This is a genomic window from Solidesulfovibrio fructosivorans JJ] (assembly GCF_000179555.1).
GTDB classification, from domain to species: domain Bacteria; phylum Desulfobacterota; class Desulfovibrionia; order Desulfovibrionales; family Desulfovibrionaceae; genus Solidesulfovibrio; species Solidesulfovibrio fructosivorans.
Window position 1 is genome coordinate 112,855 of the sequence record NZ_AECZ01000009.1, and the last position, 43,193, is coordinate 156,047.

Annotated in this window: 59 protein-coding genes (1 of these 59 running past the window's edge); 53 read left to right on the forward strand and 6 right to left on the reverse strand. The window is 63.2% G+C overall.

Annotated features, from left to right (window positions below):
• The 8 genes from ald to DESFRDRAFT_RS08465 all read left to right on the forward strand — a co-directional run.
• Positions 1 to 1,051: the 3' portion of an alanine dehydrogenase gene (ald, locus tag DESFRDRAFT_RS08430; protein WP_005992994.1), read on the forward strand. It extends 56 nt beyond the left edge of the window; the window shows 1,051 of its 1,107 coding nt (coding positions 57–1,107); its start codon lies beyond the left edge, outside the window; the stop codon is at positions 1,049 to 1,051.
• A gap of 180 nt (positions 1,052 to 1,231) precedes the next feature.
• Positions 1,232 to 2,398 carry an ABC transporter substrate-binding protein gene (locus tag DESFRDRAFT_RS08435; protein WP_005992996.1) on the forward strand — a complete coding sequence of 389 codons (1,167 nt, stop codon included), beginning with the start codon at positions 1,232 to 1,234 and terminating at the stop codon, positions 2,396 to 2,398.
• Between the two features lie 142 nt (positions 2,399 to 2,540).
• Positions 2,541 to 3,464 (forward strand): branched-chain amino acid ABC transporter permease, encoded by a 924-nt coding sequence (locus tag DESFRDRAFT_RS08440; RefSeq protein WP_005992998.1) that lies wholly within the window; start codon positions 2,541 to 2,543, stop codon positions 3,462 to 3,464.
• Positions 3,465 to 3,485: 21 nt separating this feature from the next.
• Positions 3,486 to 4,502 (forward strand): branched-chain amino acid ABC transporter permease, encoded by a 1,017-nt coding sequence (locus tag DESFRDRAFT_RS08445; RefSeq protein ID WP_005993000.1) that lies wholly within the window; start codon positions 3,486 to 3,488, stop codon positions 4,500 to 4,502.
• Between the two features lie 3 nt (positions 4,503 to 4,505).
• A complete protein-coding gene (locus DESFRDRAFT_RS08450; RefSeq protein WP_005993002.1) occupies positions 4,506 to 5,273 on the forward strand; it encodes an ABC transporter ATP-binding protein in 768 nt (255 codons plus the stop codon).
• A complete protein-coding gene (locus DESFRDRAFT_RS08455) occupies positions 5,273 to 6,001 on the forward strand; it encodes an ABC transporter ATP-binding protein (protein ID WP_005993004.1) in 729 nt (242 codons plus the stop codon). The genes DESFRDRAFT_RS08450 and DESFRDRAFT_RS08455 overlap by 1 nt, the downstream gene beginning before the upstream one ends.
• Positions 6,002 to 6,421: 420 nt before the next feature.
• Positions 6,422 to 7,039, forward strand: coding sequence for a C40 family peptidase (locus tag DESFRDRAFT_RS08460; protein WP_005993006.1), 618 nt, complete (start codon positions 6,422 to 6,424; stop codon positions 7,037 to 7,039).
• A 229-nt stretch (positions 7,040 to 7,268) separates the two neighbouring features.
• Positions 7,269 to 8,396, forward strand: a complete 1,128-nt coding sequence (locus DESFRDRAFT_RS08465; protein WP_005993008.1) for a hypothetical protein — start codon at positions 7,269 to 7,271, stop codon at positions 8,394 to 8,396.
• Positions 8,397 to 8,544: 148 nt separating this feature from the next.
• Here DESFRDRAFT_RS08465 and DESFRDRAFT_RS08470 read toward each other — a convergent pair whose 3' ends face one another.
• Positions 8,545 to 8,832: a sll1863 family stress response protein gene (locus tag DESFRDRAFT_RS08470; protein ID WP_005993009.1), complete on the reverse strand. Its 288-nt coding sequence runs from the start codon at positions 8,830 to 8,832 to the stop codon at positions 8,545 to 8,547.
• 308 nt (positions 8,833 to 9,140) lie between these two features.
• On the opposite strand from DESFRDRAFT_RS08470, the gene DESFRDRAFT_RS08475 reads away from it, so the two are divergent.
• From DESFRDRAFT_RS08475 to DESFRDRAFT_RS08640, 35 genes are all read left to right on the forward strand, one after another.
• Positions 9,141 to 9,758 carry an outer membrane beta-barrel protein gene (locus DESFRDRAFT_RS08475; protein ID WP_005993011.1) on the forward strand — a complete coding sequence of 206 codons (618 nt, stop codon included), beginning with the start codon at positions 9,141 to 9,143 and terminating at the stop codon, positions 9,756 to 9,758.
• A gap of 168 nt (positions 9,759 to 9,926) precedes the next feature.
• Positions 9,927 to 10,298 carry a 30S ribosomal protein S12 gene (rpsL, locus tag DESFRDRAFT_RS08480; RefSeq protein WP_005993013.1) on the forward strand — a complete coding sequence of 124 codons (372 nt, stop codon included), beginning with the start codon at positions 9,927 to 9,929 and terminating at the stop codon, positions 10,296 to 10,298.
• Between the two features lie 17 nt (positions 10,299 to 10,315).
• Positions 10,316 to 10,786 carry a 30S ribosomal protein S7 gene (gene rpsG, locus DESFRDRAFT_RS08485; RefSeq protein WP_005993015.1) on the forward strand — a complete coding sequence of 157 codons (471 nt, stop codon included), beginning with the start codon at positions 10,316 to 10,318 and terminating at the stop codon, positions 10,784 to 10,786.
• A gap of 18 nt (positions 10,787 to 10,804) precedes the next feature.
• Complete coding sequence (gene fusA / locus DESFRDRAFT_RS08490) at positions 10,805 to 12,877, forward strand: elongation factor G (protein ID WP_005993017.1); 2,073 nt, start codon at positions 10,805 to 10,807, stop codon at positions 12,875 to 12,877.
• Positions 12,878 to 12,944: 67 nt separating this feature from the next.
• Positions 12,945 to 14,138, forward strand: a complete 1,194-nt coding sequence (gene tuf / locus DESFRDRAFT_RS08495; RefSeq protein WP_005993021.1) for an elongation factor Tu — start codon at positions 12,945 to 12,947, stop codon at positions 14,136 to 14,138.
• Positions 14,139 to 14,143: 5 nt separating this feature from the next.
• Positions 14,144 to 14,461 carry a 30S ribosomal protein S10 gene (rpsJ, locus tag DESFRDRAFT_RS08500; protein ID WP_005993023.1) on the forward strand — a complete coding sequence of 106 codons (318 nt, stop codon included), beginning with the start codon at positions 14,144 to 14,146 and terminating at the stop codon, positions 14,459 to 14,461.
• Positions 14,462 to 14,473: 12 nt separating this feature from the next.
• On the forward strand, positions 14,474 to 15,106 hold the full coding sequence (gene rplC / locus DESFRDRAFT_RS08505; protein ID WP_005993024.1) for a 50S ribosomal protein L3: 633 nt from the start codon (positions 14,474 to 14,476) through the stop codon (positions 15,104 to 15,106).
• Positions 15,107 to 15,119: 13 nt separating this feature from the next.
• Complete coding sequence (rplD, locus tag DESFRDRAFT_RS08510; protein WP_005993025.1) at positions 15,120 to 15,752, forward strand: 50S ribosomal protein L4; 633 nt, start codon at positions 15,120 to 15,122, stop codon at positions 15,750 to 15,752.
• A complete protein-coding gene (rplW, locus tag DESFRDRAFT_RS08515; RefSeq protein WP_005993026.1) occupies positions 15,739 to 16,029 on the forward strand; it encodes a 50S ribosomal protein L23 in 291 nt (96 codons plus the stop codon). Before rplD ends, rplW begins: the two co-directional genes overlap by 14 nt.
• A 2-nt stretch (positions 16,030 to 16,031) precedes the next feature.
• Positions 16,032 to 16,862 carry a 50S ribosomal protein L2 gene (gene rplB / locus DESFRDRAFT_RS08520; protein ID WP_005993027.1) on the forward strand — a complete coding sequence of 277 codons (831 nt, stop codon included), beginning with the start codon at positions 16,032 to 16,034 and terminating at the stop codon, positions 16,860 to 16,862.
• A 12-nt stretch (positions 16,863 to 16,874) separates the two neighbouring features.
• Positions 16,875 to 17,156, forward strand: coding sequence for a 30S ribosomal protein S19 (gene rpsS / locus DESFRDRAFT_RS08525; protein ID WP_005993028.1), 282 nt, complete (start codon positions 16,875 to 16,877; stop codon positions 17,154 to 17,156).
• Positions 17,157 to 17,186: 30 nt separating this feature from the next.
• On the forward strand, positions 17,187 to 17,519 hold the full coding sequence (gene rplV, locus DESFRDRAFT_RS08530) for a 50S ribosomal protein L22 (protein ID WP_005993029.1): 333 nt from the start codon (positions 17,187 to 17,189) through the stop codon (positions 17,517 to 17,519).
• Between the two features lie 11 nt (positions 17,520 to 17,530).
• Complete coding sequence (gene rpsC, locus DESFRDRAFT_RS08535; protein WP_005993030.1) at positions 17,531 to 18,172, forward strand: 30S ribosomal protein S3; 642 nt, start codon at positions 17,531 to 17,533, stop codon at positions 18,170 to 18,172.
• The gene (gene rplP / locus DESFRDRAFT_RS08540) at positions 18,172 to 18,585 is read left to right on the forward strand and encodes a 50S ribosomal protein L16 (protein WP_005993031.1); all 414 of its coding nucleotides are present in this window, start codon (positions 18,172 to 18,174) and stop codon (positions 18,583 to 18,585) included. Before rpsC ends, rplP begins: the two co-directional genes overlap by 1 nt.
• Before the next feature lie 3 nt (positions 18,586 to 18,588).
• Complete coding sequence (gene rpmC / locus DESFRDRAFT_RS08545) at positions 18,589 to 18,783, forward strand: 50S ribosomal protein L29 (protein WP_005993032.1); 195 nt, start codon at positions 18,589 to 18,591, stop codon at positions 18,781 to 18,783.
• A 12-nt stretch (positions 18,784 to 18,795) separates the two neighbouring features.
• Positions 18,796 to 19,056, forward strand: a complete 261-nt coding sequence (rpsQ, locus tag DESFRDRAFT_RS08550; protein ID WP_005993033.1) for a 30S ribosomal protein S17 — start codon at positions 18,796 to 18,798, stop codon at positions 19,054 to 19,056.
• 10 nt (positions 19,057 to 19,066) lie between these two features.
• Positions 19,067 to 19,435: a 50S ribosomal protein L14 gene (rplN, locus tag DESFRDRAFT_RS08555; protein WP_005993035.1), complete on the forward strand. Its 369-nt coding sequence runs from the start codon at positions 19,067 to 19,069 to the stop codon at positions 19,433 to 19,435.
• Between the two features lie 28 nt (positions 19,436 to 19,463).
• Positions 19,464 to 19,787, forward strand: a complete 324-nt coding sequence (gene rplX / locus DESFRDRAFT_RS08560; protein ID WP_005993037.1) for a 50S ribosomal protein L24 — start codon at positions 19,464 to 19,466, stop codon at positions 19,785 to 19,787.
• 16 nt (positions 19,788 to 19,803) lie between these two features.
• Positions 19,804 to 20,343 (forward strand): 50S ribosomal protein L5, encoded by a 540-nt coding sequence (rplE, locus tag DESFRDRAFT_RS08565; RefSeq protein ID WP_005993039.1) that lies wholly within the window; start codon positions 19,804 to 19,806, stop codon positions 20,341 to 20,343.
• 11 nt (positions 20,344 to 20,354) lie between these two features.
• Positions 20,355 to 20,540, forward strand: coding sequence for a type Z 30S ribosomal protein S14 (locus DESFRDRAFT_RS21230; RefSeq protein ID WP_005993041.1), 186 nt, complete (start codon positions 20,355 to 20,357; stop codon positions 20,538 to 20,540).
• 18 nt (positions 20,541 to 20,558) lie between these two features.
• On the forward strand, positions 20,559 to 20,942 hold the full coding sequence (gene rpsH / locus DESFRDRAFT_RS08575) for a 30S ribosomal protein S8 (protein WP_005993043.1): 384 nt from the start codon (positions 20,559 to 20,561) through the stop codon (positions 20,940 to 20,942).
• Between the two features lie 25 nt (positions 20,943 to 20,967).
• Positions 20,968 to 21,507: a 50S ribosomal protein L6 gene (gene rplF / locus DESFRDRAFT_RS08580; RefSeq protein ID WP_005993045.1), complete on the forward strand. Its 540-nt coding sequence runs from the start codon at positions 20,968 to 20,970 to the stop codon at positions 21,505 to 21,507.
• 9 nt (positions 21,508 to 21,516) lie between these two features.
• Entirely contained in the window at positions 21,517 to 21,876 is a 360-nt protein-coding gene (rplR, locus tag DESFRDRAFT_RS08585) for a 50S ribosomal protein L18 (RefSeq protein WP_005993047.1), read from the forward strand.
• A gap of 19 nt (positions 21,877 to 21,895) precedes the next feature.
• A complete protein-coding gene (gene rpsE, locus DESFRDRAFT_RS08590) occupies positions 21,896 to 22,390 on the forward strand; it encodes a 30S ribosomal protein S5 (protein WP_043794255.1) in 495 nt (164 codons plus the stop codon).
• Between the two features lie 12 nt (positions 22,391 to 22,402).
• Positions 22,403 to 22,582, forward strand: a complete 180-nt coding sequence (rpmD, locus tag DESFRDRAFT_RS08595) for a 50S ribosomal protein L30 (protein WP_005993051.1) — start codon at positions 22,403 to 22,405, stop codon at positions 22,580 to 22,582.
• Complete coding sequence (rplO, locus tag DESFRDRAFT_RS08600) at positions 22,579 to 23,052, forward strand: 50S ribosomal protein L15 (protein WP_005993052.1); 474 nt, start codon at positions 22,579 to 22,581, stop codon at positions 23,050 to 23,052. Before rpmD ends, rplO begins: the two co-directional genes overlap by 4 nt.
• A gap of 14 nt (positions 23,053 to 23,066) precedes the next feature.
• Entirely contained in the window at positions 23,067 to 24,377 is a 1,311-nt protein-coding gene (gene secY / locus DESFRDRAFT_RS08605; protein WP_005993053.1) for a preprotein translocase subunit SecY, read from the forward strand.
• 5 nt (positions 24,378 to 24,382) lie between these two features.
• Positions 24,383 to 25,150 carry a type I methionyl aminopeptidase gene (map, locus tag DESFRDRAFT_RS08610; protein WP_043794257.1) on the forward strand — a complete coding sequence of 256 codons (768 nt, stop codon included), beginning with the start codon at positions 24,383 to 24,385 and terminating at the stop codon, positions 25,148 to 25,150.
• A 58-nt stretch (positions 25,151 to 25,208) separates the two neighbouring features.
• Positions 25,209 to 25,322, forward strand: coding sequence for a 50S ribosomal protein L36 (gene rpmJ / locus DESFRDRAFT_RS21235; protein WP_081458447.1), 114 nt, complete (start codon positions 25,209 to 25,211; stop codon positions 25,320 to 25,322).
• Between the two features lie 12 nt (positions 25,323 to 25,334).
• Positions 25,335 to 25,706, forward strand: coding sequence for a 30S ribosomal protein S13 (gene rpsM / locus DESFRDRAFT_RS08615; RefSeq protein WP_005993055.1), 372 nt, complete (start codon positions 25,335 to 25,337; stop codon positions 25,704 to 25,706).
• Positions 25,707 to 25,757: 51 nt separating this feature from the next.
• Positions 25,758 to 26,144 (forward strand): 30S ribosomal protein S11, encoded by a 387-nt coding sequence (gene rpsK / locus DESFRDRAFT_RS08620; protein WP_005993056.1) that lies wholly within the window; start codon positions 25,758 to 25,760, stop codon positions 26,142 to 26,144.
• A 185-nt stretch (positions 26,145 to 26,329) separates the two neighbouring features.
• Positions 26,330 to 26,956, forward strand: a complete 627-nt coding sequence (gene rpsD / locus DESFRDRAFT_RS08625; RefSeq protein ID WP_005993057.1) for a 30S ribosomal protein S4 — start codon at positions 26,330 to 26,332, stop codon at positions 26,954 to 26,956.
• A gap of 32 nt (positions 26,957 to 26,988) precedes the next feature.
• Positions 26,989 to 28,032 carry a DNA-directed RNA polymerase subunit alpha gene (locus tag DESFRDRAFT_RS08630; protein WP_005993058.1) on the forward strand — a complete coding sequence of 348 codons (1,044 nt, stop codon included), beginning with the start codon at positions 26,989 to 26,991 and terminating at the stop codon, positions 28,030 to 28,032.
• Entirely contained in the window at positions 28,022 to 28,474 is a 453-nt protein-coding gene (rplQ, locus tag DESFRDRAFT_RS08635; RefSeq protein ID WP_005993060.1) for a 50S ribosomal protein L17, read from the forward strand. Before DESFRDRAFT_RS08630 ends, rplQ begins: the two co-directional genes overlap by 11 nt.
• 78 nt (positions 28,475 to 28,552) lie before the next feature.
• Positions 28,553 to 29,443 (forward strand): selenium metabolism-associated LysR family transcriptional regulator, encoded by an 891-nt coding sequence (locus DESFRDRAFT_RS08640; RefSeq protein WP_005993061.1) that lies wholly within the window; start codon positions 28,553 to 28,555, stop codon positions 29,441 to 29,443.
• A gap of 131 nt (positions 29,444 to 29,574) precedes the next feature.
• On the opposite strand, the gene DESFRDRAFT_RS08645 is transcribed toward DESFRDRAFT_RS08640, so the two are convergent.
• Positions 29,575 to 30,468: a flagellin N-terminal helical domain-containing protein gene (locus DESFRDRAFT_RS08645; protein WP_005993062.1), complete on the reverse strand. Its 894-nt coding sequence runs from the start codon at positions 30,466 to 30,468 to the stop codon at positions 29,575 to 29,577.
• Between the two features lie 532 nt (positions 30,469 to 31,000).
• Between DESFRDRAFT_RS08645 and DESFRDRAFT_RS08650 the strand changes: the two genes are divergently transcribed.
• From DESFRDRAFT_RS08650 to DESFRDRAFT_RS08670, 5 genes are all read left to right on the forward strand, one after another.
• Entirely contained in the window at positions 31,001 to 31,834 is an 834-nt protein-coding gene (locus DESFRDRAFT_RS08650; RefSeq protein WP_005993064.1) for a substrate-binding domain-containing protein, read from the forward strand.
• Positions 31,835 to 31,895: 61 nt separating this feature from the next.
• Positions 31,896 to 32,588, forward strand: coding sequence for an ABC transporter permease (locus DESFRDRAFT_RS08655; RefSeq protein ID WP_005993065.1), 693 nt, complete (start codon positions 31,896 to 31,898; stop codon positions 32,586 to 32,588).
• Positions 32,588 to 33,277 (forward strand): ABC transporter ATP-binding protein, encoded by a 690-nt coding sequence (locus DESFRDRAFT_RS08660; RefSeq protein ID WP_005993066.1) that lies wholly within the window; start codon positions 32,588 to 32,590, stop codon positions 33,275 to 33,277. Before DESFRDRAFT_RS08655 ends, DESFRDRAFT_RS08660 begins: the two co-directional genes overlap by 1 nt.
• Positions 33,274 to 33,981: a molybdopterin-guanine dinucleotide biosynthesis protein MobB gene (locus tag DESFRDRAFT_RS08665; protein ID WP_005993067.1), complete on the forward strand. Its 708-nt coding sequence runs from the start codon at positions 33,274 to 33,276 to the stop codon at positions 33,979 to 33,981. The genes DESFRDRAFT_RS08660 and DESFRDRAFT_RS08665 overlap by 4 nt, the downstream gene beginning before the upstream one ends.
• A gap of 73 nt (positions 33,982 to 34,054) precedes the next feature.
• Entirely contained in the window at positions 34,055 to 35,491 is a 1,437-nt protein-coding gene (locus DESFRDRAFT_RS08670; protein ID WP_005993069.1) for a sensor histidine kinase, read from the forward strand.
• Here the strand turns inward: DESFRDRAFT_RS08670 and DESFRDRAFT_RS08675 are convergent.
• Positions 35,488 to 36,228 carry a class I SAM-dependent methyltransferase gene (locus DESFRDRAFT_RS08675; protein ID WP_005993071.1) on the reverse strand — a complete coding sequence of 247 codons (741 nt, stop codon included), beginning with the start codon at positions 36,226 to 36,228 and terminating at the stop codon, positions 35,488 to 35,490. The genes DESFRDRAFT_RS08670 and DESFRDRAFT_RS08675 overlap by 4 nt on opposite strands.
• Positions 36,229 to 36,425: 197 nt before the next feature.
• Positions 36,426 to 36,926 carry a YgjV family protein gene (locus tag DESFRDRAFT_RS08680; RefSeq protein WP_005993073.1) on the reverse strand — a complete coding sequence of 167 codons (501 nt, stop codon included), beginning with the start codon at positions 36,924 to 36,926 and terminating at the stop codon, positions 36,426 to 36,428.
• Between the two features lie 187 nt (positions 36,927 to 37,113).
• Here DESFRDRAFT_RS08680 and DESFRDRAFT_RS08685 point away from each other — a divergent pair, with 187 nt between their 5' ends.
• From DESFRDRAFT_RS08685 to DESFRDRAFT_RS08695, 3 genes are read left to right on the forward strand one after another with little or no spacing between them, the layout of a single operon-like run.
• Positions 37,114 to 37,911 carry a TrmB family transcriptional regulator gene (locus DESFRDRAFT_RS08685; protein WP_005993075.1) on the forward strand — a complete coding sequence of 266 codons (798 nt, stop codon included), beginning with the start codon at positions 37,114 to 37,116 and terminating at the stop codon, positions 37,909 to 37,911.
• Positions 37,912 to 37,925: 14 nt separating this feature from the next.
• Positions 37,926 to 38,492: a GNAT family N-acetyltransferase gene (locus tag DESFRDRAFT_RS08690; RefSeq protein WP_005993077.1), complete on the forward strand. Its 567-nt coding sequence runs from the start codon at positions 37,926 to 37,928 to the stop codon at positions 38,490 to 38,492.
• Positions 38,493 to 38,540: 48 nt separating this feature from the next.
• Entirely contained in the window at positions 38,541 to 39,098 is a 558-nt protein-coding gene (locus DESFRDRAFT_RS08695) for a GNAT family N-acetyltransferase (RefSeq protein ID WP_005993078.1), read from the forward strand.
• Between the two features lie 179 nt (positions 39,099 to 39,277).
• On the opposite strand, the gene DESFRDRAFT_RS08700 is transcribed toward DESFRDRAFT_RS08695, so the two are convergent.
• Both DESFRDRAFT_RS08700 and DESFRDRAFT_RS08705 read right to left on the reverse strand, forming a co-directional pair.
• Positions 39,278 to 39,616, reverse strand: a complete 339-nt coding sequence (locus tag DESFRDRAFT_RS08700; RefSeq protein WP_005993080.1) for a P-II family nitrogen regulator — start codon at positions 39,614 to 39,616, stop codon at positions 39,278 to 39,280.
• Positions 39,617 to 39,631: 15 nt separating this feature from the next.
• The gene (locus DESFRDRAFT_RS08705; protein WP_005993082.1) at positions 39,632 to 41,209 is read right to left on the reverse strand and encodes an ammonium transporter; all 1,578 of its coding nucleotides are present in this window, start codon (positions 41,207 to 41,209) and stop codon (positions 39,632 to 39,634) included.
• 579 nt (positions 41,210 to 41,788) lie between these two features.
• On the opposite strand from DESFRDRAFT_RS08705, the gene DESFRDRAFT_RS08710 reads away from it, so the two are divergent.
• Positions 41,789 to 42,721 carry a hypothetical protein gene (locus DESFRDRAFT_RS08710; protein WP_005993085.1) on the forward strand — a complete coding sequence of 311 codons (933 nt, stop codon included), beginning with the start codon at positions 41,789 to 41,791 and terminating at the stop codon, positions 42,719 to 42,721.
• Positions 42,708 to 43,121 (forward strand): PqqD family protein, encoded by a 414-nt coding sequence (locus DESFRDRAFT_RS08715; RefSeq protein WP_005993087.1) that lies wholly within the window; start codon positions 42,708 to 42,710, stop codon positions 43,119 to 43,121. The genes DESFRDRAFT_RS08710 and DESFRDRAFT_RS08715 overlap by 14 nt, the downstream gene beginning before the upstream one ends.
• Positions 43,122 to 43,193: the final 72 nt, after the last annotated feature.

Below are 43,193 nucleotides of genomic sequence, written 5' to 3' on the forward strand. Positions count from 1 at the left end.
TCCCGGTGCAGTGGAAACCCTTGTGCGGCGCGGTCACAAGGTGCTGGTCGAGGCCGGAGCCGGTCTGGGTTCCGCCCTGCCCGACGAGCAGTACGCCGCCGCCGGGGCTTCCCTGGTCAGCGCGGCCGAGGCCTGGGGCGCGGAAATGGTCATCAAGGTCAAGGAGCCCATCGCCGGCGAGTACAAGTTCCTGCGCAAGGACTTGCTCCTTTTCACCTACCTGCATCTGGCCGCCGACCGGCCGCTGACCGAGGCCCTGCTCGGCGCGGGCACCATCGGCGTGGCCTACGAGACGGTGCAGCTCGACAGCGGCGCGCTGCCGCTTCTGGTCCCCATGAGCGAAGTCGCCGGCCGCATGGCTCCCCAGGTCGGCTCCCACGCCCTGGAGAAATCCCAGGGCGGGCGCGGCATCCTGCTTGGCGGCGTGCCCGGCGTGCCCCAGGCTTCGGTGGTCATCGTCGGCGCGGGCGTGGTCGGCGCCAACGCCTGCAAGATCGCCGTGGGCATGGGCGCCCAGGTCACCGTCCTCGACGTCAACCACGCCCGGCTCCAGTATCTCGACGACATCTACCAGGGCCGCGTGGTCACCGTGGCCAGCAACGAGGCCAACATCCGCAAGGCCGTCACCTACGCCGACCTGCTCATCGGCGCGGTGCTCATCCCCGGCGCCAAGGCCCCGCACCTGGTCACCCGCGACATGCTGCCCACCATGAAGCCCGGCTCGGTCATCGTGGACGTGGCCGTGGACCAGGGCGGCTGCGTGGAAACCATCAAGGCCACCACCCACGCCGTTCCGACCTACGTCATCGACGGCGTGGTGCACTACGGCGTGGCCAACATGCCCGGCGCGGTGCCGCGCACCTCCACCTTCGCCCTGTGCAACCAGACCCTGCCCTATGCCCTGAAGCTCGCGGCCAAGGGCGTGGGCGCCCTGCGCGAGGACGCCGCCCTGGCCAAGGGCCTCAACACCTACGAAGGCAAGCTGACCTTCGCCGGCGTGGCCGAGGCCTTCGATATGCCGTTGACCCGGGTGTCCGAGGCGCTGGCCTGATTTCGGAATAATCCAGTGGGGGAGGGATGTTGCGGACGGTCCCTTCCCCCCTGCAAAATTTCACAAAAATGTGGTTTGATGTCCGAAGGGGATTCCCTTCGCCCTGAAGTTCATGTATTTCAAACGGAACCGAAATTTTTCGTGTAAGTTGTTGAAATTGACTGCAAACAGGAGGCGTTCATGAAAAGGTCTTGGCTCATTGCCCTTTTTCTCGTGCTCGTGGCAGCCGCTCCGGTCCGGGCCGCAGACACCATCAAACTCGGGTTCAACATCCCGCTGACCGGCGACATCCCGGACGTGGGCGAGTCCTCGAAGAACGCCGCCGAGATGCTCAAAAAGAAGATCAACGATGCCGGCGGCATCACCGTCGGCGGCAAGAAATATCTGGTGGAATTCGTCTACGAGGACAACGAGTCCAAGGCCGAGTCCGCCCTGTCCGCCGCGCGCAAGCTCATCACCCAGGACGACGTGCTCGGCATCGTCGGCCCGCAGTCCAGCAAGCAGGCCGTGCCCGCCGCCGAGGCCTCCAACGACCTCAAGGCCCCGATGATGGCCCCCTGGTCCACCAACCCCAATACCACCAAGGATCGCCCCTACGTCTTCCGCGGCTGCTTCCTCGACACCTTCCAGGGTCCCACGGCGGCCAAGTTCGCCACCGAGGAATTCAAGGCCAAGAAGGCCGCCGTGCTCTACGACATCGCTTCCGACTATCCCAAGGGCCTGGCCGAGGACTTCAAGGCCGCCTTCGAAAAGATCCACGGCCCCGGCTCGGTTGTCGCTTTCGAGACCTTCACCACCAAGGACGTGGACTTCTCGGCCCAGCTGACCAACATCGCCAAGTCCGGCGCGGACGTGCTCTTCGTGCCCCAGTACTACAACGAGGTGCCGCTGATCGTGAAGCAGGCCAAGTCGCTTGGTTTCGACAAGCCCATCATGGGCAGCGATTCCTGGGGCTCGGGCGATCTGATGGGCCTTTGCGGCGATGACTGCAAGGGCTACTTCTTCGTCACCCACTACGCCGCCGCCGGCGCCAAGGGCAAGACCAAGGAATTCATCGACGAGTACACCAAGCTCTACAACAAGACCCCCGACGACGTCGCGGCCCTGACCTGGGACGGCGCCAACCTGATGCTCGACGGCGTCAAGGCCATGCCCGCCATCACCGGCGATATGGCCAAGGACCGCGAGGCCCTCATGAAGGCCATGGCCGGCATCAAGAAGTTCGAAGGCATCACCGGCAATATGTCCTATCCCGCCACCGGCCCCCACGATCCCATCAAGTGCGCCGTGGTGGTCAAGATCGACGACAACGGCAAGTTCGCCTTCTACAAGTCCGTCTGCCCGTAGCATCCGCCCGGCAACCGCCGGTCGTCACGCCTGTCCGGGACGCTCCGAAGCGGGGCGTCCCGGGCGGAGCGCCGAAGCATTCCGTCCGGTACGGGTCCCAAGCCCGGCCGAGTGGCCGAAAGTCGCGCCAAGGGGGTCTCCGTTGCTGCAAAGCCTTCTGCAAAACATCCTTAACGCCCTGCAATGGGGAAGTTTCTATTCCCTGATCGCGCTTGGCTACTGCCTGGTGTACGGCGTGCTGCTCCTTATCAACTTCGCCCATGGCGACATCTTCATGGTCGGGGCCTACATCGCCTTTTTCGTCTGTACCTTCCTGCTCGGCAAGTTCGGCCTCATCCCGGGCCTGCCCGGCTGGTTGGTGATGACCCTGGCCGTGCCGCTGACCATGATCCTGACCGCCGTGGTCGGCGTGACCCTCGAGCGGGTGGCCTATCGACCCTTGCGGCGCAAGGGCGTCAACCGTCTCTACGTGGTCATCACCGCGCTCATGTGCGGCCTGATCCTGGAAAACGGCAACCTGGCCCTGCTCGGCGCCAGCCGCAAAAGCTTTCCCACCCTGATCCCCACCCATGTCTATCATGTCTTCGGGGTCGCGGTGACCAACATCAAGCTCATGGTCATCGGCGTGGCCATCCTGGGCTTCCTGCTCTTGCAGTTCATCGTCACCCGCACCAAGATCGGCATGGCCATGCGGGCGATTTCCTACGACCGTTTCGCCGTGCCGCTCATGGGCATCCCGGTCGATACGGTCATCGTGTTCACCTTTGTCCTGGGATCGGCCTTCGCCGGCCTGGCCGGCATCTTCTTCGCCATGACCTATCCGGTGCTCGATCCCTACATGGGGGCGCTGATCGGCTGGAAGGCGTTCATCGCGGCCGTGGTCGGCGGCATCGGCTCCATCACCGGGGCCTTTGCCGGAGGGTTTCTGCTGGGGTTCGTGGAGATCATGGTGGTGGCCTTTTTCCCTTCCACCTTCCGCGACCTCATCGCCTTCTCGATCCTGCTGCTTATCTTGGCCATCCGGCCGACTGGCCTGTTCGGCGTGGCCAAGTCGACGAAAATCTAGGACCAGCCGGGGAGTTTCCGCATGAAACGTCTGTCCGTTCCCGCCCTGCTGGCCGTGCTTTTCGCCGTGCTGGTCTGGGTATCGCAAACTGGAACCCTGAACATCTACTGGCAGTCCGTGATCATGTTCATGGGCGTCAACATCATCCTTTCCTCGAGCCTCAACATCATCAACGGCAACATGGGCGAGTTTTCCTGCGGCCATGCCGGATTCATGGCCGTTGGCGCCTACGTGTCCTCGGTGCTGTCGGTGGCGCTGTTCGCCAAGTCGGCCGCCTTCGGCCAGCCGCTTCTGCCGCCGTCGCTGGCCGTGTGGTTTTTCCCGGTGATCCTGCTCATCGGCGGCCTGGCCGCCTCGGTGGTGGGGCTGCTCGTGGCCATCCCGTCCTTCAAGACCCGGGGCGACTATCTGGCCATCATCACCATCGCCGCCGCCTACATCGTCAAGTCCACCATCGAGAACATCAACATCATCGGCGGGGCCAGGGGCTTTATGGGCATGGGGTCGGTCATGAACGCCATGACGAACACGGCCAACCTGCCCTGGATGATGATCTGGGTGTTCGTCGGCACGGTCTTTTCGGTCTGGCTCATCCGCCGCTTCATCTACTCCACGTTCGGCAAGGGCGTGGACGCCATCAGCCAGGACGAGATCGCGGCCGAGATCATGAGCGTGGACACCAACCACATCAAGCTCGTGGCCTTCATGGTGTCGTGCGGCCTGGCCGGGGTGGCGGGCGGGCTTTTCGCCCACATCCTCGGGTACGTGAACCCGGGATCGTTCACCATCCTCAAGTCCACGGAAATCATGGTCATGGTCTATCTGGGCGGCATGGGGTCGCTGACGGGCTCCGTGCTCTCGGCCATCCTCGTCACGTTGCTCATGGAGGCGCTTCGCCCCTTGCAGATCATCAAGTGGGTGGCCATTCCGCTTTTGCTCGTGCTGCTCATGCAGTTCCGGCCCGAGGGCATCATGGGCCGGCGGGAACTGGCGGACGTGTTTCCGGGGCTTCGCAAATTCTACAAGTTCAAGGGGTAGGCCGTGGCGCTTTTGGACGTACAGGAAATGACCCAGTACTTCGGCGGGCTGTGCGCCGTGTCGGAGTTTTCCGTGTCCCTGGAGGAAGGGCAGCTGGCGGCGCTTATTGGTCCCAACGGGGCCGGCAAGACCACGGTGTTCAACCTCGTCAGCGGCTTTTACAAGCCCACGCGCGGCGAGATCCTCTTTAACGGCGAGTCCATCAAAGGCTTGAAGCCCCACCAGGTGACGAGCAAGGGCATCGCCCGCACCTTCCAGAACATCCGGCTGTGGTTCGACATGACGGTGCTCGACAACATCCGCATCGCCCAGTACCACGCCCTCGGCTATGGGCTGCTCGACTGCTTTTTGCGCACCCCGCGCTATATGCGGCGCGAGCGCGAGATCGAGGATCACGCCATGGAGGTCCTCACGCGCCTGGGGTTGCGCGAGGTGGCCGGCGAGTTCCCCAAAAACCTGCCCTACGGCGTGCAGCGCCTGGTGGAGATCGCCCGGGCGCTTTCCATCCGGCCGGCGCTGCTCATGCTCGACGAACCGGCCGCCGGGCTCAACTCCGCGGACGTGGAAGGGCTCATCAAGCTCATCACGGACATCCACAAGGATTTCGGCCTGACCATCTGGATGATCGAACACCAGATGGACGTGGTCATGAGCTTGTGTTCCTGGATCAAGGTCATCGACTTCGGCGCCACCATCGCCGAGGGCACGCCGACCGACATCCAGAACAACCCCGAAGTCATCAAAGCCTACCTGGGAGACGATACAATCTGATGCTGCTCTCCGTTGAAAACCTCCGGGTCAAGTATGGGAACATCGAGGCCCTGCACGGCATCTCCTTCCATGTGAACAAGGGGGAGATCGTGACCCTTATCGGGGCCAACGGCGCGGGCAAAACCACCACGCTGCTCTCCATCATGCGTCTGCCGCCCCCCGAAGCCCCCAAGGTGGTGGAAGGGGACATCAAGTACGACGGGAAATCCATCCTCGGGATGGAGCCGCATGATGTCGTGCGCAAGCTCCACATGGACCTTTCGCCCGAGGGCCGGCGCATCTTCGGCAACCTGACCGTGATGGAAAACCTGGTGCTCGCCACCTACGCCCGCAAGGACGACGAGGACGCCATCGAGCGCGACCTCGACCGGGTGCTGTCGCTTTTCCCGCGCCTGTCCGAGCGGCGCAAACAGCGCAGCGAATCGCTCTCCGGCGGCGAGCAGCAGATGTTGGCCGTGGGCCGGGCCATCATGACGGGGTGCGACTTCATCCTGCTCGACGAGCCGAGCATGGGGCTCGCGCCGCTGCTCATGTACGAGATGTTCCGCACGCTCAAAAAACTCAACGAGCAGGGGCTCACCATCCTGCTCATCGAACAAAACGCCAAGGTGGCGCTGTCGTTCGCCCACCGGGGCTACGTGCTGGACACCGGCGAGATCAAGACCTCCGGCACGGCCGACGAGCTCAAGCGCGACCCCGAGGTCAAGAAGGCCTATCTCGGCGGTTAGGGACGCAAGCGCAAGAGAGCGAAGGCGGCCGCGGAAGGGAAACCTCTCAAAAGGGGCGGGGGCCCCTTGTTCGCGGCCTTTTCCGGGGAGGCGGGTGTTTCGGGGCAAGGCCTGTCGTGTTGCCCCGGAAAAGCTATCCCCCGCGCCCGGTTGGCGGGAGAACCTCCGAAAAGCCCGGTTCGACGATTGTCGGACCGGGCTTTTCGCGGTTGCGGTCTCCTGTCGCCAGGGATGCCTTAAATAAATTGACGTAGACTATTTGATATAATATCGAATCATGCTATGGCGAAAAGTGCGCTTTGCCGGGTAGCCCGGCCGGGCCGCCGGCTTCCCGCCGCCAGCGGGACGGAGACCGGGGAGTCTGGAATTTACGGGGACAAGTCTTTTCAAAAGGAGCTGCGATCGAAAAAGGAGGACGGTATGCAATACCAGGGCGTTCGGGAGCGGTTGAAGACGGGCGATATTCTTCTTTTCTCGGGAAAGAGCAGGATTTCCGAAGGAATCAAGTTTTTTTCCAAAAGCAAGTGGTCCCATGTCGGCATGGTTTACCGGTTTTGCAGCCCACTGGACCCGCAGGGGTCGGTCTTTTGCTGGGAGGCGACAACGCTTTGCAACGTCAAGGATGCCGACACGGGCAAGCTCACCAAGGGCGTGCAGCGCGTGGAGCTCTCCGAGCGCCTGGAGCGCTGTTTCGCCCAGGGCTACGAGATCGCCGTGCGTCCGCTCAGCAAACCCCTCGAAGACGACATGGTGTTCGCGCTCAACGCCTTCCGGCACGAGGTGAGCGGCAGGCCTTACGAAAAGCACCTCATCGAATTGATCAAATCCCTGTACGACGGGTTCTTTGGTGAAAACAAGGAAGACCTGAGTTCGCTTTTCTGCAGCGAACTTGTCGCCGAGTGCTATCAGCGCATGGGGCTGTTGCCCGAGGCGCCAGGCTCCAACGAGTACACGCCCAAGGATTTTTCCTGCGAAAAAGGCTTGTGCCTGGGGCGTGGCTACGGGCTCGAATACGAGATCGAGATCGACAGCCTCTAGGCTTGATGGTGAAAAAGCGGGGGAAGGGCCTTGCCGTCGCGGGGTCCTTCCCCTTTGGCGTTATGGCCTTCCCACGGGCGGCGAAACAGGCTCTGGCCCGCACGTTGCTTGTAACCGTTTGACGCCGCCAGCGTCGGAAGCCCTTTCCTTTTTCAGGCACGGCTTTTGCCTATCTCACGGCGGGGAGCGATGCACCCGGCAAAAAATTCCGCCCCCCGGGAGGTTTGGCATGAGCGTCCAGTCCATTGGGCAATCATCCGGCGACAATTGGCTCCAGCAGCTGCTTGCCAGCTACGGGCAGACCCGTTCCAGCCAGTCGTCCATCCTGAGTCTCCTGTCGCAGGGAAGCGACGCCACCGACGGCACGTCGGCAACTTCTTCCGACGCCTCCGCGTCCACGACCAGCTCCGTCGGAAGCTTCAACGACATCCTTACCGCGCTTCTAAACGGCACCGGATTGTCCTATGATATGGAAACCGGTTCCCTTACCGCGTCCGGCCAGGCCGAGGCGTCGGGGGAAGCCGGCATGCCGCCTCCCCCCTTCATGCAAGGGACCGGTCGGCCCGAACTGACCCGCAGCGCGACTGAAACCAAAAATGACGACGGCAGCACCACGCGCAACGTCACCATGACCAATGCCGAAGGCAAGGTGGTCGGCACCGAAAAAACGACCGAAAACGCCGATGGTTCGTTCACCACGGTCATGACCATGACCGACCCGGGGGGCAACACGTCCACCCGGACCATCAACGGCGAGAACACCGATGACGGCTTCAAGGTCACGGACACCCTCACCAATGCCGATGGCAACGTCCTGGAACGCCGCACCCACCTTACCGCCGCCGACGGCAGCGTCACGAGCTCCGTCACCCGCAACGGCCCCGACGGCGGTTCCGTGGCTGAAAGCGAAAGCTACGATGCCGACGGCAACCTGTTGTCCACCACGTCTTCGACCACGTCGCCGGCAACGAGCGTCGCCTCGGCCGACTCCACGTCGGGCGGCGCCGGCGCGTCGGGCGGTTCCTCCGCCTCCGGGGCGTCGTCCTCCGGCGGCTCCGAGTCGTCCGACAACGACAGCACCACGACCACCGTGACCACGACGTTCACTTCCGAGAGCATGCAGGAGACCATTACGGTCACGGACGTCAATGGCAAAATTGTAAGCCAAAAGACCAAGGACATCCCCTTTTCGCGCTCGGCCAAGGGCAGCAGCTTCGGCTCGAATGTGCCGGATGCGGACAGCCTGGCCGACATCACCGGCCAATACCTCCACCGTTATGGCGCGAACCGCTACGGTTCCGCGCAATCGCAAACGAAATCCGATTCAGGCAGCGGCGGGCTTTCCGTGGAGGCCTAGGCGGAAGCGGGACATGCGGGGGAAGGATGCTTCTCCCGGACAGGCAAGAAGGGCGACCCGGCGGTCGCCCTTCTTGCCTGGAAAAGGGAGGCGGGCAGGCGTCGGCAGCGAGCCTGGGAGAAGGGGAGGGGAAGCCCGGGACCTCTTCCTAAAATTTGCTTCTGGCCCGGCGCAAGGCCGCCTTGAGGTCGCCGAGGGCGGATTCGAAACCCTCGCGCAATTCGGCCAAAGCGTCGCCGCCGCCCTTGCGCAAAAGGGTCAATTTGTAGCGGGCCTTGTCGTAGGTGTCGAGTAGATGCTCGAGCTCCCCGGTCCAGCGATCGAAAGAATCCGGACCCTTGCCCTGGGCTTCCTTCTTCGCTTCCTCGATTTTGGTCTTGTACGTGGCAAGCTGCTCTTCCAGATCGACCCCGAAGGGCTTTTTGGCTTTCGGCATCGTGCGTTCTCCCTGGCTGCGCTCCTGGTTAAGGAATACCCAATGCCGGAAGTGAGGGCAAGGTTTTGGGGGCGAGAAGGCGGCTCTTGCGCAACGTCATGGGGTTTGTTAGAAGGCAAAACGTGAAGTCCGGCAGGGGAAAGAAATTCCGGGGAGGAAATCGCCCGGTCCCCCTGGCCAATCCGGCAAGGCGACTTATGTCTAACTTCAGACAAGCCCCGCGTCGAAACAGCCCGCCCATAGGGCGTGTAGGGGAGCGCGCGAGGTCGCAAACGCCACTGTTTAAGGACCAGACAAGGAGGAAGGCCATGAACGCGCGTGTGCAAAAATTATTGGTACTGGCTATGGCCGTGATGATCGGCTTGGCCGCTGTGCCGTCCCGTTCATTTGCCATGGGCGAGGCCGGCACGGCGTATGTCACGCCGGAATTCGGTTTTTATGGCGTGAGCCAGAAGGAAGTCGATTCCTATCTCACCTTCGGCGCCAGCGGCGGCTACTTCGTGATGGACGGCCTGTCCATCGGCCTGGAAGCCCTGGCCTATTCGTTCAACCAGCGCAAGATCGACCATAACACCCCGGCGGGGAACTTCGCCTACGCCGTGGCCCGCAACGACGGCTACACCCAGAATCCCTGGGCCTTTGGCGCCAACGCTCTGATCCGCTTCTACCCGGTGCACACCGAGAAGGCCGCCTTCTACATCGGCACCGGCATCGGCGGCCTCTTCTCCGGCGACCGGGTGCCGTTCTACAGCAACGGCGGTCGCGGCAACTTCTCCAACCCGACCCTTCCCGTGGACCTCGGTTTCACCGTCAACCTGTCCCAGAACGTGGCCTTCGAGCTGGCCGGCCGCTACCAGCGCATCGGCTTCGACAACCACGGCCTGGACGGTTGGGGTGGCCACGGCGGCATTCGCATCACTTTCTAGCTGACAAACGTCGGCGACTAGGGTAATTAGTCAGGCCCTCCCGCCCACAGGAGCGGGAGGGTCTGTTTTTTTCACGGAGCGTCCCATCGCCGCTTGACATGGGTAGGTGATGGGTCTATATGCCTCTGTCTTTGCCATACACTACGATTTTTTTGAACGGAGACGGCTATGCCCACGATCAACCAGCTTATCCGCAAGGAGCGGGCCCAGGTGACCAAGCGCCGCAAGACGCCCGCCCTGCAAGCCTGCCCGCAGCGTCGGGGTGTGTGCACCCGTGTGTACACCACCACGCCGAAAAAGCCGAACTCGGCTTTGCGTAAGGTCGCCCGCGTGCGCCTGACCAACGGCATCGAGGTGACCTCCTACATCCCGGGCGAAGGCCACAACCTGCAGGAACACTCTGTGGTGATGATCCGGGGCGGCCGCGTCAAAGACCTTCCCGGCGTCCGGTATCATATCATCCGCGGCACGCTCGACACCGCCGGCGTTGCCGACCGCCGTCAGGGCCGTTCCAAGTACGGCGCCAAACGGCCCAAGTAAGTTAAGGAGAGACGCGTATGCCGCGTAAAGGTCCGGTTTCCAAGCGTTCGGTGCTGCCCGATCCCAAGTTCGGCAGCCATCTGGTGACCAAGTTCATCAACCGTCTGATGTACGACGGAAAGAGGGGCGTGGCCGAGGGGCTTTTCTACAAGGCCGTGGACGTGCTGGCCGAGAAGTCCGGCGAAGATCCGCTGAAGGCCTTCGAGAAGGCCGTGGCCAACGTCAAGCCCCATATGGAAGTCAAGCCCCGTCGGGTCGGTGGCGCCACCTATCAGGTGCCCATGGAAGTCCGGCCCGAGCGGCAGCTCACCCTGGCCCTGCGCTGGCTGGTGGGCAATGCCCGGTCCCGGGGCGAGAAGGGCATGGCGGAGAAGCTTTCCGGCGAGTTGCTGGATGCCTATCACAATCGCGGCGGAGCCGTGAAAAAGAAAGAGGATACGCACCGCATGGCCGACGCCAACAAGGCGTTTGCCCATTACCGGTGGTAGTCGCACAAGGATAGCGTCGTGTCTAAGACTGTACCCATTGAGCGGCAACGCAATATCGGCATCATGGCACACATCGATGCCGGAAAGACGACCACCACCGAACGTATTCTGTATTACACCGGGGTGTCGCACAAGATCGGCGAGGTCCATGACGGCCAGGCCACCATGGACTGGATGGTTCAGGAGCAGGAGCGCGGCATTACGATCACTTCCGCCGCCACCACCTGTTTCTGGCGCGACCATCGCATCAACATCATCGACACGCCCGGCCACGTGGATTTTACCATCGAGGTGGAACGGTCTCTGCGTGTCCTCGACGGGGCGGTCGCCGTGTTCGATGCCGTTTCCGGCGTCGAACCCCAGTCCGAGACGGTCTGGCGGCAGGCCGAACGCTACAGCGTTCCCCGCATGAGCTTCGTCAATAAGATGGACCGCGTCGGCGCGGACTTTTTCCGTTGCGTCGACATGATCCGCGACCGCCTGGGCGCCAAGCCCGTGCCCCTGCAGATCCCCATCGGCGCCGAGGAGAATTTCCAGGGCGTCGTGGACATGATCCAGGGCAAGGCCGTCTATTTCGATACCGAGTCCCTGGGCAAGGAGTATGTCTACAAGGACATCCCGGCCGAGCTGATGGAGCGCTATGAAGAGCTGCACCAGCACATGGTCGAGGCCATTGCCGAGGAAGACGAGGTCCTCATGGAGAAGTACCTCGGCGGTGAGGAGCTCACCCCCGAGGAACTGATCGCCGGCATCCGCAAGGCCACCATCAACCTGGCCATCTGCCCGGTGCTGTGCGGCTCGGCATTCAAGAACAAGGGCGTGCAGCCCCTGCTCGACGCCGTGGTCGACTACCTGCCGTCTCCCGTCGACATCCCGCCCATCAAGGGCCACGATCCCGACGACGAGGAAAAGATCATCGAGTGCCCCTGCGACGTGAACGCGCCCCTGGCCGCCCTGGCCTTCAAGCTCATGAGCGATCCGTTCATCGGCCACCTGACCTTCCTGCGCCTCTATTCCGGCCGCATCGAGTCCGGCATGACCGTTCTCAATGCCAACACCGGCAAAAAGGAGCGCATCGGCCGCCTGCTCAAGATGCATGCCAACAAGCGTGAAGAGATAAAGTCCGCTGACGCCGGCGACATCGTGGCCGCCGTGGGCATGAAGATCACCTCCACCGGCGACACGCTGTGCGCGGACAACCGCCCCGTGGCCCTGGAGTCGCTCAACATCCCCGAGCCCGTCATCGAGGTCGCCATCGAGCCCAAGACCAAGGCCGACCGCGACACGCTGTCCCAGGCGCTTGGCAAGCTGGCCAAGGAGGACCCGTCCTTCCGCGTCAAGTCCGACGAGGAATCGGGCCAGACCCTGATCGCCGGCATGGGCGAGCTGCACCTGGAGATCATCGTCGACCGGCTGATGCGCGAGTTCGGTGTCAACGCCAATGTCGGCGCGCCCCAGGTCGCCTACCGCGAGACCATCACCAAGCCGATCAAGAACGATCTGCGCTACGTCAAGCAGACCGGCGGTCGCGGCCAGTACGGCCATGTGGTGCTGGAAATCGAACCCAAGGAAGACGGCGGCTACGAGTTCGTCAATGGAATCGTGGGCGGCGTCATTCCCAAGGAATACATCCCGGCCGTCGACAAAGGCATCCAGAACGCCATGAAGGGCGGCGTCATCGCCGGCTTCCCCCTGGTGGATGTCCGGGCCAAGCTGGTCTTCGGCTCCTACCACGAAGTCGACTCCTCGGAGCAGGCGTTTTTCATCTGCGCCTCCCAGTGCTTCAAGGAGGCCGTGCACAAGGCCGCTCCGGTGCTGCTTGAGCCGATCATGGCCGTGGAAGTGGTGACGCCGGAGGAATACATGGGCGACGTCATGGGCGACCTGAACGGCCGTCGCGGCCGCATCGCCAAGATGGATTCCCGGGCCGGCTCCCAGATCATCACCGCCAACGTGCCCCTGTCGTCCATGTTCGGGTATGCCACGGACCTGCGTTCCAAGTCGCAGGGCCGGGCCACCTTCAGCATGCAGTTCGACCACTACGAGAAGGTCCCGGCCGCTCTGGCCGAGGAAATAATGAAGAAGAAATAACGCCCGTAGCGAGACGGGCGAGGTGGAACATTAACGATCCGCAAGCGCGGATGTTCAGGGGGACGACATGGGCAAGGCGAAATTCGAGCGGAAAAAGCCGCACGTCAACATCGGCACCATCGGGCACATCGACCACGGCAAGACCACGCTGACGGCCGCCATCACGCGTCTGGCCAGCCTCAAGGGTTTTGGCGAGTACATTCCTTTCGACCAGATCGACAAGGCGCCCGAGGAAAAGGAACGTGGCATCACCATCGCCACGGCCCACGTCGAGTACGAGACCGACAAGCGGCATTACGCTCACGTCGACTGCCCCGGTCACGCCGACTACATCAAGAACATGATCACCGGCGCGGCCCAGATGGACGGCGGCATCCTCGTGGTGGCCGCAACCGACGGCCCCATGCCCCAGACCCGTGAGCACATTCTGCTCGCCCGTCAGGTCGGCGTGCCGCAGCTCGTCGTCTTCATGAACAAGGTCGACCTGGTCGACGACCCCGAACTGCTCGAGCTGGTCGAACTCGAGGTGCGCGAACTGCTCACCAAGTACGGCTTCCCCGGCGACGACATTCCGATCATCAAGGGTTCGGCCCTGAAGGCCCTTGAGGCCGAAGGCCCGGACAGCCCGGACGCCAAGCCGATCTTCGAGCTGCTCGACGCCTGCGACGCGTACATCCCCGAGCCCAAGCGCGACGTGGACAAGCCGTTCCTCATGCCCATCGAGGACGTGTTCTCCATCTCCGGCCGCGGCACCGTGGTCACCGGCCGTGTCGAGCGCGGTATCATCACCGTGGGCGACGAAGTGGCGATCATCGGCATCAAGGACACGGTCAAGACCACCTGCACCGGCGTCGAGATGTTCCGCAAGATCCTCGACCAGGGCCAGGCCGGCGACAACGTCGGCGTGCTCCTTCGCGGCGTCAAGCGCGACGAGGTCGAGCGCGGCCAGGTTCTGGCCAAGCCGGGCTCCATCACGCCGCACCGCAAGTTCAAGGCCGAGGTCTACGTTCTCAACAAGGAAGAGGGCGGCCGCCACACCCCGTTTTTCACCGGCTACCGTCCCCAGTTCTATTTCCGCACGACCGATATCACGGGCGTCGTGACCCTGGCCGAGGGCGTCGAGATGGTGATGCCCGGCGACAACGCCACGTTCAACGTGGAGCTGATCGCCCCCATCGCCATGGAGAAGGGCCTGCGCTTCGCCATCCGCGAAGGCGGCCGTACCGTCGGCGCCGGCGTCGTGTCGGAAATCGTGGAGTAAATATCATGGTTTCCATGCAAAACGATCGCATTCGCATTAAGCTTAAGGCCTACGACTACCGCATCCTGGACAAGGCGGTGGCCGAGATCGTGGATACCGCGCGCAATACCGGCGCCGGCGTTGCCGGGCCGATCCCGCTGCCCACGGATATCAACAAGGTCACGGTCAACCGCTCCGTGCACGTGGACAAGAAGTCCCGCGAGCAGTTCGAGATGCGGGTTCACAAACGTCTTTTGGACATTATGGAGCCCACGCAGCAGACGGTGGACGCGCTCGGCAAGCTGAGCCTGCCCGCCGGTGTTGACGTGGAAATCAAGCTCTAAGGGAAGGTCGGCATGGCTGCCACGCTTGGAATACTCGGCCGTAAACTGGGCATGACCCGGGTTTTCGGCGACGATGGTTCGATCATTCCGGTCACGGTTATCGAGGCCGGACCCTGCCCCGTCACCCAGGTGAAAACCGAGGAAAAGGACGGGTACAACGCCATGCAGATCGGGTTCGACACGATCCCGGAACGCAAGGTGAACAAGCCCGAAAAGGGGCATATGGACAAGGCCGGCCGCGGCTACTTCCGTACGCTTCGCGAGCTGCGCTGCGACGGCCCCGCCGCCTTCGAGCTGGGCATGGACGTCACGGTGGACATCTTCGCCCCGGGGGAGACGGTGAAAATCACCGGCACCTCCATCGGCAAAGGTTTTGCCGGCGTCATGAAGCGGCACAACTTCGCGGGTCTCAAGAAGACCCACGGTACGGAAAAAGCCCACCGCTCCGGCGGTTCCATCGGTAACAACACCGAACCGGGCAAGGTCATGAAAGGCAAACGCATGGCCGGCCACATGGGCGCGCGCACCGTCACGGTGTCGGGCATCCAGGTCGTGGACGTGCGCCCGGAAATGAACCTGATCCTGGTCAAGGGCCAGGTGCCCGGGCCGCGCAACTGCGTGGTCATGGTGCGCAAGCAGGGATAACGGGACAAACGCCATGGCAAACGTGAAAGTCTATGACCAGGGCCGCCAGGAAATCGGCGATGTCGAGCTGGCCCCCGAGGTCTTTGAAGTTGAAGTGCAGCCCGAGCTGCTGCATCTGGTCGTGCGCGCGCAGCTCGCCGCCAAGCGCGCCGGCACCCACAGTGTAAAGACCCGCAGCACCGTCAGCGGCGGCGGCAAGAAGCCCTGGCGCCAAAAGGGCACCGGCCGTGCCCGCGCCGGCTCCACCCGTTCGCCCATCTGGCGCGGCGGCGCCATCGTGCACGGGCCCCAGCCCCGGGACTACGGCTTCAAGGTCAACCGCAAGGTGCGCCTGCTCGCCCTGCGCATGGCCCTTTCGGCCAAGCTCGGCGACGACTCCCTGGTGCTGGTGGACGCCCTTTCCGTGCCCGAGGTCAAGACCAAGCACATGGCCAAGGTGACCTCTGATTTCGGACTGAAAAAAGCCTTGATTGTTCTGCCCGCTTCGGATAACAATCTCGAGCTTTCCGCCAGAAACCTCCCCGGCATCAAGGTTGTCCGGGAGGACATGCTCAACGTGTACGACGTTCTGCGCCACGACCATCTGGTCATGGTCAAGGACGCGGCCCTGAAGGTCCAGGAGAGGCTTGGTCATGGAGTACGCTAACATCTTGCTGCGGCCCCTGGTTTCCGAAAAGGCCACGATGGTGAAGGACGCCGCCAACCAGGTGGTTTTTTTCGTCCACCCCGAGGCGAACAAGATCGAGATCGCCAAGGCCGTGGAAAAGGCTTTTTCGGTCAAGGTCGATTCCGTCCGGGTCGTTCGGCGCCGTCCGCTGGCCCGCTCGCGCATGGGTCGGGTGACGGGACGCATTCCGGGCTACAAGAAAGCCTACGTGACCCTGGCGCAGGGTGATAAAATAGAGTTCTTCGAAGGGGTTTAGTCATGTCCATCCGCAAGCTCAAGCCCACGTCGGCCGGTCGCCGGTTCCAGACGGTCTCCACCTTCGAGGAGATCACTCGGACCGAGCCCGAGAAGTCCCTGTGCGAGGGGCTTCCCCGCGCCTCCGGCCGCAACTGCTACGGCCGCATCACCTCGCGGCGGCGGGGCGGCGGCAACAAGCGCCTCTACCGCATCATCGACTTCAAGCGCGACAAGTCCGGCGTGCCGGCCACGGTGTTCTCCGTGGAGTACGACCCGAACCGTAGCGCCCGTATTGCGCTTTTGCATTACGCCGATGGTGAGAAGCGTTACATTTTGGCGCCGGTTGGGATTTCCGTCGGCGACCAGGTGAGCGCTGGCGACGGCGCGGACATCAAGCCCGGCAACGCCCTTGCCCTCAAGAAGATTCCCGTCGGCACGCTGCTGCACAATATCGAGCTGACCCCGGGCCGGGGCGGGCAGATCTGCCGCGCCGCCGGCACCTACGCCCAGCTCGTGGCCAAGGAGGGCAAGTACGCCCTGCTGCGCCTGCCTTCGGGCGAAGTGCGCAACATCCTGGCCACCTGCCTGGCCACCGTCGGCCAGGTCGGCAACGTGATGCACGAGAACATTTCCATCGGCAAGGCCGGGCGCAACCGCTGGCTGGGCAACCGCCCCAAGGTCCGCGGCGTGGCCATGAACCCCGTCGACCATCCGTTGGGCGGCGGCGAGGGCAAAAGCTCCGGCGGCCGCCACCCGGTCACTCCGTGGGGCAAGCCGACCAAGGGCTACAAGACCCGTAACAAGAAAAAGCCCTCGTCCAAGCTCATCGTCAAGCGGCGCGGACAAAAGTAAGGGGATAGACCTATGCCTCGTTCGCTGAAAAAAGGCCCGTTTGTCGACGGGCACCTGGAAAAGAAGGTCGCCTACGCCGTGGAGAACAAGGACCGCCGCGTGATCAAGACCTGGTCGCGTCGGTCCATGATCCTGCCCGAGATGGTGGGGCTCACCTTCGCCGTGCACAACGGCAAGAAGTTCATCCCGGTGTTCGTCTCGGAGAACATGGTCGGCCATAAGCTTGGCGAGTTCGCGCCCACGCGGACCTTCCACGGCCATGCCGCGGACAAGAAAAGCAAAGTGAAAAAGTAGCCGGGGATCGTTCCCGGCTGGGATAAAGCCATGGAAGCCAAAGCGAGAGCCAAATTCATCCGCGTGTCGCCCCAGAAGGCGCGCCTCGTTGCCGCCAATATCCTCGGCCGTCCGGTTGAGGAGGCCATGAATATACTGAAGTTCACGCCCAAGAAGTCGGCCAAACTCATCGGCAAAGTCCTTGGCTCGGCCGTTGCCAATGCCGAGCAGATTTCGGGCGTCGACATCGACAACCTCACGGTCAAACAGGTGATCGTCAATCCCGGGCCGACCTGGAAGCGCATCATGACGCGCTCCATGGGCCGCGCCTTTCGGATCGTCAAGCGCACGAGCCATATCACCGTCGTCGTGGCCGAGAACTAGGAGCGACACTAATGGGCCAGAAAGTACATCCCTACGGGTTCCGGCTCGGGTACAACAAGAATTGGCTGTCCCGCTGGTTTTCCAAAAAGGATTATCCCGCGTTCGTTTTCGAGGACAACAAGATTCGCAAGTTCGTTAAAAAGAACCTGTACCACGCCGGAATTTCCAAAATCGAGATCGAACGGGCCGGGGGCAAGATCCGTCTCATCATCCACACCGCCCGTCCCGGCATCGTCATCGGCCGCAAGGGCACGGAGATCGAGAAGGTCCGCGGCGATCTCAAACAGCGCTTCGGCCGCGAGTTCACGGTCGAGGTCAACGAGATCCGCCGTCCGGAGATCGATTCCCAGCTGGTGGCCGAGAACATCGCCCTGCAGCTGGAGCGCCGCGTGGCCTTCCGTCGGGCCATGAAGCGCACGGTCGGGCTTTCGCGCAAGTTCGGGGCCGAGGGCATCAAGGTCTCCTGCGCCGGCCGGCTGGCCGGGGCGGAAATCGCCCGCTCCGAATGGTACCGCGACGGCCGCGTGCCGCTGCAGACCCTGCGCGCCGACATCGATTACGGCTACGCCATCGCCAAGACCACGTACGGCGTCATCGGTGTCAAGGTCTGGATTTTCAAAGGCGAGATCTTGGATCATGAGGTGGAAGCGTAATGTTGGCTCCCAAGAAAACCAAATTCCGCAAGATGCAGAAGGGCCGGCTGCGCGGTCCCGCCACCCGGGGCGCCTCCATCGATTTCGGTGAGATCGGCATCAAGGCCCTGGAGCACGGCAAGCTGACCAGCCAGCAGATCGAGGCCGCCCGTGTCGCCATCATGCGGCACATCAAGCGCGGCGGCAAGGTCTGGATCCGCATCTTCCCGGACCGCGTCAAGACGGAGAAGCCCGCCGAAGTCCGTCAAGGTAAAGGCAAGGGTTCGCCCGTGGGCTGGTTCGCCCCGGTCAAGCCCGGCCGCGTGCTCTACGAGATCAAGGGCGTCGATCTGCAGACGGCCAAGGAAGCCCTGACCAGGGCCCAGCATAAGCTGCCGATCAAGACCAAGATCGTGGCCAAGGAGGGCGTCTAAGCCATGAAGACCGCCGAATTGCAGGAACTCGACGTCGCCGCCCTGGGCCAAAAGCTTGGCGAGTCCCGCGAGGAGCTCTTCAAGCTGCGTTTCCAGCACGCCACGGCGCAGCTGGAAAAGACGCATCGCCTGCGTCAGGTGCGCAAGGACATCGCGCGCATCCTGACCGTGCAAAACGAAAAAAAGCGCCAAGCGTAACCGGGGTTCGCCATGGAAGAACGTAAAAGCAACCGCCGGGTGCTGACCGGCGTCGTGGTTTCCGACAAGGCCGACAAGACCATCACGGTCATGGTCGAGACCTTGGTCAAGCATCCGCTGTTCAAGAAATATATCCGCCGCCGGAAAAAGTTCATGGCCCACGATCCGCAAAACGATTGCGGCGTCGGCGATACGGTCAGCATCATCGAGCATCGCCCGCTGTCTGCCCGTAAGCGCTGGCATCTCGTGAAAATCATGGAAAAAGCGGTTTAGGAGCAAGGCCATGATCCAGGTAGAAACCCAGCTCGACGTGGCGGACAATTCCGGCGCGAAGAAGGTCAGCTGCATCAAGGTTCTCGGCGGCTCCCGCCGCCGGTACGCTTCGGTCGGCGACATCATCGTGGTGGCCGTGAAGGACGCCCTGCCCAATTCCAAGGTGAAAAAGGGCGCGGTGATGAAGGCTGTTGTGGTGCGCACCAAGAAAGAAGTGGGGCGGCCCGACGGCTCCTTCATCAAGTTCGACAACAACTCGGCCGTGCTGCTCTCGGCCCAGCTCGAGCCGGTTGGCACCCGTATCTTCGGACCGGTCGCCCGTGAGCTGCGTCAGAAAAACTTCATGAAAATCGTGTCGCTGGCGCCGGAAGTCCTGTAGGACACCGCCCCGCGCCATCGAGGACGCCATGAAAACGTATCGGATTCGTAAAAACGACAAGGTGATGGTCACTGCCGGCAAGGACAAGGGCAAGGTGGGCAAGGTGCTCAAGATTCTGCCCAAGAAGAACGCCGTGCTGGTGGAAAAGGTGAACATGGTCAAGCGCCACACCAAGGCCAATCCCTACGCCAAGATTCCCGGTGGAATCATCGAGAAGGAAGCGCCCCTGGACATCTCCAATGTGTCGCTTCTGTGCGATGGTTGCGCCAAACCCGCCAAGATCGGTTACAAAGAAACCGCCGATGGCAAGAAAGTCCGCTTTTGCAAGAAGTGCGGACGCGAAATCGCTTGAGGAGAAGGAACACGGTATGACCCGCCTGGAACAAATTTATGCCGAGAAGATCGCCCCGGCGCTCAAGAAAGAGTTCGGGTACACTTCCAGCATGCAAATCCCCCGGCTTTCCTTTGTTTCGCTCAACATGGGTTTGGGCGAAGCGGGCAACAACAACAAGCTCATCGAGGAAGCCGTGGTCGAGCTGACCGCCATTTCGGGACAGAAGGCCGTAATCACGCGTGCCCGCAAGTCCATCGCGGCGTTTAAGCTCCGGGAGGGCATGCCGGTGGGGTGCCGTGTGACTCTTCGCCGCATGCGCATGTGGGACTTCCTTGACAAATTGATCAACTTCGCGCTGCCCCGGGTCCGCGACTTTCGCGGCGTGCCCGATCGTGGTTTCGACGGCCGCGGCAATTTCACCCTCGGCATCCGGGAGCATACGATTTTCCCGGAAATCAACGTGGATCGCGTCGAACACGTCAAGGGCATGAACGTCACTATCGTCACGACGGCGAATTCCGACAAGGAGGGGAAGATGTTCCTCGACCTGCTCGGCATGCCGTTCAAAAAGTAAGGAGATCGGACGTGGCCCGCAAATCTTTGATGGTGAAAGCCAGCCGCAAGCCGAAGTTTTCCACCAGAGCGTATAACCGCTGTCCCATCTGCGGTCGTCCCAGGGCGTTTTTGCGCAAGTACGGCGTGTGCCGTATTTGCTTCCGTAACATGTCGCTGACCGGGGAAATGCCCGGCGTGCGCAAGTCGAGCTGGTAAGCTAAGGAGAAGGACGCCATGTCGGTGACCGACCCCATTTCCGATATGCTGGCCCGCATTCGCAACGCGCACCACGCGCTGCACGCGGAATTGGCCATCCCGGCCTCCAAACTCAAGGCCTCCATCGCCGCCATTTTGAAGGACGAGGGCTACATCGAAGACTTTGCCGTCAACGAGAGCACCCTGTCCATCAACTTGAAATATGCCGGCGGCAAGCCGCTTATTTCGGGACTCAAGCGGGTGAGCAAGCCCGGCCGCCGCGTCTACGTCGGCTCCGGCTCCATCCCCAAGGTCCAAAACGGCCTGGGCATCAGCATCCTGTCCACTTCCAGGGGCATCCTGGAAGGCGGCAAGGCCCAGGAGCTCCACGTCGGCGGCGAGCTCCTGTGCGAAATCTGGTAAGAAGACAAGTCGCGGAGAAGATGTCATGTCCAGGATAGGAAAACGCGAAATAGAGCTGCCTTCCGGCGTGTCCGTCGAGGTCGCTCCCGAGGCGGTGACGGTCAAGGGCCCCAAGGGCCAGCTGGCCACGCCCACGCATCCGAAAATCGAATACACGGTCGAGACCGGCAAGGTGCACGTGACCCGCGTGGACGACACGCGCTTGGCCCGGGCGCAGCACGGCCTGCGCCGCACCCTGCTCGCCAATCTGGTCGAGGGCGTGAGCAAGGGCTTTTCCAAGACCCTCGAGGTCATCGGCGTCGGCTACAAGGTGTCCACCACCGGCAACACCGTGTCCCTGGCCGTCGGGTACTCGCATCCCGTCGACTTCAAGCTGCCGGCCGGCATCGAGGCCAAGGTCGAGGGCAACAAGCTCACCCTTTCCGGCATCGACAAGGTGCTCTTGGGCGAGACTGCCGCCCGTATCCGCCGTGTGCGTCCGCCCGAGCCTTTCAAGGGCAAGGGCATCAAGTACGAGACCGAAACCATTCGCCGCAAGGCCGGTAAGTCCGGCGGCAAGAAATAGGACCGCATCATGAAGATGAGCAAGACCCTGGCGCGCGCGCGCCGGAAAGTCCGCATCCGCAAGAAGCTGGTCGGCAGCGCCGAGCGTCCCCGCCTGGTGGTGTTCCGGTCCAACCGGCACATCTACGCCCAGGTGATCGACGATCTCAGCGGCCAGACCCTGGTGTCTTCCTCGAGCTTGACCTTGGGCAAGGCCGACGAGCCGCTTAAGGCCGACAAGGAAGCCGCGACCAAGGTCGGTAAGGACCTGGCGCAAAAGGCCCTGGAGAGAAACATTGAAGCCGTGGTCTTCGACCGTAGCGGCTACATCTATCACGGCAGGATCAAAGCCCTTGCCGACGGAGCCCGGGATGGCGGCCTCAAATTCTAATCGACGTAAAGATGACGGCATGGACCAGCAGTCCGATCTCGGACAGATCGAAAAGATCGTGTACCTCAACCGCGTGGCCAAGGTCGTCAAGGGCGGCCGCCGGTTCAGCTTCTCCGCCCTGGTCGTCGTCGGCGACGGCAAGGGGGCGGTGGGCTATGGCCTGGGCAAGGCCAACGAGGTGCCCGAGGCGATCCGCAAGGCCACGGAGCAGGCCAGAAAGGGGATGATCAGCATTCCCCTGCTCGACGGCACCCTGCCTTACGAGGTCCTTGGCCAGTTCGGCGCCGGCCGCGTCATGCTCAAGCCCGCTTCCAAGGGTACCGGCATCATCGCCGGCGGCCCGGTCCGGGCCATCATGGAGGCCTGCGGCGTCAACGACATCCTGACCAAGGCCATCGGCACCAACAATCCGCACAATGTCCTGCGCGCCACCATGGAAGGTCTGGCTTCGCTGCGCAGCGCCGAGTCCGTCGGCGCCATGCGCGGCAAGGCCCTGGCCACGCCGCGCAAGTAAAGGGAGACTGCCATGGCTACCGTTACCGTCAAGCTGCTCAAAAGGCGCTACGGCAATACGCCCAAGCAGTGCGGCACTCTTGCCGCCCTGGGGCTCAAGAAGATCCGGCAGGAACGTTCCTTCGAGAAGTCCGACACCGTGCTCGGCATGATCGAGAAGGTCAAGCACCTGGTTGAGGTTACCGAGTCATGAAACTCCACGAGATATATCCGTTCCCTGAGGAGCGCGTGAGCCGCAAGCGCATCGGTCGCGGCCGCGGCACCGGTCAGGGGTGCACCGCCGGCAAGGGCAACAAGGGCCAGAACGCCCGCGCGGGCGTGTCCGAGCGCCCCTGGTTCGAAGGCGGCCAGATGCCGCTGGCCCGTCGGCTGCCCAAGCGGGGATTTAAGAACTACAAGTTCAAGATCGTCTACCAGCCCTTGAACCTCGATCGGCTCCTGGCCGCTTTCGAGGGCAAGACCGAGATCAGCCTGGACGACATCTACGAACGTGGCCTGGCTAGCGCCGGCGCGCTGGTGAAGATCCTGAGCCAGGGCGAGGTCTCCGCCGCCGTGACCGTTGAGGCCCATCGCTTCAGCGCCAAGGCGGCCGAGAAGATCACCGCTGCCGGTGGCAAGGCCGTGATGCTCGGCGCCGCCGAAGCCGAACCCGTAACGGAATAAGAACGGAAGTTGCCGTGGCACTTACCGGAGTCGAGAATCTGGCGCGTCTGCCGGAGCTGAAGAAAAAGCTCCTCTGGACGTTTTTCCTGGTGGCCGTCTACCGGATCGGCGTGCATGTGCCGGTGCCGGGGGTGGATACGACCGCGCTGGCGGACTTTTTCGAGAGCGCCAAGAACACCCTGTTCGGCCTCTTCGACATGTTTTCCGGCGGCGGCTTGCGCAACCTCTCCATCTTCGCGCTTGGCATCATGCCCTACATCTCCTCCTCCATCATCATCCAGCTGCTGACCGTCGTCAGCCCCGAGCTGGCCAAGATGCAGAAGGAGGAGGGGGCCGCCGGGCGCAAGAAGATCACCCAATACACCCGTTACGGCACGGTGCTCATCACCATCATCCAGGGCTTCGGCATCGCCGTGGGCCTGGAGAGCATGGCCAGCCCGACCGGCGCGCCGGTGGTCGTCATGGCCGGCTGGGGCTTTCGCCTCATGACCATCCTGACCCTGACCACGGGCACGATCTTCCTCATGTGGCTGGGCGAGCTGATGACCGACAAAGGTATCGGCAACGGCATCTCCATGATTATCTATGCCGGTATCGTGGCCGGGTTGCCCCGGGCCGTGCTGTCCACCTTCGATCTGCTCAAGGCGGGCGAGATTTCGCTTTTCGTCCTTGTGTTCATCGTGGTGCTGATGCTGGCGGTCCTGGTCGCCATCGTGTTCATGGAACGCGGCACCAGGCGCATACCGATCCAATACGCCAAACGCATGGTGGGGCGGAAAATGTACGGCGGCCAGACCACGCATCTGCCGCTTCGCGTCAATACCGCCGGCGTCATTCCGCCCATTTTCGCCTCGTCCATTCTGCTTTTCCCGGCGACTCTGGGCGAATTCTCCAGCGTGCCGTGGCTTAAGACCGTGGCCGCGTTTTTCAGCCCCCAAACGATCACCTACAATGTGATCTTCGTGGCGCTGATCGTCTTCTTTTGCTACTTCTACACGGCCATCATCTTCGATCCGGCCGATATTGCCGAAAATATCCGCAAACAAGGTGGGTTCATTCCGGGCATCCGCCCCGGCGCCAAGACCAAGGAGTTCATCGACAAGGTCCTGGCCCGCATCACGCTTTGGGGTTCGCTTTATATATCCGTGGTCTGCGTGTTGCCCATGGTCATGATCCAGCAATTCAACGTGCCGTTTTACTTCGGCGGCACCTCGCTTCTGATCGTTGTTGGTGTGGCCATGGATTTCATGTCGCAGATCGAGTCCTATCTGATCTCCCGGCAGTATGAGGGTCTCATGCAGAAAGGCCGGATCAAGGGCAGGTAGATGTTTTGAAGAAGGTCAGGGGGATATTCCTCAAAAATGACCTTGAGATTGCTTCCATGCGGCAGGCCTGCCGGATCGTGGCCATCATCTTGCAAGAGTTGACGGAAGCGGTCAAACCGGGTGTGCGCACCATGCAATTCGAGGACATCGCGCGCAAGCGGTGTGATGATTTCAAGGTCAAGCCGGCGTTTCTGGGGATGTACGGCTTTCCGTACGCCCTGTGCTGCTCGGTCAATGAGGAAGTCGTCCATGGCTTCCCGTCCGACCGGGTGCTTGAGGAAGGGGACATCGTCAGTTTCGACATGGGCGTGGTCTACGACGGCTTTTACGGCGACGCGGCCACGACCGCCCCGGTGGGGCGGATCGACGCGGCAGCGGCGGCGCTTTTGCAGGTGACGCGGGAATCGCTGGAAACGGGCATCACCCAGGCTCGGACCGGCAATGATTTGTATGATATTTCGCGGGCCGTGCAAAAATATGTTGAAGGACATGGCCTGAGTGTTGTAAGACGATTTGTTGGTCACGGCATCGGGAGAAAGTTGCACGAAAAGCCTGAAATCCCGAATTTCGAGCCGCGGGACGCCCACCCCGTTCCCTTGCAGCCCGGAATGGTGCTGGCCATCGAACCCATGGTGACCGCCGGCGGTCCCGACGTCGAAGTGCTGTCCGACAACTGGACGGCCGTGACCAAGGACCGCAGCCTGTCGGCTCATTTCGAGCATACGGTGGCTGTGACCAAAAACGGACCTCGGATTTTAAGCCTGGTTGATTGATGCGACCGATGCCGGCAGGCACCGGTCGTTTCCATCGCCGGGATACGGAGAGAGCGACATGAAAGTCAGACCCTCGGTGAAAAAACTTTGTCCCAAGTGCAAAATCATCCGGCGTCACGGCGTGGTTCGGGTGATCTGCGAGAACCCCCGGCATAAACAGCGTCAGGGATAACGGAGGAACGTCGTGGCCAGAATCGCGGGAGTCGACCTTCCCAAAAATAAGCGCATGGATATCGCGCTGACCTACATTTACGGCATCGGCCGCACCACGGCCCTTACGATCCTCGAAGCGAGCGGCGTCGATTGGACGAAGAATTCCGACGCCCTGACCCCCGAGGAAACCAACACCATCCGCAAGGAAATCGAGGCCAACCACAAGGTCGAGGGTGATTTGCGGCGTGATGTGACCGCCAATATCAAGCGCCTCATGGACATCGGCTGCTATCGTGGGTTTCGCCACCGTCGCGGGCTTCCCTGCCGCGGACAGCGCACCCACACCAATGCGCGCACCCGCAAGGGTCCGCGTCGCGGCGTGATGGCCAAGAAGAAAAAGTAACCGCAATAACCACGTGACGGGCCCCTTTAGGGCCGTTTCGGAGATATACCCATGGCGAAACCGCGCCGCATCGGCAAAAAGGAACGTAAGAACATTCCCGTGGGCGTGGCCCATATCCAGGCCTCGTTTAACAACACCATCGTGACCTTCACCGACCAGAAGGGCAATGTGGTGAGCTGGGCCACCTCCGGCGGCGCAGGTTTCAAGGGGTCGCGCAAGTCCACCCCCTTCGCCGCCCAGGTCGCGGCGGAAAACGCCGCCCGCAAGGCCCAGGAAAACGGCATGCGCACGGTCGGCATTCTGGTCAAGGGGCCGGGCTCCGGACGTGAGGCCGCCATGCGCGCCATTCACAACGCCGGTTTCAAGGTCAGCTACATCCGCGACATCACGCCCATCCCCCACAACGGCTGCCGTCCGCCCAAACGGCGCCGCGTCTAAGGTACGGCGCGTCCGGCCCGACCGCCGGGCGCAAGCGGACTTATTTCGACCAGGCCCGGACAGGGCCTGACGTGGCATCGGTTCGCCGCGGGGCCATCCCGGCCCGACTGCACGCAACCAGACGAGAAAGCGGGACCGGGAAGAACAACGCAAGACGGTCCGCGGCACATTGAGGAGGAACGACCTTGGCACGATACACAGAAGCGAAATGCCGGATTTGCCGCCGTGAAGGGGCAAAGCTCTTTTTGAAGGGCGATCGCTGCTATACCGATAAGTGCGCTTACGAGCGCCGTCCCTACGCCCCTGGCCAGCACGGACGTATTCGCAAAAAAATGAGCGACTACGCCGTGATGCTGCGCGAGAAGCAAAAGACCCGCCGTATGTACGGCATCCTGGAAGGGCAGTTCCGCGCCTACTTCCAGCGCGCCGACATGAAAAAAGGCGTCACCGGCGAAAACCTGCTTTGCTTTCTCGAGCGGCGCATGGACAACGTGATCTATCGCCTCGGCTTCGCCAATTCGCGCAACCAGGCCCGCCAGCTCGTGCGGCACGGGATCTTCACCGTCAACGGCCGCCGCGTGACCATTCCCTCGCTGCAGGTCAAGGTCGGCGACGTCATCGAAGTGCGCGAGCGCAACCGCCAGTCCCCCATCATCCAGGAAGCCCAGCAGGTCATCGCCCGCCGCGGCTGCCCGGCCTGGCTCGAAGTGGACGGCGAGAAGCTCAAAGGCAAGGTCAACGCCCTGCCCACCCGCGAGGACGTGCAGTTCCCGATCAACGAGCAGCTCATCGTCGAGCTTTACTCCAAGTAATCGGCAAAGTACGCTTTGCATAAGGTGACGCCATGTTGATTCGCAACGGCCAACGGCTCATCAACTCCCGGAACTGGACCGAGTTGGTCAAGCCGGAAACCCTGGAACGGGATTCCGCTTCGACCGACACCCATGGTCGGTTCGTGTGCGAGCCCCTGGAACGCGGGTTCGGCACCACGCTCGGCAACGCGCTGCGCCGGGTGCTGCTGTCGTCCCTCCAGGGCGCGGCCATCGTCGCCGCCCGCATCGAGGGCGTGCAGCACGAATTCTCGACCATTCCGGGAGTCATCGAGGATGTGACCGAAGTCATCCTCAACCTCAAACAGGTCCGGCTGGCCATGGCCACCGAGGACCCGCAGCGCCTGACCCTTTTCGCCAACAAGAAGGGCGAGGTCCTGGCCAGCGCCATCCAGGGCAACCAGAATGTGACGGTCTTAAGCGAGGATGTGCTCATCGCCACCCTCTCCGAGGATCGCGACTTCCGGATCGAGCTCGAAGTGCGCATGGGCAAGGGCTATGTCACTGCCGACATGCATGAAGGCCTGGATTCCGAGATCGGCCTGATCTTACTCGATTCCAGCTTTTCGCCGGTCAAGAAGGTGGCCTACACCATCGAGCAGGCCCGCGTCGGCCAGATGACCAACTACGACAAGCTGGTGCTTGAAGTGGACACCGACGGCTCCATCTCTCCTGAGGACGCTATCTCCTACAGCGCCAAGATCCTCAAGGACCAGCTGACCGTCTTTATCAACTTCGACGAGAAAGAGTCCGAAGCCGACAAGGCTCGCCGCCGCGACGACATCGAACTCAATCCGAGCCTTTTCAAGAGCATAGATGAACTCGAGTTGTCCGTGCGCGCCACCAACTGCCTCAAGTCCGCCAACATCCAGACCGTTGGCGAGTTGATGCAGAAGACCGAAAACGAGATGCTCAAGACCAAGAACTTCGGCAAGAAATCCCTTGAGGAAATCCGCCGGGTGCTTGAGGACATGGGCCTCGAATTCGGCATGCGCATCGAGAATTTCGAGCAAAAATACCAGGAATGGCTCAAGAGGAAGCAGGTCGATGAGACATAAGAAATCCGGACGCAAATTCGGCAGAAACGCCTCCCACCGGAAGGCGATGCTGCGCAATATGGCCCGCTCGCTGCTGATCCACGAGCGTATCCGCACCACCGAACACAAGGCCAAGGAACTGCGCGGCGTTGTCGAGCATCTGGTGACCCTGTCCCAGACCGACAGCGTGCATGCCCGTCGCCTGGCCTACAAGGTTCTGGAAAACCACCAGCTGGTTGCCCGCCTGTTCGACGAGATCGGCCCCCGCTTTCGCGGCCAGGGCGGCGGTTACACCCGCGTGGTCAAGTTGAGCCTGCCCCGTAACGGCGACTGCGCCGCCATGGCCATCATCGAGCTGACCCGCCTTGCCGGCGAGACGGCCGCCGAGGCCAAGCCCGCGCCCGCCGCCGCTCCCGAGCCCGAGACGCCTGCCGCGCCCGCCGAAGGCGAGACCCAGGAATAGCACGAGCAGGGTCGGTTTTCCGACCCTGCTTTTTTTTGTGTATATCTATAGATTTTTTCTATAGAAAGGATGGCGGAGATGGATATTCGTCGCTTGCAGGCGTTTGCCAAGGTCTATGACCTGCGCAGCTTTTCCAGGGCCGGGGATGAGCTGATGCTGTCCCAGCCGACGATCAGCGCCCATATCATGGCCTTGGAAGAGGAACTCGGGGCGCAGCTCTTTGATCGTCTCGGCCGCACCGTGCTGCCGACCCAGGCCGGCGATCTGCTCCATCGCTACTGCATCACCATCTTCAGCCAGCTCGACATGGCCAAGGCTGACATTTTGGCCCTGTCCCAGCGGGTTTCCGGGGACCTTGTCATTGGCGGCAGCACCATTCCGGCCCAATATATCATTCCGGGACTGGTGGCCCGGTTTCTCAAGCAATACCCCGAAGTCCGCGTGGACCTGCGCGGGGGGGACACGTCCGAAATCACCGCCATGGTGCTGGCCGGTGACGCCCATGCGGGCATCGTCGGCGCGCCGGCGCGCCAGCCGGAACTGGCCTGTCGCTCGATTCTGGAAGACCAGCTCGTGCTGGTCGCCCCCCGAGCCCAGGCACATGCCGGCCTTACCGGCGAGGACTGGAGGCAGCGCCTGACCGAGCTGCCCTGGGTCATGCGCGAAGCCGGGTCCGGGACGCGCCAGGCCATGGAGGAAGCGCTGCTCGCGGCCGGCGTTGATCCTCGGGACCTGCGCCAGGTGCTCCTGGTGCATTCGTCCCTGGCGGTCCTCGAATGCGTTGCCGCCGGGCTTGGCGTTTCGGTCGTATCCCGCATGGCCGCGCGGGGGTATCTGGAAAGCGGGGCGGTGACGCTCATGGAAACGCCGGAGCTTGTGATGCAGCGCCATTTTTACATCGTGCACCACGCCCGGCGCTACATGTTTCCGGCCCTGCGTTTTTTTCTGGCCGCTAGCGAAGTGGTCTGAGGCCCAAAGGGAGCAGGCGCGGCGGCAAGCGTCGTCGCATCCATTTTCTCTGCGTCGCCCCACGGAAAACGAAGCGCCCGCCCCGGCCTGGACCGGAGCGGGCGCTTTTTGCGCGAAGGGTATGCCGGTTATTAGCCGCTGATGAGCTGCATGGCCATCTTGGGCAGGGAGTTGGCCTGGGACAGCATGGCCACCGCCGACTGGGTCAGGATCTGTTGCCGCACGAACTGGGTCATTTCCGTGGCCACATCGACGTCGGAGATCTGGGATTCGGCGGCCTTCAGGTTTTCGCCCTGGATCTGCAGGTTGGAGATGGTGTTCTCCAGGCGGTTTTGCAGGGCGCCCAGGTTGGCGCGGATCTTGTCCTTGGACACGATGGCCGTCTGGATGGCGTCGAGGGCCTTCTGGGCCAGCTCCTGGGTGGAGATGCTGCGCCCGCTGGCGCCCGATGCCGCGCCAAGGCCCACGCCCAGGGCCGAAGCGGTGGAGGTGCCGATCTGGACGTAGTAATAGTCCTCGGCGCTCTGGTTGCCGGAGCCGAAGTGCACCTTGAGCTTGCCGCTGGCGTTGATGCCGGAGCCGCTGTGGGTGCTGGCGGACAGGTTGCCGTTCAAGAGATAGATGCCGTTGAAGTCCGTGGCGTTGGCGATTCGGGTGATTTCCGAAGCCATGGCCTGGTATTCGGAGTCGATGATGAGGCGCTGGTCCGAGGTGTAGGTGCCGGTGGCGGCCTGTTCGGCCAGTTCCTTCATGCGGATGAGCTTTTCGTCCACGACCTGGAGCGCGCCGTCGGCGGTCTGGATCATGGAGATGGCGTCGTTGGCGTTTCTCACGCCCTGGTTGATGGCGGCGACATCGGAGCGCATGAGCTCGCGAATGGCCAGGCCGGCGGCGTCGTCGGCCGCGGTGTTGATGCGAAGGCCGGAAGACAGGCGTTGTGTCGAAGTTGCCAGGGCGCCGTAGGAATTCGAAAGATTGCGGGCCGCATTGGCAGCCATTCCGTTGTAGTTGATGGTAAGAGACATGGCTTTTCCTCCTTGAAAAGTGTGTGCATCCAGCTCGCGTCCCATGTAAGCGAAGAGCTCGCCGACGCCATGGGGCTACTTGAGGTGAGCGGCTCGCGCCGGTTTACTCCGCCGTATTGATTCGCTGGTAACTTCCCTTGCCGATTGTTGCTGCCAATCTCCCGCTGTGACTGGCTGCTTGCCACACCTATCGGCCTATTGGAAAAACCCTTTAGGAGGAAAATATGAGAAAATTTTTAGTGCAAGAGGAGAAAACCGGGGCGAAGCGGGAGGCACTCAAAAGTAATCAGGAGGGATGCTTGAATGAAAGTCTGATAAATATGCTAGTTGCAGGAGTGTTGCAGATGTACCGCAGTGGAAGAAAAAGCAACCCCTTTTCGTTGTTCCTATCGTCCTTTCGGCAAAAGGCATTAGGTCGGAAATGAAATTTTTCCCGGAATTTTTCGCTCAGGGGTCGCCTTGACGGCTTTCATGGGCTATTCCAATGTTACGGCGTGATTGTGCTAACCGATGGAAAACAGAGGAGGAAGCGATGCGTATGAAAACCTTGCGCCTGGCGCTTGCGGCGGTGGCTATCGCCGTCTTGTGCGCCGGGCCGGCCTTGGCCAAGGACAACACCCTGATGATGGCCACCACCACCAGCACCGACGATACCGGGCTGCTGCCGGTTCTGGCCGACGCCTTCAAAAAGGACACCGGCATCACGCTCAAATGGGTGGCCGTGGGCACGGGCAAGGCCCTGGAGCATGGCCGCAACTGCGACGTGGACGTGCTGCTGGTCCATGCTCCGGCCGCCGAGAAGAAGTTCGTGGAGGAGGGCCACGGCGTCAACCGCACCGAGGTCATGTACAATGACTTCGTGCTGGTCGGCCCGGCTTCCGATCCGGCCAAGGTCAAGGGCAAGAAGGCCGGCGAGGCCCTGGCGGCGATCGCCGCTGCCAAGGCGCCCTTCGTGAGCCGCGGCGACGATTCCGGCACCCACAAGAAGGAAAAGGCCCTGTGGAAGTCCGCCGGCATGGCCGTGCCGGACAAGGACTCCTGGTATGCCTCGGTGGGCCAGGGCATGATGAAGACGCTCAACATCGCCGGCGAGCGCGGGGCCTACACCCTGGTCGATCGCGGCACGTACATCAAATACGCCGACCAGGCCGGGGGCAAGCCGGCGCTGGTGGTGCTGGTCGAGGGCGACAAGCCGCTGCTCAACCAGTACAGCGTCATCTCCATCAACCCGGACAATTGCGAGAGCACCGATTTCAAGAACGCCGAAGTGTTCCGCGAGTGGATGGCCTCGCCCAGGGGCCAGAAGCTCATCGGCGATTTTACCCTCAAGGGAAAAAAGCTCTTCACTCCCAACGCCGCCAAATAAGGACACCGCATTCCTTTCCCGGCCGGGCTCGCAAGGGCCCGGCCGGGGGTGAACGCTCGCCATGAATTATATTCTCGACGGGCTCCGCCAGGCCCTCGTCCTTCTGGCGCACGGCGATCCGGAAACGTTTTCCGCCGTCTGGACCACCCTGGTCGTCACCTTCGAGGCTATGCTCGCCACCCTTGCCCTTGGCGCTCCGGCGGGGTTTTTGCTCGGCTACAGGGAGTTTCCGGGCAAGCGGGCCGTGCGGCTGGTGGTCGAAACCTTTCTTTCCTTTCCCACGGTGGTCATCGGGCTCGTGGTGTACGCCTTCATTTCCCGGCGTGGGCCGCTCGGGGATTGGGAGCTTCTCTTCACCGTGCCTGGCATGGCCGTGGGGCTTACCATCCTGGGGCTGCCCATCGTCATCGCGCTGACGGCCCAGGCCGTGGAAAGCCTCGATCCGAGGCTGCGCCCGACCCTGCTCACCCTCGGGGCCAAGTCCCGGCATCTATTTCTGGCCACACTGACCGAGGCCCGCTTCGGCATGCTGCTCGCCACCACCGCCGCCTTCGGCCGCATCGTGTCCGAGATCGGCATTTCCATGATGCTCGGCGGCAACATCAGGTGGGACACGCGCACCATCACCACGGCCATCGCCCTGGAGACGGGCAAGGGCGAATTCGCCACCGGCATCGCCCTCGGTATGGTGCTCATGGTCATCGCCTTTGCCGTCAACCTGATCGCGGCGGCCTGTCGCCGGAGGGCCGGCTGATGGACGCGCTCTACGAGCTGGAAGACGTCACCCAGAGTTATGACGGGCGGGTTGTGCTCAACATCCCGCGCCTCACCATCGCCTCCGGCACCATCACCGGCCTGGCCGGTCCCAACGGCGGCGGCAAGAGCACGCTCTTGCGCCTGCTCGCCTTTCTGGAGTCCCCGGCCTCGGGCGTGGTGCGCTACCGGGGGGAACCGACCCTTGGCCGCGAGTTTGCCCTGCGCGGCGAAGTCACCTATTTTCCCCAGGAGCCGTATCTGCTCAAGCGCTCGGTGCGGGCCAATGTGGGCTATGGGCTTTCGGTGCGGGGCGCGCCGGACATCCGGGAGCGCGTGGACGCGGCCCTGGACGCCGTGGGGCTCGACCCGGTCCGTTTCGCGCCACGGTCCTGGCGGCAGCTTTCCGGCGGCGAGGTCAAACGCGTGGCCCTGGCGGCCAGGCTGGCCTTGCGGCCGCGAGTGCTGCTGCTCGACGAGCCCACGGCCAACCTGGACAAGAACAGCGCCGAGCTGGTGCGCCGGGCGGTCTTTGCCGCCCGGGAGGAGTACGGCACGACCCTGGTCATAAGCGGCCATGACCAACGCTGGCTGGACGCCGTGTGCGACAGCAAGCTGAAGCTTCGCGAGGGCGGGCTTCTCGCGCCGGATGCGGCCGACGAAACAGGTTGGCACGGGAGGACGGCATGAGAAAAGGGGTGCAGGTTCTGGGATTCAAGAAGTCCGGCAAGACGGGCTTGTGCGAGGCGCTGCTGGCGCACTTCACAAGTCGCGGTTTTTCGCCGTGCGCGCTCAAGTGCACGCACAATCCCGGCCTCGACAAGGAGGATACGGATACGGACCGGTTTCTGGCCCATTGCCGTACGGTGGGGGCCATCGCCGCCCGGGAGAGCGCGCTTTTCTGGAACGATCCGCGCAAGATTTCGGACATGATCGCCATGCTCGACGGCGACGTGCTGGTGGTCGAAGGCGGCCGGGAGCACGCCGTCGCCCCGCGCGTGCTGGTGCTGCACGAGGCGGCCGAGGCCGAAGCGCTTTCCGACCCGGGGCTGGTCCTTGGGACCTACGGGACGGTGCGCGCCCCGGGCCTGCCTCATTTCGAGAGCCTGGAAGCCGTGGCCGAAGCGGTCCTGGAAAAGGGCTTCGTCCTGCCGGGGCTTGACTGCGGGGCCTGCGGCCGGGAGGATTGCGGGGGGCTGGCCGCCGACATCCTGGCCGGTCGGGCCACGCCCGACGACTGCGCCACCACCCGCGTGGCCCTTTCCGTCACCGTCGGCGGCAGGCAGCTTACCGTCAATCCGTTCGTGGAGCGCATCCTGGCCTCCGGCATCCGGGGGCTTCTCTCCGAACTCAAGGGCTTTTCACCCGGCCCCATCGAGATCCGTATCGATTAGGTGATGCCGTATTGTCTTCGCCGCCCATCGCGGGTATGGGAAAACTAACAGCATTCCTACCCGGAGGATCCGCATGACCAGCGCCAAGGACGTTGCCGAGACGCTTACGGTCCTAAGCCTTGGCGCTTCGGATGATCCGTCCGTCCTCGACCACAACGTGATCGAGGCCGTGGCCCGCCGCGTCCATCAGAAGATAGACGACTACGAGGCCTATAATTTCACGGCCCTGCAAAGCGTCTCCCTCAACGTCTTTTTCGATCTGGCCCAGGAGTTTCCGACCCTGGAGCATCTTTATGCGGTGTGCCTGCTCATCCCCAAGATGTTTTTCGATATCGACTGCAACCTGTATGTGCTGGACAGCAAGAGCGGTTCGATCCGGCGTTGCGCCTACAAGTGCCCGTCCAAGGACGCCGGGGAGTTCGGGGATTTGCCCTTTCCGCAAAAGGCCGTGGTGCGCGAGGACAGGCTTTTAGTCCCCATCAAGGGCAACCATGAGCTTATTTCCCAACTGCCGTTCACGCCCCGGGAAGACGTCTTCGGCATGCTGGAGATATTTCCCGCCTCGCGCCTGACCGAACACGACCGGCTTTTTTTCGAGCGCTACGCCAACCGGTTCGGCTACCAGCTCCACAATCGCATTCTGGCCAACAAGAACAAGGAACACCTCCACTTCATCCGCAGCCTGGTCAAGGACATCGGGCACAACGTCATCGTGCCCAATATCTATTTCAAGCTCTATTACAAGCGCCTGCGCTCCAAGATCGACCTGCTCAAGTTCTTCGAGTGGAAGCTCAAGCAGTTTTTCGAAGGCGAGGCCGGCGAAGGGCAGGCGATAAGCCCCGCCCAGGACAAGCTCCTGCGTGATCTCGGCTACATCCACGAAGGCCTCATGGACCAGTACCGCCAGATACTGACCCACTACGAGCAGACCAGCCTTTTTCTGGAAACGCTTTTGCGGCGGTCCCATTTCGAGGAGGGACGGTATGTGCTGGAGAAGCGGGCCTGCAACTTCAAGAAGCAGGTCATCGACCTCCAACTCGAGCGCTACCGGCCGCGCTTCGAGGAACGCGGCATCGAGATCGACACTTCCCTTGGCGGGGTGCCGGACCAGGAAATCGAGGTGGTGGTCGACATCGGGCTCATAAGCCAGGTCTACGCCAACCTCTTTTCCAACGCGGTCAAGTATACCCGCGAGGTGACCGACGCCTCCGGCCGCAAGCGCCGCTTCATTTCCTTCGGCTGGGAGCGCAAGCAGAATTTCTTCGGGCCCAACCGTGACGGCATCAAGCTCAACGTCTTCACCTCCGGTCCGCCCATCCCGCCGGAAACCGCCGCGCACCTGTTCGAGGAGGGGGTGCGTGGGGAAAACGCCTCGGGCGAGTACGGCACCGGCCACGGCCTCTATTTCATCCGTGAGGTCGTGCGCCTGCACGGCGGGGTCGAGGGCTACGAGGCCACGTCGCTCGGCAACAACTTCTTTATCGTCCTGCCCATGGACCCGATTCTTTAAGAGGTCCGCGCGGCGCTTTCCAGAAAAAGCATGTTTCCTTTTTGCCGCGCGGCGAGGGACGCTTCCGATCCCTCGACCTTGAAAAGGTCGAGCACTTCGCGGCGCGAACGGGGAACGACTTCCCCGGCCCTGCCCCACATCTCCAAATAGCGATCGGCCAGCCGTCCGGCCCGGATAAGGGTGGTGCAGGCCATGTTGCCGCCAGGCTCGGCCACGCGCGTGAGTTCCCGGACGAGACGCGCGGCGTCCGGCACGGCATGCAACAGATTGCAGGCGACCACCGTGGCGAAGCGGTGGGGGCCGAAAGGCAGGGCCAGGGCGTCCGCGTGCACGAGCGCGATGTTGTCCGGCATGCGGCCGGCCAGCCGCACCAAGCGCCTTTTGGCCAGCCGCAGCAGGGTCAGGGATTGGTCGAGGCAGATCACGGGCCGGTCCCGACAGGCGGCATAAGCCTTGGCCGTAAAGGCCAGGGAGCCGCACCCGGCATCCAGGACCCAACCTGAAGCGGCGTCCAGGGCCCCACGGCACAGCCGTTCCACCGCCGATGGCCAGTAGCCCCAGACCAGCCGGTTGTAGAAGCGGTTGCAGGCGACCTGATCGTAAAACGACAGGGCTCCCGGCCGGTCATAGGCATTGCCGGCGTCGTCCGTCGCGTACACGGAGAAGATATCCGGCTCCACCCGCCGCGGCGGCGTTTCGGTCTCGAAGAGGGCAAAAAGCGTCTGTTCGTCGCGCATGTCGGAACCTCCCGGAACGGCCGTCCCGGCCTCACCGTTCCCGTTCTCGCCTGTCCGGTCCGGCCGGGAGCCGGAAATAAGCCGCGCAAAGGGCTGTCTACCTCCCGCGTCCGCCCGGCCACGTCAAACGCCGGTTGTTTGAGTCCGATGATCAACTCGCCCTGGGAGCATGCGCCTGCCGCGCGCGCCAAGCGCCGTTAGCGCAGCCTGCCCGCCCGCCACAACCGCAGCATGGTCGTGGCGTTGACCACGGCGATGGACGATTCGAGCATCGTGCCGCCGATGGAGCCCGACAGGATGTTGTTGGTCAGCCAGCAAAGCGTCGCGCACAACAGGACGAGCCGCATGCCGATCCCCCGCAGGAAAAAGACCGCCACCGTGCCCGAAAGCCCGGCCATGATGGGGAAGGCCGCCGTCCACGACGTGGCCACGGCCACGCCGAGCACCAGGTTGAGCGCCAGGAAAAAGCCCGCCACCCACGGCGAGCGGGTCCTAAGCGAGGTAAAGGTCCGCATGGCCGACAGGGCCGCGCTGACCGCCGCGGCATTGTTGCCGAGCAGGTAGAAGTGCAGCGTATAGGCCACGCATTCGCTGGCCACCAGAAACTTGAGCCGCCAGTCGATGCGCTGGGCAAAGGCGAAGATCCCGAGCGCGAACGCGACATAGCCGACGATTTGCGAAGGAGCGGTAAAATCCATGCGGGTCCCGGACTTGAGAGGTTGCGGATGCGGCGAAGGGAAGGGCGATGATCGCATGCGGTCGTCCGGCGGCTTCGCGTCCAGGCGCAATAGCCCTGGGCGTCTTTCCTGGCAAGTGGGCGTCGGGGCTTGTTGACACCACTTTTGAGTGGTGCTAGATATTGCCACCACTGAAGGATGGTGACAAATGACGATCGATCCGCAGGAACTGACGGCCCTGGGGCTGACGGCCTACGAGGCCGGAGCGTATCTGGCCCTGCTCGGCCGGCCGGAGCTGACGTCGGCCGAAGTGGCGGCCCGGGCCGGCATCCCCAGACAGCGCGTGTACGACGTGCTGGCCTCCCTGGTCGCCAAGGGGCTGTGTCTGGCCCGGGACGTTTCGCCCAGGGCCTTTGTGGCCGTGGACCCGGCGGTGGGGCTCGACTTGCTGGCCCGGGAACGGGAGGCGGCCCTGGCCCGGGAGCGGGAGACGACCAAAGCCCTGGCGGCGCGTCTGGCCACGGACCTGGGGCCCCTCTTTGCCTCGGGCCGGGGACAAAACGATCCCCTGGCCTATGTCGAGGTGCTTTCGGGCGCGACCCGCATTGCTCATCGGGCGCTTGCCCTGGCCCGGGAGGCCAAGCGGTCGGTCGCCTCGTGCATCACCGGGCCCATGATTTTGTCCGTGGAGCAAAACACCACCTTCATGCAGGCGCCGCTTGGCCGGGGGCTTGGCTACCGGGCTCTTTGCGATGCGGCCATTATGGACGATCCGGAACTGGGGGGCCTGCTGGAGACGCTTTGCGGCCAGGGGCTGGCGCTTCGCGTGGCCGACTCGCTGCCGCTTAAGATGCAGGCCTTCGACGACGAGGTGGCGTTGCTTTCCATGCAGGATCCGGCCGGCGGGCCGCCGAGTTTCACGGCGGTGGTCATTTATAACCGGGGGGTGGCGGCCATGCTTTCCCTGGCCTTCGAAGCGTTGTGGCAAGCGGCAAGGCCCCTGTGAAAGGAGTGGATGCGATGGCAAGCGCAATGGAAACGGGCGGCACGCGCCGGGATGGCATGGGACGGGTGTTGGCCGGCGGCGGGGTCTCTATCCGCAGCGGCTACGAGCCGGGCATCGTCGGCCGGGTGGGCGAGCTGCACGGCCGCTATTACGCCACGGCTTGGGGCGCGGGCGCGCCCTTCGAGATATTGGCCACGCGGGACATGTGCGCGTTTATCGAGGGCTACGACCCCGAGCGCGACCTCATGCTCGGGGCCTACAGCGAGGGGCGTATGGTGGGCTCCATCGCCATCCTCGGCCGCAAGCCCGGTCCGGACGGGGTGCAGCTTCGGTTTTTCATCGTGGACCCGGCCTGGCACGGCCACGGCGTGGGCAAGGCGCTGCTCCATGCCGCCCTGGCCTGGTGCCGGGAACGGGGCTACGGCAAGGTGTTTCTCTGGACCGTGGACGGCCTGCCCGCCTCGCGCCGGCTGTACGAGAAGGCCGGCTTCCGGATTGTCGCCCGGGAGCCGGACGACCGGTACACGGTGCTGCGCGACAACCTCAAGATGGAGCTCGACCTGTCCGCCGCCGGACACTGAAAGGACAAACGGCAACGCAAGGCAACGAACGCGTTGGGGAGGGAAGGCATGCAACGTGCGCAAGACGGTCAAAAGGCCGCGCCCCCGGAAGAGATTCCCGGCCGGGGCGTGCGCATCCGCAGCGGCTATGCGCCGGGGCTGGTCGGCGCCGTGGGCGCGCTGCTCGGCCGGTATTACGCCAAGGCCTGGGGCGCGGGCGCGCCCTTCGAAGTGTTGGCCACGCGGGACGTGTGCGCCTTTATCGAGGGCTACGATCCGGACAGGGACCTGATGCTTGCGGCGTATGCCGGCGAGGTCCTGGTCGGGTCCATCGCTGTCATCGGCCGCGTTCCCGGGGCGGACGGGGCGCACGTGCGCTTTTTCCTCGTGGACCCGGCCTGGCAGGGCAACGGAATCGGCAAGACGCTTTTTACCCGGGCCATGGCCTGGTGGCGGGAACGCGGGGGCGGTCGGATATCGCTTTGGACCGTGGACGGCCTGCCCGTATCGCGCCGCATGTACGAGAAAGCCGGGTTCCGCATTGTCGAACGCGTCAGCGACGCCCGCAATACGGTGCCGTGCGAGAACATCAAAATGGTGCTTGACCTGCCCGCTCCCGGACATTGAAAGATCGCTGCTTGAGAACGGAAAGTCCTCCGTGGGACACTTCCCGATAAAAAGTTTCGGAGGGGGAGAGCGCGAGAGGGGGAACCCTTTTCAAAGGGTTCCCCTCTCGCATTCTCATAGGCCACGAAAAAGGGACGCGGTCGCCCACGTCCCTTCCTTCTTGCCGGTTTTCGGCGGCGCTAGATGGCCGCGTCCCCGGATTCGCCGGTGCGGATGCGCACCACGCCCTCGACGGGGTAGACGAAGATTTTGCCGTCACCGATATTGCCGGTGTTGGCCGTGGTGCGGATGGTTTCCACGGCCTTCTCCGCCAGCTCGTCGGGCACGACGATGTCCAGGCGCACCTTGGCGTTGAACTGCACCTGGTACTCGACGCCGCGATAGGCCTCGATATGACCTTTCTGGCGGCCGTAGCCGCGCACTTCGGTGACGGTGAGCCCATGGATGCCGATCTTGTCCAGGGCGTCCTTGACCTCGTCAAGCTTGAACGGCTTGATGATGGCTTCGATTTTTTTCATGGCGTTCTCCGCGTCTTACCTGTGGGTTTTTTGCAGGACGAATTCCGGATAGGCGGTTACCGCCACTTCGTGCTGGTCCAGACCTTCCAGTTCGTGCTCGGGATCGACCCGAAGCGGGACGATCCGGTCAAGCACCTTGAAAAAGACATACATCACCACGAAGACAAAGACAAAGTTGGTGCAGATGCCGACGATCTGGGCCACGAGCTGGCCGCCGTCGCCGTAGAAAAGTCCTCGCACCGTGCCGTCCACGCCGTTTAAGGCGTCGCCGTAGCTGCCGTCGGCGAAAAGGCCCACCGAGAGGAGCCCGAAGGCGCCGTTGACGCCGTGGACCGAGATTGCGCCGACCGGGTCGTCGATCTTGAGCACGCGCTCCACGAAAAAGACGCTTATGCACAAAAGCACCCCGGCAATGGCTCCGATGATGACCGCGGACACGGAGTTGACGAAGGCGCACGGCGCGGTGATGGCGACCAGCCCGGCCAGCAGGCCGTTGGCCACCATGGAGATATCGGGCTTGCCGTAGAAGGTCCACATGTAGACCATGGACGAGAACGCGCCGGCGGCCGAGGCCAGCATGGTGTTGGTGGCGATGACGCCGATGCGCAGGTCCGTGCCGGACAGGGTGGAGCCGGCGTTGAAGCCGAACCAACCGAAGGCCAGGATGAAGCAGCCGGCGATGGCCATGGGGATGTGGTGGCCGGGCAGGGCGTTGGGCGTGCCGTCCTCGCGGTACTTGCCCAGGCGCGGTCCGAGGATGATGCCGCCGGCCAGCGCCGCCACGCCGCCGGTCATGTGCACCACAGACGATCCGGCGAAATCGACCACGCCGTGGCCGAGGGCGAAGTACTTGCCGAGGCAGGACAGCCAGCCGCCGCCCCAGACCCAGTTGGCGTAAAGCGGATAGACGAACATGGAGATGAAAAAGCCGTAGACGACGAAGGACTTGAACGTCCAGCGCTCGGCCATGGTGCCGGTCGGGATGGTGGCCGTGGTGTCCATGAAGACCATCTGGAAGAGGAACAGCGTGAACACGACGGCGTCATAGGACACGCCGGACAGGAAAAAGCCCGTGGTGCCGAAAAGACCGAACTCGTGGCCGCCGAGATGTATGGAGAACTCGTTGGCCAGCACCTGCCCGCCGCCGAGCGAGGCCACGCCGCCCACGCCCCCCATCTGGAGCGCGAAGCCGCAGATCCAGTAGCCGAGCATGCCGATGCCGTAGACCATCATGTTCATGGCCATGGTGTGGCCGGCGTTTTTGGCGCGGGTGAAGCCCGTTTCCGCCAGGGCGAAGCCGGCCTGCATGAACATGACCAGAAAGCCGCACACCAGCGTCCACACGAAGTTGATGGAGATGCGGTTATGTCCGACCACATCGGCCAGTTTGGCGGCCAGGGGCTCGTTTTGGGACAATGTGGCGAGGTCTTCCTTGGTGGGCGCGCCGGCGGTGGCTCCCACAACGTCGGCGGCGGTGCCGATGGAAGCGCCCGTGGGATCGGGGACAGGGGCTTCCTCGGCCCCGGCGACCGCCGGCAGGGCGATGATGGTTATGACAAGGGCCAGGAGCAGGCAACTCAGCGTCTTTCTCATGTTCTTCTCCGAATCCTAGGTGTTGGGGGAGGGCAAGTGCGTCTTGGGCCGTGGCGGCGCGGTCGTGCCGCTTTGGCCGCGCTTACGAGGAATCGAAGAGGGCGGGCATGTTGGGTCTCCGCTGCGAAAGGTGTTGCGCCGCCGGGCCGTGGCCGGTGGGCTGTATGGGCTTGCCATGCCGGTGCGATGCGTTCACCGGAGGAGCCGGTCGCCGTCCGCCGTGTTCCCGGCTGGATGCACGACAAATATGTTGTCCTTGCCGTGTCCTTTCGAAAAAAAGATGTAAAACGGGAGAATTATCCCGCAACTCTCTTGTTGTTCTTTTGGGATGTTTAGCGCAAAGAGGCTGTTTTGTGTCGTTTCAAGTTTGTCATATTAGACAATATTGTAAAATATTGCTTATCTCCTGGGGGTTGGCTTGCCCTGAAAAATACATTTCCAAACTGTAATATTAAAATGGCGTGACCAGCACGCCGAGGCCTTGGCCCCCAAGAGTCGCACAATAGCGCTCCTGAAGCGCGGCCCCCAACAGCGCCGCCCCGCCTGCCCAGGCCCCCGTTCCACCCGATATCGCGAGCCTTGCTCCCGGCCGCCGCCCTGGCCTACAACCGGGCCATGACGCGACAAACGCTTGCCGCCGGCGATCCGCCCCTTGCCGCCATGGCCTGGAACGGCGTGTCCCTGGACGTGCCCGGCGACTGGCGGCCGGCCAGGCTCGGGCTCGGCTACCTGTATTTCGAGGACCCCGACGGCCCGGCCTTCGAGTTCAAATGGCGGCCCGGAGCCGGTCGCAAGGGCATGGAGGCGGCGCTTCGGGCGCTGACCCCCAAGGGGGAGGCCTCGGCCGGGGCGACGCTTCCGCCAGAGTGGCTAAGGCCCTTGCACGATTTCGAACTGATGCCGCTATCCTGGAGCAAAAACGGCCGGGCCGGGCTGGGAGCGGCGCTTTTTTGCCCGGAGTGCGGCATGGCCGCCGTGTTCCAGGCCTTCGGCCCGGGCGACGGACCGGATGCGGCCATGCGCCGTCTGGTGGCCAAGGTGCTGGCCAGCCTGCGCCATCATGACCCGGGGCCGCCGGCCTTTCGGCTCTTCGGCCTTTCCTTCACCCCGCCGTCGGGATTCATGCTGTGTTCCCACACCTTCGTGCCGGGCCGCTTTTCCCTGTCCTTCGCCGCCGGCCGGCAGCGCCTGGACATCGTCCGCCTCGCCCCGGCCGACGTGCTCCTCGAACGGTCCCATCTGGCCGAGGTCGCGGCCCTGGCCTTCGGCTGCGACGACCGGACGCGGCGGGAGGAAGGGAGCCTGGCCGGCTGCCCGGCGGTCTGGCTGGCCAGCCGCCAGGGAACCGGCTTCCCGGACGCGCTGGCCCGGGGACTCGGCCGGCAGGGGCGGCTTTGCGTCATGCGCCACGAGGCCGGCGTCAACAAACTGCTCGGCGCGGGACTCGCCTCGGGCAAACCCGTGGACCGGCAATGGCTGGAAAAGGTGGCGTCACACTGTGTCTCTCTTTAAAAAGAAGCCCTTGCCGCCCGATGCCGGCGGCCTGACCCGGCGGCAGGCCATGGAGCTGGCTCCGGTGGTCAGCCGCGACGTGCGCGCCGAGGAAATCCCCTCCGGCGTGGTGCAGCTGTCCCTGCCCGTGGCCGTGCGCCCGGCCTTGGCCGGGTTGGCCCGGCGTTTCGGCCTGTGGGACGGCAAGCCGTTGCGCAAGACCGTGGAGCTCGACGCCATGGGCTCGGCCGTGTGGCGGCTCATCGACGGCAAACGCTCCGCCGGAGAGATCGCCGCCGAGCTGGCCAGGCGCTACAACCTCGACGCCCGCGAGGCCGAGATGGCCGTGGCCGAATTTCTGCGCCTGCTCGGCCGGCGTGGCGCTATCGCTGTGGTAGGACGTGAGGGAGAGGAGGAGTAGGGGATGCCTCCGGCGGCTGGGGGGAACCCTTTCTGAAGAAAGGGTTCCCCCCAGACCCCCCTCCCAAAGACT

What these genes read in the sequence shown, in the direction of transcription:
- DESFRDRAFT_RS08435 (WP_005992996.1), top strand. Translation starts at nt 1,232, where the DNA reads ATGAAAAGGTCTTGGCTCATTGCCCTTTTTCTCGTGCTCGTGGCAGCC.
- DESFRDRAFT_RS08445 (WP_005993000.1), top strand. Translation starts at nt 3,486, where the DNA reads ATGAAACGTCTGTCCGTTCCCGCCCTGCTGGCCGTGCTTTTCGCCGTG.
- DESFRDRAFT_RS08455 (WP_005993004.1), top strand. Translation starts at nt 5,273, where the DNA reads ATGCTGCTCTCCGTTGAAAACCTCCGGGTCAAGTATGGGAACATCGAG.
- DESFRDRAFT_RS08460 (WP_005993006.1), top strand. Translation starts at nt 6,422, where the DNA reads ATGCAATACCAGGGCGTTCGGGAGCGGTTGAAGACGGGCGATATTCTT.
- DESFRDRAFT_RS08465 (WP_005993008.1), top strand. Translation starts at nt 7,269, where the DNA reads ATGAGCGTCCAGTCCATTGGGCAATCATCCGGCGACAATTGGCTCCAG.
- DESFRDRAFT_RS08470 (WP_005993009.1), bottom strand. Translation starts at nt 8,832, where the DNA reads ATGCCGAAAGCCAAAAAGCCCTTCGGGGTCGATCTGGAAGAGCAGCTT.
- DESFRDRAFT_RS08475 (WP_005993011.1), top strand. Translation starts at nt 9,141, where the DNA reads ATGAACGCGCGTGTGCAAAAATTATTGGTACTGGCTATGGCCGTGATG.
- rpsL (WP_005993013.1), top strand. Translation starts at nt 9,927, where the DNA reads ATGCCCACGATCAACCAGCTTATCCGCAAGGAGCGGGCCCAGGTGACC.
- rpsG (WP_005993015.1), top strand. Translation starts at nt 10,316, where the DNA reads ATGCCGCGTAAAGGTCCGGTTTCCAAGCGTTCGGTGCTGCCCGATCCC.
- tuf (WP_005993021.1), top strand. Translation starts at nt 12,945, where the DNA reads ATGGGCAAGGCGAAATTCGAGCGGAAAAAGCCGCACGTCAACATCGGC.
- rpsJ (WP_005993023.1), top strand. Translation starts at nt 14,144, where the DNA reads ATGGTTTCCATGCAAAACGATCGCATTCGCATTAAGCTTAAGGCCTAC.
- rplC (WP_005993024.1), top strand. Translation starts at nt 14,474, where the DNA reads ATGGCTGCCACGCTTGGAATACTCGGCCGTAAACTGGGCATGACCCGG.
- rplD (WP_005993025.1), top strand. Translation starts at nt 15,120, where the DNA reads ATGGCAAACGTGAAAGTCTATGACCAGGGCCGCCAGGAAATCGGCGAT.
- rplW (WP_005993026.1), top strand. Translation starts at nt 15,739, where the DNA reads ATGGAGTACGCTAACATCTTGCTGCGGCCCCTGGTTTCCGAAAAGGCC.
- rplB (WP_005993027.1), top strand. Translation starts at nt 16,032, where the DNA reads ATGTCCATCCGCAAGCTCAAGCCCACGTCGGCCGGTCGCCGGTTCCAG.
- rpsS (WP_005993028.1), top strand. Translation starts at nt 16,875, where the DNA reads ATGCCTCGTTCGCTGAAAAAAGGCCCGTTTGTCGACGGGCACCTGGAA.
- rplV (WP_005993029.1), top strand. Translation starts at nt 17,187, where the DNA reads ATGGAAGCCAAAGCGAGAGCCAAATTCATCCGCGTGTCGCCCCAGAAG.
- rpsC (WP_005993030.1), top strand. Translation starts at nt 17,531, where the DNA reads ATGGGCCAGAAAGTACATCCCTACGGGTTCCGGCTCGGGTACAACAAG.
- rplP (WP_005993031.1), top strand. Translation starts at nt 18,172, where the DNA reads ATGTTGGCTCCCAAGAAAACCAAATTCCGCAAGATGCAGAAGGGCCGG.
- rpmC (WP_005993032.1), top strand. Translation starts at nt 18,589, where the DNA reads ATGAAGACCGCCGAATTGCAGGAACTCGACGTCGCCGCCCTGGGCCAA.
- rpsQ (WP_005993033.1), top strand. Translation starts at nt 18,796, where the DNA reads ATGGAAGAACGTAAAAGCAACCGCCGGGTGCTGACCGGCGTCGTGGTT.
- rplN (WP_005993035.1), top strand. Translation starts at nt 19,067, where the DNA reads ATGATCCAGGTAGAAACCCAGCTCGACGTGGCGGACAATTCCGGCGCG.
- rplX (WP_005993037.1), top strand. Translation starts at nt 19,464, where the DNA reads ATGAAAACGTATCGGATTCGTAAAAACGACAAGGTGATGGTCACTGCC.
- rplE (WP_005993039.1), top strand. Translation starts at nt 19,804, where the DNA reads ATGACCCGCCTGGAACAAATTTATGCCGAGAAGATCGCCCCGGCGCTC.
- rpsH (WP_005993043.1), top strand. Translation starts at nt 20,559, where the DNA reads ATGTCGGTGACCGACCCCATTTCCGATATGCTGGCCCGCATTCGCAAC.
- rplF (WP_005993045.1), top strand. Translation starts at nt 20,968, where the DNA reads ATGTCCAGGATAGGAAAACGCGAAATAGAGCTGCCTTCCGGCGTGTCC.
- rplR (WP_005993047.1), top strand. Translation starts at nt 21,517, where the DNA reads ATGAAGATGAGCAAGACCCTGGCGCGCGCGCGCCGGAAAGTCCGCATC.
- rpsE (WP_043794255.1), top strand. Translation starts at nt 21,896, where the DNA reads ATGGACCAGCAGTCCGATCTCGGACAGATCGAAAAGATCGTGTACCTC.
- rpmD (WP_005993051.1), top strand. Translation starts at nt 22,403, where the DNA reads ATGGCTACCGTTACCGTCAAGCTGCTCAAAAGGCGCTACGGCAATACG.
- rplO (WP_005993052.1), top strand. Translation starts at nt 22,579, where the DNA reads ATGAAACTCCACGAGATATATCCGTTCCCTGAGGAGCGCGTGAGCCGC.
- rpmJ (WP_081458447.1), top strand. Translation starts at nt 25,209, where the DNA reads ATGAAAGTCAGACCCTCGGTGAAAAAACTTTGTCCCAAGTGCAAAATC.
- rpsK (WP_005993056.1), top strand. Translation starts at nt 25,758, where the DNA reads ATGGCGAAACCGCGCCGCATCGGCAAAAAGGAACGTAAGAACATTCCC.
- DESFRDRAFT_RS08630 (WP_005993058.1), top strand. Translation starts at nt 26,989, where the DNA reads ATGTTGATTCGCAACGGCCAACGGCTCATCAACTCCCGGAACTGGACC.
- rplQ (WP_005993060.1), top strand. Translation starts at nt 28,022, where the DNA reads ATGAGACATAAGAAATCCGGACGCAAATTCGGCAGAAACGCCTCCCAC.
- DESFRDRAFT_RS08640 (WP_005993061.1), top strand. Translation starts at nt 28,553, where the DNA reads ATGGATATTCGTCGCTTGCAGGCGTTTGCCAAGGTCTATGACCTGCGC.
- DESFRDRAFT_RS08645 (WP_005993062.1), bottom strand. Translation starts at nt 30,468, where the DNA reads ATGTCTCTTACCATCAACTACAACGGAATGGCTGCCAATGCGGCCCGC.
- DESFRDRAFT_RS08650 (WP_005993064.1), top strand. Translation starts at nt 31,001, where the DNA reads ATGCGTATGAAAACCTTGCGCCTGGCGCTTGCGGCGGTGGCTATCGCC.
- DESFRDRAFT_RS08655 (WP_005993065.1), top strand. Translation starts at nt 31,896, where the DNA reads ATGAATTATATTCTCGACGGGCTCCGCCAGGCCCTCGTCCTTCTGGCG.
- DESFRDRAFT_RS08660 (WP_005993066.1), top strand. Translation starts at nt 32,588, where the DNA reads ATGGACGCGCTCTACGAGCTGGAAGACGTCACCCAGAGTTATGACGGG.
- DESFRDRAFT_RS08665 (WP_005993067.1), top strand. Translation starts at nt 33,274, where the DNA reads ATGAGAAAAGGGGTGCAGGTTCTGGGATTCAAGAAGTCCGGCAAGACG.
- DESFRDRAFT_RS08670 (WP_005993069.1), top strand. Translation starts at nt 34,055, where the DNA reads ATGACCAGCGCCAAGGACGTTGCCGAGACGCTTACGGTCCTAAGCCTT.
- DESFRDRAFT_RS08675 (WP_005993071.1), bottom strand. Translation starts at nt 36,228, where the DNA reads ATGCGCGACGAACAGACGCTTTTTGCCCTCTTCGAGACCGAAACGCCG.
- DESFRDRAFT_RS08680 (WP_005993073.1), bottom strand. Translation starts at nt 36,926, where the DNA reads ATGGATTTTACCGCTCCTTCGCAAATCGTCGGCTATGTCGCGTTCGCG.
- DESFRDRAFT_RS08685 (WP_005993075.1), top strand. Translation starts at nt 37,114, where the DNA reads ATGACGATCGATCCGCAGGAACTGACGGCCCTGGGGCTGACGGCCTAC.
- DESFRDRAFT_RS08690 (WP_005993077.1), top strand. Translation starts at nt 37,926, where the DNA reads ATGGCAAGCGCAATGGAAACGGGCGGCACGCGCCGGGATGGCATGGGA.
- DESFRDRAFT_RS08695 (WP_005993078.1), top strand. Translation starts at nt 38,541, where the DNA reads ATGCAACGTGCGCAAGACGGTCAAAAGGCCGCGCCCCCGGAAGAGATT.
- DESFRDRAFT_RS08700 (WP_005993080.1), bottom strand. Translation starts at nt 39,616, where the DNA reads ATGAAAAAAATCGAAGCCATCATCAAGCCGTTCAAGCTTGACGAGGTC.
- DESFRDRAFT_RS08705 (WP_005993082.1), bottom strand. Translation starts at nt 41,209, where the DNA reads ATGAGAAAGACGCTGAGTTGCCTGCTCCTGGCCCTTGTCATAACCATC.